Origin of the sequence: Streptomyces sp. NPDC056480 (genome assembly GCF_042795405.1) — a bacterium.
In the GTDB taxonomy this organism is placed as follows: domain Bacteria; phylum Actinomycetota; class Actinomycetes; order Streptomycetales; family Streptomycetaceae; genus Streptomyces.
Genome location: NZ_JBHTSA010000055.1, coordinates 1 through 51,823, shown reverse-complemented (window position 1 = coordinate 51,823; position 51,823 = coordinate 1). Strand labels below are relative to the sequence as shown.

General features: G+C 73.0%; 43 protein-coding genes and 1 pseudogene. 19 read left to right on the top strand and 25 right to left on the bottom strand.

Features of this window, described 5'->3' with window-relative positions; translation table 11 throughout:
• Positions 1-39 precede the first annotated feature (39 nt).
• On the bottom strand, positions 40-1,797 hold the full coding sequence (locus ACFQ79_RS23535; RefSeq protein ID WP_383586552.1) for a glycoside hydrolase family 6 protein: 1,758 nt from the start codon (positions 1,795-1,797) through the stop codon (positions 40-42).
• Positions 1,798-1,814: 17 nt separating this feature from the next.
• The gene (locus tag ACFQ79_RS23530; RefSeq protein ID WP_383586550.1) at positions 1,815-3,383 is read right to left on the bottom strand and encodes a cellulase family glycosylhydrolase; all 1,569 of its coding nucleotides are present in this window, start codon (positions 3,381-3,383) and stop codon (positions 1,815-1,817) included.
• A 271-nt stretch (positions 3,384-3,654) separates the two neighbouring features.
• Between ACFQ79_RS23530 and ACFQ79_RS23525 the strand changes: the two genes are divergently transcribed.
• The 7 genes from ACFQ79_RS23525 (at position 3,655) to ACFQ79_RS23495 (ending at position 12,777) form a co-directional block, all read left to right on the top strand.
• Positions 3,655-6,567 (top strand): glycoside hydrolase family 48 protein, encoded by a 2,913-nt coding sequence (locus ACFQ79_RS23525; protein WP_383586548.1) that lies wholly within the window; start codon positions 3,655-3,657, stop codon positions 6,565-6,567.
• A gap of 225 nt (positions 6,568-6,792) precedes the next feature.
• The gene (locus ACFQ79_RS23520) at positions 6,793-8,553 is read left to right on the top strand and encodes an aminotransferase class I/II-fold pyridoxal phosphate-dependent enzyme (protein WP_383586546.1); all 1,761 of its coding nucleotides are present in this window, start codon (positions 6,793-6,795) and stop codon (positions 8,551-8,553) included.
• Positions 8,550-9,353 (top strand): phosphatidate cytidylyltransferase, encoded by an 804-nt coding sequence (locus ACFQ79_RS23515; RefSeq protein ID WP_383586544.1) that lies wholly within the window; start codon positions 8,550-8,552, stop codon positions 9,351-9,353. Before ACFQ79_RS23520 ends, ACFQ79_RS23515 begins: the two co-directional genes overlap by 4 nt.
• A gap of 183 nt (positions 9,354-9,536) precedes the next feature.
• Entirely contained in the window at positions 9,537-10,136 is a 600-nt protein-coding gene (locus ACFQ79_RS23510; protein WP_383586542.1) for a DUF4328 domain-containing protein, read from the top strand.
• A 346-nt stretch (positions 10,137-10,482) separates the two neighbouring features.
• Positions 10,483-11,592: a LacI family DNA-binding transcriptional regulator gene (locus ACFQ79_RS23505; protein WP_383586540.1), complete on the top strand. Its 1,110-nt coding sequence runs from the start codon at positions 10,483-10,485 to the stop codon at positions 11,590-11,592.
• The gene (locus ACFQ79_RS23500; protein WP_383586538.1) at positions 11,573-12,112 is read left to right on the top strand and encodes a SigE family RNA polymerase sigma factor; all 540 of its coding nucleotides are present in this window, start codon (positions 11,573-11,575) and stop codon (positions 12,110-12,112) included. The genes ACFQ79_RS23505 and ACFQ79_RS23500 overlap by 20 nt, the downstream gene beginning before the upstream one ends.
• Positions 12,112-12,777, top strand: a complete 666-nt coding sequence (locus tag ACFQ79_RS23495) for a hypothetical protein (RefSeq protein ID WP_383586536.1) — start codon at positions 12,112-12,114, stop codon at positions 12,775-12,777. The genes ACFQ79_RS23500 and ACFQ79_RS23495 overlap by 1 nt, the downstream gene beginning before the upstream one ends.
• A 33-nt stretch (positions 12,778-12,810) precedes the next feature.
• On the opposite strand, the gene ACFQ79_RS23490 is transcribed toward ACFQ79_RS23495, so the two are convergent.
• On the bottom strand, positions 12,811-13,293 hold the full coding sequence (locus tag ACFQ79_RS23490; RefSeq protein ID WP_383586534.1) for a hypothetical protein: 483 nt from the start codon (positions 13,291-13,293) through the stop codon (positions 12,811-12,813).
• A 99-nt stretch (positions 13,294-13,392) separates the two neighbouring features.
• Here ACFQ79_RS23490 and ACFQ79_RS23485 point away from each other — a divergent pair, with 99 nt between their 5' ends.
• From ACFQ79_RS23485 to ACFQ79_RS23475, 3 genes are all read left to right on the top strand, one after another.
• Entirely contained in the window at positions 13,393-13,734 is a 342-nt protein-coding gene (locus ACFQ79_RS23485) for a PadR family transcriptional regulator (RefSeq protein ID WP_383586532.1), read from the top strand.
• A complete protein-coding gene (locus ACFQ79_RS23480; protein ID WP_383586530.1) occupies positions 13,731-14,513 on the top strand; it encodes a permease prefix domain 1-containing protein in 783 nt (260 codons plus the stop codon). Before ACFQ79_RS23485 ends, ACFQ79_RS23480 begins: the two co-directional genes overlap by 4 nt.
• A gap of 93 nt (positions 14,514-14,606) precedes the next feature.
• The gene (locus ACFQ79_RS23475) at positions 14,607-15,029 is read left to right on the top strand and encodes a YjbQ family protein (protein ID WP_356550065.1); all 423 of its coding nucleotides are present in this window, start codon (positions 14,607-14,609) and stop codon (positions 15,027-15,029) included.
• Between the two features lie 35 nt (positions 15,030-15,064).
• Here ACFQ79_RS23475 and ACFQ79_RS23470 read toward each other — a convergent pair whose 3' ends face one another.
• From ACFQ79_RS23470 to ACFQ79_RS23420, 11 genes are all read right to left on the bottom strand, one after another.
• The gene (locus tag ACFQ79_RS23470; protein ID WP_383586528.1) at positions 15,065-16,357 is read right to left on the bottom strand and encodes a polysaccharide lyase family 1 protein; all 1,293 of its coding nucleotides are present in this window, start codon (positions 16,355-16,357) and stop codon (positions 15,065-15,067) included.
• Positions 16,354-17,181 carry a rhamnogalacturonan acetylesterase gene (locus ACFQ79_RS23465; RefSeq protein ID WP_383586526.1) on the bottom strand — a complete coding sequence of 276 codons (828 nt, stop codon included), beginning with the start codon at positions 17,179-17,181 and terminating at the stop codon, positions 16,354-16,356. Before ACFQ79_RS23465 ends, ACFQ79_RS23470 begins: the two co-directional genes overlap by 4 nt.
• Positions 17,178-18,518 (bottom strand): ABC transporter substrate-binding protein, encoded by a 1,341-nt coding sequence (locus tag ACFQ79_RS23460; RefSeq protein WP_383586524.1) that lies wholly within the window; start codon positions 18,516-18,518, stop codon positions 17,178-17,180. The genes ACFQ79_RS23465 and ACFQ79_RS23460 overlap by 4 nt, the downstream gene beginning before the upstream one ends.
• A 33-nt stretch (positions 18,519-18,551) precedes the next feature.
• On the bottom strand, positions 18,552-20,381 hold the full coding sequence (locus tag ACFQ79_RS23455) for a family 43 glycosylhydrolase (protein WP_383586522.1): 1,830 nt from the start codon (positions 20,379-20,381) through the stop codon (positions 18,552-18,554).
• Positions 20,378-21,244, bottom strand: coding sequence for a PmoA family protein (locus ACFQ79_RS23450; RefSeq protein ID WP_383586520.1), 867 nt, complete (start codon positions 21,242-21,244; stop codon positions 20,378-20,380). The genes ACFQ79_RS23455 and ACFQ79_RS23450 overlap by 4 nt, the downstream gene beginning before the upstream one ends.
• Positions 21,241-22,434: a Gfo/Idh/MocA family protein gene (locus ACFQ79_RS23445; RefSeq protein ID WP_383586518.1), complete on the bottom strand. Its 1,194-nt coding sequence runs from the start codon at positions 22,432-22,434 to the stop codon at positions 21,241-21,243. Before ACFQ79_RS23445 ends, ACFQ79_RS23450 begins: the two co-directional genes overlap by 4 nt.
• Positions 22,431-23,348 carry a carbohydrate ABC transporter permease gene (locus tag ACFQ79_RS23440; protein WP_383586516.1) on the bottom strand — a complete coding sequence of 306 codons (918 nt, stop codon included), beginning with the start codon at positions 23,346-23,348 and terminating at the stop codon, positions 22,431-22,433. The genes ACFQ79_RS23445 and ACFQ79_RS23440 overlap by 4 nt, the downstream gene beginning before the upstream one ends.
• Positions 23,345-24,283, bottom strand: coding sequence for a carbohydrate ABC transporter permease (locus tag ACFQ79_RS23435; protein WP_383586514.1), 939 nt, complete (start codon positions 24,281-24,283; stop codon positions 23,345-23,347). Before ACFQ79_RS23435 ends, ACFQ79_RS23440 begins: the two co-directional genes overlap by 4 nt.
• Positions 24,284-24,563: 280 nt before the next feature.
• Complete coding sequence (gene araD / locus ACFQ79_RS23430; RefSeq protein ID WP_383586512.1) at positions 24,564-26,414, bottom strand: L-arabinonate dehydratase; 1,851 nt, start codon at positions 26,412-26,414, stop codon at positions 24,564-24,566.
• A complete protein-coding gene (locus tag ACFQ79_RS23425; RefSeq protein ID WP_383586510.1) occupies positions 26,411-27,319 on the bottom strand; it encodes a dihydrodipicolinate synthase family protein in 909 nt (302 codons plus the stop codon). Before ACFQ79_RS23425 ends, araD begins: the two co-directional genes overlap by 4 nt.
• Positions 27,316-27,996 carry a GntR family transcriptional regulator gene (locus ACFQ79_RS23420; RefSeq protein WP_383586508.1) on the bottom strand — a complete coding sequence of 227 codons (681 nt, stop codon included), beginning with the start codon at positions 27,994-27,996 and terminating at the stop codon, positions 27,316-27,318. The genes ACFQ79_RS23425 and ACFQ79_RS23420 overlap by 4 nt, the downstream gene beginning before the upstream one ends.
• A gap of 218 nt (positions 27,997-28,214) precedes the next feature.
• Between ACFQ79_RS23420 and ACFQ79_RS23415 the strand changes: the two genes are divergently transcribed.
• Positions 28,215-28,673 (top strand): pyridoxamine 5'-phosphate oxidase family protein, encoded by a 459-nt coding sequence (locus ACFQ79_RS23415; RefSeq protein ID WP_383586506.1) that lies wholly within the window; start codon positions 28,215-28,217, stop codon positions 28,671-28,673.
• A gap of 228 nt (positions 28,674-28,901) precedes the next feature.
• On the opposite strand, the gene ACFQ79_RS23410 is transcribed toward ACFQ79_RS23415, so the two are convergent.
• Complete coding sequence (locus tag ACFQ79_RS23410; RefSeq protein ID WP_383586504.1) at positions 28,902-30,485, bottom strand: arabinogalactan endo-beta-1,4-galactanase; 1,584 nt, start codon at positions 30,483-30,485, stop codon at positions 28,902-28,904.
• A gap of 164 nt (positions 30,486-30,649) precedes the next feature.
• Positions 30,650-32,683 (bottom strand): beta-galactosidase, encoded by a 2,034-nt coding sequence (locus ACFQ79_RS23405; RefSeq protein WP_383586502.1) that lies wholly within the window; start codon positions 32,681-32,683, stop codon positions 30,650-30,652.
• 206 nt (positions 32,684-32,889) lie between these two features.
• Here ACFQ79_RS23405 and ACFQ79_RS23400 point away from each other — a divergent pair, with 206 nt between their 5' ends.
• From ACFQ79_RS23400 to ACFQ79_RS23385, 4 genes are read left to right on the top strand one after another with little or no spacing between them, the layout of a single operon-like run.
• Positions 32,890-34,206, top strand: a complete 1,317-nt coding sequence (locus ACFQ79_RS23400; RefSeq protein ID WP_383586500.1) for an ABC transporter substrate-binding protein — start codon at positions 32,890-32,892, stop codon at positions 34,204-34,206.
• Positions 34,203-35,135: a carbohydrate ABC transporter permease gene (locus ACFQ79_RS23395; RefSeq protein ID WP_383586498.1), complete on the top strand. Its 933-nt coding sequence runs from the start codon at positions 34,203-34,205 to the stop codon at positions 35,133-35,135. Before ACFQ79_RS23400 ends, ACFQ79_RS23395 begins: the two co-directional genes overlap by 4 nt.
• Positions 35,132-36,058 (top strand): carbohydrate ABC transporter permease, encoded by a 927-nt coding sequence (locus ACFQ79_RS23390; RefSeq protein ID WP_383586496.1) that lies wholly within the window; start codon positions 35,132-35,134, stop codon positions 36,056-36,058. The genes ACFQ79_RS23395 and ACFQ79_RS23390 overlap by 4 nt, the downstream gene beginning before the upstream one ends.
• 29 nt (positions 36,059-36,087) lie before the next feature.
• A complete protein-coding gene (locus ACFQ79_RS23385; RefSeq protein ID WP_383586494.1) occupies positions 36,088-37,113 on the top strand; it encodes a LacI family DNA-binding transcriptional regulator in 1,026 nt (341 codons plus the stop codon).
• Between the two features lie 50 nt (positions 37,114-37,163).
• Here the strand turns inward: ACFQ79_RS23385 and ACFQ79_RS23380 are convergent, their stop codons facing one another.
• The 4 genes from ACFQ79_RS23380 to xylA all read right to left on the bottom strand — a co-directional run bounded on the left by ACFQ79_RS23380 (position 37,164) and on the right by xylA (position 41,438).
• Complete coding sequence (locus ACFQ79_RS23380; protein WP_383586492.1) at positions 37,164-37,814, bottom strand: lactate utilization protein C; 651 nt, start codon at positions 37,812-37,814, stop codon at positions 37,164-37,166.
• Complete coding sequence (locus ACFQ79_RS23375; RefSeq protein WP_383586490.1) at positions 37,811-39,247, bottom strand: lactate utilization protein B; 1,437 nt, start codon at positions 39,245-39,247, stop codon at positions 37,811-37,813. Before ACFQ79_RS23375 ends, ACFQ79_RS23380 begins: the two co-directional genes overlap by 4 nt.
• Positions 39,244-39,960, bottom strand: coding sequence for a (Fe-S)-binding protein (locus ACFQ79_RS23370; RefSeq protein ID WP_383586554.1), 717 nt, complete (start codon positions 39,958-39,960; stop codon positions 39,244-39,246). The genes ACFQ79_RS23375 and ACFQ79_RS23370 overlap by 4 nt, the downstream gene beginning before the upstream one ends.
• A gap of 308 nt (positions 39,961-40,268) precedes the next feature.
• Positions 40,269-41,438, bottom strand: coding sequence for a xylose isomerase (gene xylA / locus ACFQ79_RS23365; protein WP_383586489.1), 1,170 nt, complete (start codon positions 41,436-41,438; stop codon positions 40,269-40,271).
• A gap of 137 nt (positions 41,439-41,575) precedes the next feature.
• Here xylA and ACFQ79_RS23360 point away from each other — a divergent pair.
• Positions 41,576-43,216 (top strand): annotated as a pseudogene (locus ACFQ79_RS23360) (FGGY family carbohydrate kinase); the annotation flags it as partial.
• On the opposite strand, the gene ACFQ79_RS23355 reads toward ACFQ79_RS23360, so the two are convergent.
• The 3 genes from ACFQ79_RS23355 to ACFQ79_RS23345 all read right to left on the bottom strand — a co-directional run bounded on the left by ACFQ79_RS23355 (position 43,217) and on the right by ACFQ79_RS23345 (position 46,151).
• Positions 43,217-43,813: a DUF1349 domain-containing protein gene (locus tag ACFQ79_RS23355; protein ID WP_383586487.1), complete on the bottom strand. Its 597-nt coding sequence runs from the start codon at positions 43,811-43,813 to the stop codon at positions 43,217-43,219.
• 815 nt (positions 43,814-44,628) lie between these two features.
• Positions 44,629-45,573, bottom strand: coding sequence for a ketopantoate reductase family protein (locus ACFQ79_RS23350; RefSeq protein ID WP_383586485.1), 945 nt, complete (start codon positions 45,571-45,573; stop codon positions 44,629-44,631).
• A complete protein-coding gene (locus ACFQ79_RS23345) occupies positions 45,570-46,151 on the bottom strand; it encodes a winged helix-turn-helix transcriptional regulator (RefSeq protein ID WP_383586483.1) in 582 nt (193 codons plus the stop codon). Before ACFQ79_RS23345 ends, ACFQ79_RS23350 begins: the two co-directional genes overlap by 4 nt.
• 119 nt (positions 46,152-46,270) lie before the next feature.
• Between ACFQ79_RS23345 and ACFQ79_RS23340 the strand changes: the two genes are divergently transcribed.
• On the top strand, positions 46,271-47,578 hold the full coding sequence (locus tag ACFQ79_RS23340; RefSeq protein WP_383586481.1) for an ROK family protein: 1,308 nt from the start codon (positions 46,271-46,273) through the stop codon (positions 47,576-47,578).
• A 78-nt stretch (positions 47,579-47,656) separates the two neighbouring features.
• Here the strand turns inward: ACFQ79_RS23340 and ACFQ79_RS23335 are convergent, their stop codons facing one another.
• Positions 47,657-48,484: an MBL fold metallo-hydrolase gene (locus ACFQ79_RS23335; protein ID WP_383586479.1), complete on the bottom strand. Its 828-nt coding sequence runs from the start codon at positions 48,482-48,484 to the stop codon at positions 47,657-47,659.
• Positions 48,485-48,596: 112 nt separating this feature from the next.
• On the opposite strand from ACFQ79_RS23335, the gene ACFQ79_RS23330 reads away from it, so the two are divergent.
• Both ACFQ79_RS23330 and ACFQ79_RS23325 read left to right on the top strand, forming a co-directional pair.
• The gene (locus ACFQ79_RS23330) at positions 48,597-50,114 is read left to right on the top strand and encodes an ABC transporter permease (RefSeq protein WP_383586477.1); all 1,518 of its coding nucleotides are present in this window, start codon (positions 48,597-48,599) and stop codon (positions 50,112-50,114) included.
• 38 nt (positions 50,115-50,152) lie between these two features.
• Positions 50,153-50,929: an ABC transporter ATP-binding protein gene (locus ACFQ79_RS23325; RefSeq protein ID WP_383586475.1), complete on the top strand. Its 777-nt coding sequence runs from the start codon at positions 50,153-50,155 to the stop codon at positions 50,927-50,929.
• Positions 50,930-50,986: 57 nt separating this feature from the next.
• Here the strand turns inward: ACFQ79_RS23325 and ACFQ79_RS23320 are convergent, their stop codons facing one another.
• The gene (locus ACFQ79_RS23320; protein ID WP_383586473.1) at positions 50,987-51,574 is read right to left on the bottom strand and encodes a M23 family metallopeptidase; all 588 of its coding nucleotides are present in this window, start codon (positions 51,572-51,574) and stop codon (positions 50,987-50,989) included.
• Positions 51,575-51,823 lie beyond the last annotated feature (249 nt).

Below are 51,823 nucleotides of genomic sequence, written 5' to 3'. Positions count from 1 at the left end.
ACCCGGAGGTCCGGCCGGCCGCGGGGTCCGTGCGGGGTGTTACAGCGCCGGGTGGGCGTTCTTCAGGAGCTCCTGGAACTGGGCCGAGAACCACTGGCCCGAGATCGGGGCGTCCGGCAGCGCGCCCGACATGCTGTTCCCGTTACGGGCGTTGCCCGTGTACGTCGGGTCGCACATCCGGTCGAAGCCCTTGCCCTCGTTGTTCGGGATCTCCTTGCTGGCGCCGTCGGACTCGCCCGGGGGCTTGACCCAGACGTACGCGTCGATGCCCGCGGCGGGCGCCGCCTGGGGCCGCTCGCCGAGACCGGCACCGGACTGGTTGCACCAGTTGCCGAGGTGGATGCGCCGGTCGTACTTGCCGCCGTCGACGTAGGTGTCGACGGAGGTCGTCGGGCCCGCGGCGGTGGGCCGGGCGGTGCCGCCCCAGCCGTTGCGTGAGGTGTCGATCAGCATGCCGAGGCTGCTGTCGAAGCCGAGCGAGACCAGCTTGGTGCGCATCGCCTGGGCGTACGACAGCTCGTCGGTGTACCGGTTCCAGTCGACCCACTTCGACTGGCGCACGGAGACGCCGTTCACGCTGTCGCCGATCGTGAAGTGGTCCTCCTTCAGGGCGCTGTAGTTGGCGGTGTTCACGATGAAGCCGTGGACGTTGGCGACCGTGGAGCCCTCGGCCGTGGCGGCCTGCTTGAACAGCTCGGCGGAGGCGCCGAAGTTGTCGTCCCAGCCCAGCCAGCCGTGGTGCCCGGCGTCCACGTAGTTGTAGACGTTGCCGATCGCGCCCAGCTTCCTGAGCGCGTAGCCGACGCCCGTGATGTAGTTGCCGTTGGCCTTCATGACGTCGCAGTTGGCCGTGGCGGTCGGGCGTCCCGAGACGTTGGTGACCAGGTTCGGCAGCGAGTCGATCTCGACCGTGGTGACGATCCGCAGGCCCGCGTACTTCGAGTCGGCGAGGATCGCGGCGATCGGGTCGATGTACTCGGTCTTGTAGCGGCCGATCTCGGTCGGGCCGAGTTCGCCGTTGGAGGCGAGCGCGGCGCAGTCGCGGCCGGGCAGGTTGTAGACGACCAGCTGGACGACGAGTTCGCCGGAGCCCTTCTGCCGCAGGGCCTCGTCGAGGTGGGCGCGCAGGCCCATGGAGGTGGCGGAGCCGTTGACGGCGGCGATCCGGTCCAGCCAGACCGCGGTGGGCTGGTTGGAGATCTTGGTGCCGCCGGGCTCGGCCGCCACCTTCGCGGACCATTCGGGGTTCACGTACACCTTGGCGCCGGCGTACGGGTTGTCGGCCCTGGTGCCGGCCGGCGGTGTGGTCGGGGGTGTCGTCGGCGGTGTGGTCGGGGGAGTGGTGGGCGGGGTCGTCGGGGGTGTCGTCGGCTCGGTGGCGCCGTTGCAGACGACCCCGTTGAGCTTGAAGGACGCGGGCACGGCGTTGGTGCCGCTGTAGGAGCCGTTGAATCCGAAGGAGGTCGAACCGCCGGTGGACAGGGTCCCGTTGTAGGAGAGGCTCTTGGCGGTGACGGCGGTGCCGGACTGGGTGATGGTGGCGTTCCAGCCCTGGGTGACCTGCTGGTTGCCGGCGTAGGTCCACTCGAGGGTCCAGGCGGCCACCGGGTCACCGGTGTTGGTGACGGTCACGTTGGTGCCGAAGCCGGTGTTCCACTGGTTGGTGATCTGGTAGTCGACCTTGCAGCCGGGGGCGGCGGCGCCTGCGGTGGCGGTGCCGAGGACGGTGGCGGTGGCGCCGGTGGCCGTGATGAGGCCGAGGGCCGCCAGGAGGGCGGTGCGGCTGGTGCGGCTCATGCGGGTGGGGGTTCCTTTCAGGGGGTGAGACCGCGCAGGTGATCGCGCAGTCCGATGCCGAATGCGGTGGGCGTGCCGTCGTACGAACTGATCAGCGCGGGACCGGAGGCGCAGTTCCAGGTGTTCCAGGTCCAGCCCAGGTACGAGAGGCCGCGGTCGTCGAACCACTTCATGACGCGGTCGATGAACGCGTGTCCGCAGGTGTTCTCACCGATCTCGCCCGCGAGGAGGGGAACCTCGGCGGCTACCGGGGCGAGGGTGTCGTTCCAGCACGTCTCGTCGGCGCAGGTGTTGAAGTTGTAGACGTGCCAGGCGGCGGCCAGATTGCCCGCCGGGTCCGTGGGGCGGTACGCGAGCCACCGGCTCAGGTCGTTGGAGTACGCGATGCCCGGGACGAGGACGAGGTTCTTCGCCCCCGTGGCCCGCACCGCGTCCAGCAGGTCCTGCATGCCGGCGACCTCGTAGCCGATGCCGGGGCAGGTGCCGCCGTCGCGCCAGCAGGACCAGGCCTGGGTCGCGGTGGAGGTCGCCCGGTCCGGATAGGGCTCGTTGAACAGGTCGAAGACGACCCGCTTGTCGTTCTTGAAGGTGTTCGCCACCGAGGTCCAGAACGCCGGTGTGTACCGGGCGCCGGGCATCGGCTTCTGGCAGGAGGCGTGGACGTCGGCGCAGCCCGCGGAGTTGCCCGTGTACTGGCCGTACGTCCAGTGGAGTTCGACCACGGGGGTCATGCCGTGCGCGAGGACCTTGCCGACCAGGTCCTTCACGGCGTTGACGTAGTTCGCGCCCCGGTACTCGGGCCTGATGTTGTCCAGGCCGAGCCAGCACTCCTCGTTGAGCGGAATGCGGACCGTGTCGGCCTTCCAGTCGGCGATGGCCTTGACGGAGGCGTCGTCGGCCGGACCGTCCCAGATGCCGTGGCCCTGGACGCACATGAACTCGCCGCCGGAGCGGTTGACGCCGAGCAGGCGTCGGGTCGCGCCGTTCTGGTCGGTGAACCGGTTGCCGGACACGGTGAGTTCGGGCGCGCCGGAGACCGGGGTCGGCGTCGTCGGGGGAGTGGTGGGCGGGGTGGTGGGTGGCGTGGTCGGTGGTGTGGTGGGCGGGGTGGTCGGATCGGTGGGCGTGGGCGTGGGCGTGGGAGTGGGAGTGGGAGTGGAGGGCGTGCCCGGGGAGCACGGCGTGCCGTTGAGCGTGAATGCGGTCGGGGCCGCGTTGGTCCCCGACCAGGAGGCGATGAAGCCGCCCGTGACCTTCGCGCCCGTGCCGAGCACGGCGTTCCAACTCTCGTTCACTACCGTGACGTTGGTGCCCGACTGGGACCACCTGCCGCCCCAGCCCTGGCTGACGACCTGGCCGGCCGGGAAGGCGAAGCCGAGGCTCCAGCCGTTCAGCGCGGCGCTGTCGTTGGTGACGGTGACGGCACCCTGGTAGCCGCCGGCCCACTGGCCGACGACCGAGTACTCCACCGTGCAGACGGGTGCGGCCGCGGCTCCTGAGGCCGTACCCATGAGGGCGAACGCGGTGCTCGCCATCGTGAGCGCCGCTCCGGAGAGCAGCGCGGACAGACGTGGGGGATGTCGCATGAGCGAGTCCTCGCAGCGAGGGCACACCCCTGACGGTGTGCCGACCGGACGGATTCGCTCCCACTGGTCGGGCAGACCGTAGCGTCAACTGCCGCCAAGCAAAAGAGGTGTTGGGCAAATTGCCCGCCGATCGCCTTCGACTCTTCACGCACCTTGACGCCGATGCGTCCCAACTGCACAGTGGGAGCGCTCCCACTGGTTCAGGGCTTGTCTCCGCGCACGTTTCGCTCTTCGCTCCCCCGACCTCCGAGCCGCGAGGAGAACCACCCGCATGCCACGCCTCCGACCACGCACGCGACCACGCCGGCAACTGACCGCGCTGGCCGCCGCGCTCTCCCTCCCCCTCGGTCTCACGGCCGTCGGTGCCACCCCGGCCCAGGCCGCCGACGTGCGGTGCAGCGTCGACTACAAGACGAACGACTGGGGTTCGGGCTTCACCGCCGAGCTCACCCTCACCAACCGCGCCACCACCGCGCTCAACGGCTGGACCCTCACCTACGCCTACGCCGGCGACCAGAAGCTCACCAACGGCTGGAGCGGCGTCTGGTCACAGTCCGGCAAGAACGTCACGGTGACCAACGCCTCCTGGAACGGCACCCTCGCCGCCGGGGCCGCCACCACCATCGGCGCCCAGTTCACCTACAGCGGTGCCAACACCGCTCCCACCTCCTTCGCGGTCGACGGCACCCCCTGCACGGGCGCCCACCAGCCGCCCGTCGCCGTCCTCACCAGCCCCGCACCGGGCGCCGTCTTCACCGCCGGCGACGCTGTGCCGCTCGCCGCCACCGCCGCCGCGGCCGACGACGCCACCGTGAGCAAGGTGGAGTTCTACAGCGACACCGCGCTCCTCGGCACCGACACCACCGCGCCCTTCACCTTCGGGGCGGCCGGACTCGCCACCGGCACCCACTCCCTCTACGCCAAGGCCTACGACAGCCTCGGCGCCTCCGCCGAGTCCGCGCCCGTCGGCATCACCGTCGCCGCCGGCCCCGCGCTCGTCGCGGCCCCGAGCCGGCTCGGCGTACGCCAGGGGGCCACCGGCACCTTCGACCTGAAGCTCTCCACCGCCCCCACGGCCGACGTCACGGTGAGCGTCGCCCGTACCTCCGGCACCACCGCCCTCACCGCGACCCCCGCCTCGCTCACCTTCACCCCGGCGAACTGGAACACCGCCCAGAAGGTGACCGTCGCCGCCGCGGCCACCGGCACCGGCTCCGCCGTCTTCACCGCGACCGCACCCGGCCACGCCAAGGCCGAGGTCACCGTCGCCCAACTGGCCGCGGACTCCACGTACGACGCCCGCTTCCTCGAGCTCCACGGGAAGATCACCGACCCGGCCAACGGCTACTTCTCGCCCGAGGGCATCCCGTACCACTCCGTCGAGACGCTGATCGTCGAGGCCCCCGACCACGGTCACGAGACGACCTCGGAGGCGTACAGCTACCTCATCTGGCTCCAGGCCATGTACGGCAGGATCACCGGCGACTGGACCGAGTTCAACGCCGCCTGGGAGACCATGGAGAGATTCATGATCCCCACCCATGCCGACACCCCCACCACCGGCTCGTACAACGCCGCCAAACCGGCCACGTACGCCCCCGAGTGGGACCTGCCCTCGCAGTACCCGGCGCGGCTCGACTCCGGAGTGACCTCGGGCTCCGACCCGATCGCCGCCGAACTCAGGAACGCGTACGGCACCGACGACATCTACGGCATGCACTGGATCCAGGACGTCGACAACGTCTACGGCTTCGGCAACGAGCCAGGAAAGTGCTCCGCCGGTCCGACGGCCACCGGCCCCTCGTACATCAACACCTTCCAGCGCGGGCCCCAGGAGTCCGTCTGGGAGACCGTCACCCACCCCACCTGCGACGACTTCGGCTACGGCGGACGGAACGGCTACCTCGACCTCTTCACGGGGGACGCCTCCTACGCCAAGCAGTGGAAGTTCACCAACGCCCCCGACGCCGACGCCCGCGCCGTCCAGGCCGCCTACTGGGCCGACCTCTGGGCCAAGGCGCAGGGCAAGGGCGGCCAGGTCTCCGCGACCGTCGGCAAGGCCGCCAGGATGGGCGACTACCTGCGGTACGCCATGTTCGACAAGTACTTCAAGAAGGCCGGGAACTGCGTCGGCCCCACCGCCTGCCCCGCCGGCACCGGCAAGGACAGCGCGCACTACCTGATGTCCTGGTACTACGCCTGGGGCGGCGCGACCGACACCTCCGCCGGCTGGTCCTGGCGCATCGGCTCCAGCCACGCCCACAGCGGCTATCAGAACCCGCTCGCCGCCTACGCGCTCAGCGAGTACGCCCCGCTCAGGCCCAAGTCGACGACGGGCGCGTCCGACTGGGCGACCAGCCTCGACCGGCAACTGGAGTTCTACCGCTGGCTCCAGTCCGACGAGGGCGCCATCGCGGGCGGCGCCACCAACAGCTGGCAGGGCCGCTACGCCGCCCCGCCGGCCGGCACCCCCACCTTCCACGGCCTCTTCTACGACGAGAAGCCCGTCTACCACGACCCGGCGTCCAACCAGTGGTTCGGCTTCCAGGCCTGGTCCATGGAGCGCGTCGCCGAGTACTACCGACAGACCGGTGACGCCCAGGCGAAGACCGTCCTCGACAAGTGGGTCTCCTGGGCGCTGTCCCAGACCACGGTCAACCCGGACGGCACCTACCGCATCCCCTCCACCCTCCGGTGGTCCGGCGCGCCCGACACCTGGAACGCGGCGAACCCCGGCACCAACGCCGGCCTGCACGTCACCGTCGCCGACTACACCGACGACGTCGGCGTGGCCGCCGCCTACGCCAAGACCCTCACCTACTACGCGGCCGAGTCCGGCCACGCCGAGGCCGCGCGCGTCGCCAAGGCCCTCCTCGACGGCATGTGGGACCACCACCAGGACCCGCTGGGCATCGCCGTCCCCGAGACCCGCGCCGACTACAACCGCTTCGACGACCCCGTGTACGTACCGAACGGCTGGACCGGCACCATGCCGAACGGCGACACGGTGAACAGCTCCTCCACCTTCGCCTCGATCCGCAGCTTCTACCGGGACGACCCGGCCTGGCCGAAGATCGAGGCCTATCTGGCGGGCGGCGCCGCGCCCGTCTTCACCTACCACCGGTTCTGGGCCCAGGCGGACATCGCCCTGGCCATGGGCGCGTACGCGGAGCTGCTCGAATAGCAGCCGCCCCGCACGGAGCGGCTCCGCGTACGACGAGACCGGGCGGACCCCGAGAAGGGGACCGCCCGGTCTTCCACGCACCGGGTGAGCACGCGTACTCCGTGGTGAGCACGGATCCTCCGTGGTGAGTACGTGCACTCCGTGGTGAGTACGTGTACTCAGGTCACGCCATCCCGCCTCCTCCATGCTGATGCGCGACCGCACACCCGTCTCGGGGGGAGACACATGACCCACGCCCTGCACCTGCGCACCGCCACGCCCCAGGACCACGACTGGATCCACGAGCTGCGCCACCGGGTGTACGCGGAGGAGTTGGGGCAGCACCCGGTGGACCCGTCGGGGAGGCTGAGCGACGGGCTGGACGGCGACAACGTGTACCTCGTGGCCGCGCGCGGGGAGACACGGATCGGCTTCGTCAGCCTGACCCCGCCCTGGGTGGGCCGCTACTCCCTGGACAAGTACCTGACGCGCGAGGAGCTGCCGCTCCTGACGGAGGAGGCGCCGTTCGAGATCCGCGTCCTGACCGTCGAGGAGCGCTGGCGCTCCACCGCGGCCGCGCCGCTCCTCATGTACGCGGCGCTGCGCTGGGTCGCCGCGCGGGGCGGCCGCCACGTGGTGGCGATGGGCCGCACGGAGCTGCTCGACATGTACCTCGCCGCCGGGCTCAGGCCGGTGGGGCGCACGGTCCGCTCGGGTGCCGTCTCGTTCGAGGTGCTGAGCGGTTCCGTGGCCGAGCTGACGAGAACGGTCGCGGAGCGCCACGGCCGGACGCTGGAACGGCTGCGGGCGGACGTCGACTGGGAGCTGGACGTGCCGTTCGCGCCGCGTGCGGACGGATGTGAGCACGGCGGTGCCTTCTTCTCCGCGATCGGCACGGACTTCCGCGACCTGGCCCGCCGTCACGAGGTGGTCCCCGCCGATGTGCTGGACGCCTGGTTCCCGCCGTCGCCCCGGGTCCGCGAGGTCCTGACGGAGGACCCGGGGTGGGCGGCCCGGACCTCCCCGCCGACGGGGGCGGAGGGGCTGCTCGCGGAGCTCGCGGAGGTCCGCGGGCTGCCGGTGGAGTCGCTGGTCGTCGGGGCGGGCTCGTCCGACCTGATCTTCCGGGCGTTCGGCCGGTGGCTGACCGCGGGGAGCCGCGTGCTCCTGATCGATCCGAGCTACGGCGAGTACGCCCACGTCACGGAGCGGGTGATCGGCTGCCGGGTCGACCGGCTCCGGCTGCGCCGGGAGGACGGCTGGCTGCTCGACCCGGCCCGGCTGGCCGCCGCGACCCGGGACGGACGCTACGACCTCGTGGTCGTGGTCAACCCGAACAACCCGACCGGCCGCCACGCTCCCGCCGACGCGTTGCGCGCGGTGATCGAGGCCTCGCCCGCGCGGACCCGGTGGTGGATCGACGAGGCCTACCTGGGCTACGTCGACCCCGAGGACTCGCTGGCCGGGCTCGCCCCGGTCGACCCCCGGGTCGTGGTCTGCACCTCGCTGTCGAAGATGTACGCGCTGTCGGGGATGCGGGCCGCGTACCTGGTGGCGGACCCGGACACGGCGGGGGAGTTGCGGCGGTGGACGCCGCCGTGGCCGGTGAGCCTGCCGGCCCAGCTGGCCGCCGTGACGGCGCTCCGCGACCCCGGGTACTACGCGGAACGCCGGGCGCGCACCGCCGTACTGCGCCGGGAGCTCGCCGCCGCCCTCGCGGAGCTCGACGGGCTGTCCTCGGTCGACGAGGGGGTGGCGAACTTCGTCACGGTGTCCCTGCCACCGGACGGGCCGAGCGCGGCCCGGCTGGTGCGCGAGTGCCGCCGCCACGACGTGTACCTGCGGGACCTGTCGCCGATGTCCCCGGCGTACGAGGGGCGGACGGTCCGCATCGCCGTCCGTGACACGGCGGAGAACGCGCGGATCGTGGCCGCCTGCCGGAGCGCTCTCGAGGCGCTGCGCGCGCCGGTGGCGTCGGGCGCGTCCGGCGGGCGGGTCTCCCGGTGACGACGGTCGCCGGTCTCGTGCCCCACCTCGGCGGTGCGCTGGCGGTCGGGGGGCTCGCGGTGGCGGCGACCCGGCGGCGTGAGCTGATGGTCCGCTGGTGCGTGTGGGCGCTCGGAGTGCCGCTGGTCACGGCGGCGTTCTGGTGCGGTCCACCGGGGATCGCCGTGCTCGCGTCCCTGGTGGGAGTGGTCGCCGTGGCCGAGTTCGGCGGGCTGCTGAGGCTGGGTCCGGTGGACCGGGCGCTGCTCGGCACGGCCGTCGTCGGGCTCGTGCTGACCGTCTGGCTGGCACCCGGGGAGGTCCTCCGGGTGGCGGCGGCCGGGGCGCTCGTGATCGCCGGGGCGCCGTTGCTTTCGGGCGACGCGGAGCACGGGCTGCGCCGCCTGGGGGCGGGGCTGTTCGGGCTGGTGTGGCTGGGCGTCCTGGCCGGTCTCGTGTCGGTGGGCGTCCTCGGCCTGGTGCTCTTCGTGGCCGTGTCGGTCGCCGACATCGTGGCGTACGCGGCGGGGCGCCGTCTCGGTGGCCCCCGGCTCTCCCCGCTGTCGCCCGCCAAGCGGTGGAGCGGCACCCTGGCCGGGGCCGCGGCCGGTCTCGGCGCGCTCGCCGCGCTGTCGTCCCTGACGTGGCAGACGGCGCTGGCCGTCGCGGTCGGCGGCCCGCTCGGGGATCTGCTCGAGTCGATGGTCAAGCGGGGCGCCCACGCGAAGGACGCCGGGCGCTGGCTGCCCGGCTCCGGTGGTCTGCTCGACCGGATCGACTCCCTCCTCGTCGCGCTGGCGGTGCTGTTGGTCCTGGGCTGAGGTGCAGGGACGTGGAACCGGGGGCCCGGGGGACCTGGGGGATCGTCCCGGAGCGTCCGCTCCGGCAGGCCGGGGACGGAGGGCGCCACCCTTGGACGTACTGGCCGAAACGCACCTACTATGCCGATGATCATCGCCGCCGTGACGCGCACGGCGGCGTCACCGTATCCCGGGGGGGATGTCATGGACGCCTACAACGTGCCGGTCGGACCGGCCGCCGTGCGGGGCCCGCGCTTCAGATTCCGCAACCCGATCGGACCGGCGCTCGTCGTCCAGTCGCTGATCGCCACCCAGGCCCTCACCGACGTCTACATCATGGCGACCGGCGGCGAGGACTCGCCGTGGCTCGCCGAGGACATGGTGCCGTTCCCGGCCGTGCTCCAGGTGTCGTGCTGGGTCGCGTTCCTCGTCTGGTTCTTCCGCGTCCGCAGCAACGCCGAGGTCCTCGCGCCGGGCAGCCACAAGTACCCGGTGGGCTTCGCCATCGGCGCCTGGGCCATCCCGCTCGCCATGTGGTGGCTGCCGCGCCGCATCACCCTGGACATCCACCGGGCCGGCGGCCCGCCGCGCGACGCCTGGCTGATCAACGCCTGGTGGTTCGTCTGGCTCCTCGACGGCCCGCTCTCGGTCGCCTTCCACTTCCTGGTCCTCGACCACTTCGACTATCGCAACCCGGTCGACCAGAGCCTCAACATCCTCTGCGCGATCCTCGCCATCGCGATGATCCGCCGGGTGACCGCCGCCCAGCCGGCCGGGCCCCTGCCGTACTTCAACATGACCTGAGAAAAGCGGAGAAGCCCCGGACCCGTCCGGGGCTTCTCTACGTTCGGTCGGTGAACCGGGCCTCAGCTCCCGCCTGTCGGGATCACACCGCAGGCGGCGCCGCGGCCGGGGCTCGGAGACCGGGTGACGCGGTTACGCGATCGGCGTAGAAAGCGCCTTCCGTCCGGAGCTCGTCCTTTCGGGCGCGACGCCCCGGCCAACCCCGCCCGCCCGCACGGTGCTTGGGTGCTTCGCGGCCCGTCTGGACAGCTCGGCGAGCGGCCGCTTAGGGTCGGGTTCCGAATCACCGACGGGCGGCGTACGCCCGGAACGCCCGGAACGCCGGGAACAGTCGAGGAGCGCGCACGTGGTCACCCTCGCCGATGTCGCCCGCCACGCCGGGGTGTCGGCCAGCACCGTCAGCTACGTGCTCAGCGGCAAACGCTCCATATCCGGCCCCACCCGCGAGCGGATCCAGCACAGCATCGACACGCTCGGCTACCGGCCGCACGCCGGCGCCCGCGCGCTCGCCAGCAGCCGTACCGGCATCCTCGCCCTGATGATGCCGCTCCGCACCGGTCTCCACGTGCCGGTCATGACGGAGATCGCGATGGCCGTCACCGCCACGGCCCGCTCCCACGGCTACGACGTCCTGCTGCTCACCGGCGAGGAGGGCCCCGAGGCGGTCCGCCGCGTCGAGGGCAGCGCCATCGCCGACGCCATGATCGTCATGGACGTCGGACTCGACGACCCCCGGCTGCCCTGCCTCCAGGAGGCCGAGCGGCCCGCCGTCCTCATCGGTCTCCCCACCGAGACCGCCGAAGCCGTCGACACCGCCGGACTCGACTGCGTCGACCTCGACTTCGAGGCCGCCGGCGCGCGCTGCGTCGAGCACCTCGCCGGCCTCGGCCACATCGGCGTCGCCGTCCTCGGCGAACCGCCCGCCGCCCACGAGCGCGGTACGGGCTTCGCCGCCCGCACCCTCACCGGACTGCGCGCCGCCGCCCGGACCCAGGGGGTCGGCCTGCTCCACCGGCCCGTCGGCAGCACCTACGCGGCCGTCGCCGCCGTCGTCACCCGCGTCTTCGAGGAACGCCCCGGAACCACGGCCCTCGTCGTCCAGAACGAGGCCGCGGTCGAGCCGCTGCTCGCGCTCCTGCGCCACCAGGGCCGCGCCGTGCCCGAGGACGTCTCCGTGGTCGCCGTCTGCCCCGAACAGGTCGCCGTCCACGCCTCCGTACCGCTCACCGCCGTCTCCGTCCCGGCCCAGGAGATGGGCCGCCTCGCCGTCGAACGGCTCGTCGGCCGCCTCGCCGGGGAGCAGCCCAGGGGTGCGGAGCTCATCCCGCCGCTGCTGACCGCACGCGCGAGCACCGGCCCCGCCCCCAGCGGCCCTGCCGCCGGGTCCGCCCTGCCCGGACCCCGCGGGCCCGGCTCCGCTCCCACCGAGGACCGTCGTGGTCGCGGCGGGCACTGAGGCCGAGGGCGACGCGGCCGAGTTCCGGGCGTTCTTCGAGCGCCACTACGCCGAACTCGCCCGTCTCGCGCACCTGTTGACGGGCGAGACCGACGCCGCCGACGACCTCGCCGCCGACGCCATGCTCGCGCTCTGGCAACGCTGGGACCGGGTGCGCGCCGCCGATCATCCCGCCGCCTACGCCCGCGGTGTGGTCGCCAACCTCGTCCGCACCCGGATCCGCGGCACCGTCCGGGAGCGCCGCCGCATCGCCGCGTTCTGGGACCGGCGCCCCGACCACACCGAGGACCCGGACGTGCCCGCCGTCGTCGACGTGCGGACGGCGCTGCGCGCCCTGCCGTTCCGCAAGCGCGCCTGCGTCGTGCTCCGGCACGCCTTCGACCTCTCCGAACGCGACACCGCTCTCGCGCTCGGCGTCACCGTCGGTACGGTCAAGAGCCAGACCGCCAAAGGCATGGCCGAGCTCCAGCGGCTGCTCGGGCCCCGGGCCGCCGACGAACTCGCCGCGGGGAGGCGCTGATGGACGAGACACGGCTCCGTCGCGAGCTGCGGGACGCGGCGCTCGCGCACCGGCCGGACCACTCCCGCATGCTCGCCCGGGTGGAACGCGGCATGGCCGCACCCGCGGCCCGGCCTCCCGGGCCCGCGACCCGCTGGACCGGGCGCCGCTGGGCGGCGGCCGTCGCCGTCGTGGCGGCCGCCGCGGGGGTCGTCGGCATCGGTGGTCTCGCGGCCACCACGCTGAACGACCGGCCCACCGCGCCCGCCTCCACGCTCCCCGCGCCCGGCCCGAGCGCCCGGGCGACCGCCACGATCGACCCCGGCGGCAACCGGTGGTGGGCGCAGAGCGATCTCGGCCTGACGACGGACACCACCGTCAGCGGCCTCACCGTCGAGCTGAGGATCGTCCGCACGCCCGGCGTCGTGAGCACGGGCCACTGGCGTACCCGCCCCGCCGAGGACTTCGCCGTGACGGTGACCGAGGAGGGCCGGGAACTGGTCTACCGCTGGACGCTCAAGCCCGGCCGGACGGTCCCGTCCGGTGCCCATGTCTTCGCCGGCCAGTACAACCACGCCGAAGGGGTGCGGGACGCCTCGGCGGACACGTACACCGTCGTCCTGACGGGTGCCGACGGCGGCCGGTCGACCCTGCGCGGCGCCTTCGGGCCGACCCGGCCGGAGTGACGGCCGCCCGGACGGTGGCCCGGTCGGCCGGGGTCAGACGCCCGTCGTGGAGCCGGGGCGGACGATCATCAGGACGACGACCACGGCCCAGAGGACGTTGAACATCCCGGTCACCATGGACAGCCGGGCCGCGACGGGCCGCGCCGCCTCCTCGGTGGCCGCGCCCTCGGCGAGGGCGAGCAGACGCCGCTGGCCCGGCAGAACGGCCAGACCGAGCAGGGCCGCGGCGGCGACCGTCAGCACGAGCGAGACGATCAGCCACGCGTCGGTCAGCACGCCCAGCTGGGCACCGGTGGCGATGCCGAACACCGGCACGACGACCCCGGCGACGGCGTACCCGGTGCAGACCCGATGGAGGAGGACGGCCGTCCCCGTTCCCTCGGACCGGCCCTCCCGCTCCTCCTCGCCGCCGCAGGCCCGGAGCGCGAAGCGCGGGAACATCGAGGCGGCCACGGTGATCGATCCGACCGTGACGATCGCCACCAGGACGTGGACGGACAGCAGGAATTCGGTCACGGCGCATGCCTCCGGACGAGAGCGGGATGTTCTGGCTGCCAATAGGTTGGCTACCAATACATACACCGCCTACCCCTCCCTTGTGTAGGCTGCCTACCTATGAAGGCGGATGCGGTGCGCGGGCACCTGGACGGACTGCTGCTCGCGGTGCTCGAACCGGGCCCGCTGCACGGGTACGCGATCATCGCCGCGGTGCAGCAGCGCAGCGGAGGGGTGCTCGAACTGCGGACGGGCACCATCTATCCGGCCCTGAACCGGCTGGAGCGCACCGGACTGCTGAGCAGCAGCTGGCAGTCCTCCGGGGAGCGGCGCCGCCGGTGCTACGAGCTGACCGACGAGGGCCGGCGCACGCTCGCCGGCGAACGCACGGCCTGGAGCGAGTTCACCGCGGCGATCGGTTCGGTCCTCAACCCCGCCCCACCGCACGGACTCGCCACATGACCGCCGCAGGCGTGGGCACCGGCACCGACCCCACCGGCACCGACCCCACCGGCACCGAACCCGCCGACACCGACCCCACCGGCACCGACCCCGCCGGAACCGACCCCTCCGGCGACGCTCTCGCCGCCTACGTCGCCGACCTCACCGCCGCCCTGCACGGGCCCGCCCGGGCCAAGGGCCGGATGATCGAGGAGATCCGCGGCGGACTCGAGGACACCGCGGACGCGCAGATCGAGCGGGGCGTCCCACGGCGTGAGGCGATCGGTGCGGCGGTCCGGGAGTTCGGGACCGTCGACGAGCTCGTCCCGAGCTGTCAGCGGGAGCTGACCCTCGCCCAGGCACGGCACACCGCCCGGGTGGTGGCGCTCACCGCACCCTTCCTGATCGCCTGCCGGTACCTCAGCGGAGTGACCGCCCAGGAGCCCGCGGGATCGGTTCTCCACACCTCCCGACTCCTGGCCGAGCACCTGTCCGCAGTCGCGCTCGCCGCCACCCTGCTCGCCGCCGCGGCTCTGGCCGCCACCGGAACCCTCGCCCGCCGGCTTCCCCCACCGGCCCGGCTGCCGGCCGTGGTCGCCTGGACCGGCACGACCGCCGGAGCCGCCATGGCGGTGACGACGCTCGCCCTCGTCACCGCCGCCGCGCTCGCGACGAACTGGCCACTGCTCGCCTTCGCGGGCGTGCTCGCCGCCGCCTCCCACGCCGTCGTGGCGACCTCGGCCCGGGCCTGCCGTCGCTGCGCACGGCTGCCGGTCCTCGGGGCACCGGAGCTCGGCTGACGAAGGACGTCGCGCGAGGGCACCCCGGGGGACCTCCCCGGGGCGTCTGCGTGGGGCGTTTGAGAAGGCCGCCCGCTCCGTCAGGATGAGGGGATGAGCAACGGTTTCGCCACACGCGTCCTGGACGTCACCACCGGAGGATCGGAGAGGGTGTACGACCTGACAGGGGAGTGCGTCGCCTTCCTGGCCGAGGTGGCACAGGGCCGGGGAGGCCTCCTCAACGTCTTCACGCCCCACGCGACGACCGGCGTGGCGCTGATCGAGACGGGCGCCGGCAGCGATCACGACCTGCTGACGGCCCTGCACCACCTCCTCCCCGCCGACGAACGCTGGCAGCACCGCCACGGCAGCCGGGGTCACGGCCGTGACCACGTCCTGCCCGCCCTCGTCGCCCCGCACGCGACGCTCCCCGTGATCGACGGCGAACTGGCGCTCGGCACCTGGCAGTCGGTGTGCCTGGTGGACACGAACAAGGACAACCCCGACCGCCAGGTCCGCCTGTCGTTCCTCGGATAGCGGACACGGCGGGTCTCCCGGAGGGGAGCGGGGGCTCAGCAGGAGCGGCCGGCGCCCGCGTGGCGGTCGACGAGGGCGGGTACGGCCTTCGGGTGATCGACCCTGGTGCGCAGGACGGGGGTCCAGCCCGCGTCGGCCCGCAACAACTCGTCGGGGAACTGCGTGTTGTGGACGGCGAGGAGGTCGACCGGCCTGCCGTTCACGTAGTTGCCCACGGTGGTGACGGGCGCGTCCTTCCACTTCTTGAGGATCCTGCCCGCCGGGACGCCACCGCTCAGCGTGAACGCGTTCCTCTCCGCGTGGAGTTGGGACTCCTGTCCGATGCCGAGGCTGTACGCGTACGCCGAACTCGGCACCACGAAGTGGTTGTTGTACGCGTCGACCTGGCCGAAGCGGACCCGCGGCGCCCGCTCGACCACGTTCTCGAAGAGGTTGTGGTGCAGGGTGACCCGCAGCCTGCCCCGGTCGGTGGCGCCCGCGCTGTCGCTGTTGCCGATCATCAGGGTCTTGTCGTGGTCGGTGAAGACGTTCCACGAGATCGTGACCAGGTCGGCGCCGCGCACGACGTCCAGCTCGCCGTCGTGCTGCTGGTAGACCTCGCCGTAGTACGAGGGCAGCGAACTGTCCGGGTGGGCCCCGTCGGTGAAGGTGTTGTGATCGATCCAGACATGGGTGGAGCCGTACACGACCAGGCTGTCGTACTCGGAGTTCCACGCCCCGGTCGCGCCGTCCGTAGGGTCCCACTGCGGGAAGCAGTCGAGCGGGCTCTCCATCGTCAGGTTGCGGACCACGACGTTGTCGACGCCCTGCACCTGGAGGCTGCCGCCGGTGATCCCGGCGTGCCCGCCGACGCCGACGATCGTGGTGTTCGCGGGCACGCCGACCTTGATAGCCCTGCCCTGGGCGGTCGCGGACGCCGCCCGCAGGTCCTCCTGGGGGCCGCTGACCACGTTCTCGTACCCCCAGACGGCGGGATCGTAGTCGGCGAGGTAGCGCCCGAAGTCGTAGCCGGGGGCCTCGAAGGCGGCGCAGCCGGCGGCGGTGGCGTTCAGCGTGCCCACCACCTTGACGATCCGGGGCTCGGTGCCGGGCAAGGCCAGCGCGGCCCGGAACTCCTCCCAGGTGGTGACGGTGAAGACCCGGGAGGCGACGGCGGCAGCGCCGCCGGTGGTGCCGGTCCCCTCGGACGCCCATCCGTCACCGGCCGCCAGCGTGGCGCGGGCGGGGTCGGCGCCGGGACGCGGGGCGGCGTGGGCGGCGGCGGGGGCGGTCACCGTCAGGGTGAGGGCGGCCGCGGCCACCACTCCCCGTCGCGTGCGTCTGTTCACGATCGGCTCTCCTCGAACTCGGAAGCGGTCGGTGCGGGTTCGGGCCAGGTGACGAGCCCGGCGGGTACGTGGTCGTCCACGCGGCGCGTCTCGCGCGGGGCGAGGACATGGGTGCGGAGCAGCTCGGCGGTGACCAGCCGCGCCACCTCGATCGCCCCCGGCGGGTTGAAGTGGGTGTTGTCCTGCTCGGTCGCGGTCCAGTTGAAGTACGCCGTGGAGGCCTCGGGGCCGAGCCGCTGCCACAGCGCCAGCGACAGCGCCTCGATGTCGAGGAGGGGGACGTCCGACTCGCGGGCGGTCTCCCGCATCGCCGCCGGGTACGCGCCGAGCGTCCGCAGAGCGGTGCCGTCCACGGCGAACCTGCGCCGCTCGACGGAGGTGGCGAACACCGGGAGGGCGCCCCGCGACCGCGCGCCCTCGACGAAGACCCGCAGGTTGTCCTGGTAGCCGGTCCACGGCTCGGTGAAGCGGGCCGGGTCGGCGACCTTCTGGTCGTTGTGGCCGAACTGGATCAGGAGCAGGTCGCCGGGGCACAGTGCGGCCAGGATCGCCTCGAGCCGTCCCTCGTCGAGAAAGCTCTTGGTGCTGCGCCCGTCGACCGCGTGATTGGCGACCCGTACGCCCCGGTGCAGGAAGAAGGGGAGGGCCATGCCCCAGCCGGTCTCGGGCGCGGCGTCGGCGTGCTTCTGCGCGGCCGTGGAGTCGCCGGCGATGAAGAGGGTGCGCATGCGGGGGTGTCCTTGGGAACGGGCCGGGGGAGCCCCGGCCAGGGCGAGCGCGAGGCCCGCCCCGGCCGAGACCACCGCGCGGCGGCCGACGCTCACGGGTTCTGCTGCTTCCACTCGGCCTGCGCCGTGTTCAGCTGCTCGGCCAGGTGGTCGAGGAACTCCTTGGCGGTGGACGTGCCGAGCAGGACCTTCTGGAAGCCCGGCTCGTTCTCGGCCTTGGAGATCGTGTTCCAGTCCGGCAGGTAGTACGGCAGTTCCACGATCGTGGCCTTGCCGCTGAAGAGGACCTCGGCGCCGAGCTTCGTCGGCTCCGCCTCCTGGAGCCACGGGTCCCGGGCGGCCTCCGTGTTGGCCGGGATGGCGCCGGCGGATTCGTTCCACTTGCTGTTGGAGGCGTGGGAAGCGGCGAACTCGATGAACTTCCAGGCGGCGGCCTTGTTCTTGCTGGAGGAGAAGAGACCGAGGCCGTCGACCGGGTTGGAGACCTGTACCCGGGTGCCGTCGTCGAGGGTCGGGTTGGGGATGCCCCGGAACTTCTCCGTGCCGAGGGCCTTCACATGGTCCTGGTACGAGCCGAGGTTGTGGTTCAGCATGCCGATCTGGCCGCTGTCCCACTGCGCGACCATCTTGGTGAAGTCGTTGTTGACGTCGGCGGCGGGGGTGGTCCGCTTGAACAGGCCGGCGTACTTCTCGAGCGCGGCCACGTTCTCCGGGGCGTTGACGGTGGTCCTGTCACCGTTCCAGAAGCTCTTGATGCCGCTCTGGCCGTACATGGCGTCGAGGGCCTGGGCGATCGAGCCCGCGCCGCCGCGGATCGTGTAGCCGAAGCGGTTCCTGTCGGTGGCCGTCAGCTTCTCGGCCGCCGCGTAGAACCTGGACCAGGTGGTGGGTTCCTGCAGGCCGGCGGCCTTGAACAGATCGGTGCGGTAGTAGAGCACGCCGTTGCTCGCGGAGGTGGGGACGGTGAACAGCTTGTCCTGTCCGCCCGCCGACTTCACGCTCGCGACCATGCCGGCGTTCAGCCTGCCCTTGAGCGCGCTGCCCTCGATCCGCGCGTCCAGCGGCTCCAGGGCGTTCTGCGCGGCGATGCCGGCGAGCATCGCCGCGCCGACGCCGCCGACGTCCGGCAGGCCGTCGCCCTGGATCGCGGTGTCGTACTTCGACTGGACCTCCTTGGAGGCGATCCCGACGTACTCGACGTCGATGTCGGGGTTCGCCTTCTCGAAGTCCGCGATGATCTCCTTCCAGACGTCGGTGCGGACACCGCCGTTGTTGTCCCAGAAGGTGATCTTTCCCTTGCCCGATCCCTCGGTGCCCTTGTCGCCGCCCCCGCCGCTGCCGTCGTCACCGCAGGCGGTGGCGGACAGGGCGAGGACGCCGGTCAGGGCGAGGGCGAGGGCGGCTCTGCGCCGTCCGCCGGGGAAGATGGTCATCGTCGGCTCTCTTCTCTCGGGGTGTTGCGGGGACTACGGGGAGGGGTGCGGGGGAGCTGGGGCCGGGGCGCCGGCGGGTGCCCCGGGTGGTGCCGTTGAGGCGGCGGTGACGCGGAAGTCGGAGAACACGGCCGTCCCGGCGTGTCCCGCGCCTTCCGGCGCCCCGGCGAACAGGCCGAGCAGCGCGCCGACCCAGCGCCAGGGCATGGCGGCGAACTCCGGACCGAGCCGGACCGGCCCGCCGCCGGACCCGGACCCGCCGCCGGACCGGGCGTCGGGATCGGGCCCGGACCCGGAGCCGGACCCGGCGTTGAACCCGGACCCGGGATCGGTGCCGGACCCGGAACCGTCACGGGACCCGCTGCCGGGCCCGCAACCGTCACTGGACCCGGCTTCGGCGTCGGACCCGGACCCGGACCCGGGATCGATGCCGGTGCCCGTGCCGGCGGCGGTGTCCGCGCCGCGTCCGGTCTCGTACGAGAAGCGGCAGCGCGCGTCCGCCGTGACCTCGATACGGAGCAGGACCCGGTTCCCGGGCAGCGGCCGGGAGCGGGCCGCGTCCCGTTCGCCGTCCGTGTTCGCCGGGGCGAAACGGTGGACGAGCCGGGCCGTGCCGTCCGGCGCCCGCTCCAGACCGATCCACGCGTACGCGTCCCCCAGGACGACGAGCCCCGCGCGGGCCCCGGGTGCCACCGAGTCGAGCCGCAGCCCGACCTCGACGACCACGGCCCCGGCGGGCAGCCGCTGGGTGAGGACGTGCGGCACGCCGCGGAGGTCGCCGAGCCGGTCGGACCGCACGCAGTGGAGCCGTAGCCCGTCCCCCGTGTGCTGACTGGCCCAGCCCTCGCCCGGGTTGGCGGTCCACTGCCACTGCCGCCCGAACCGGCCGCCGGGAAACGTGTCGTCCACGGCCGGCCGCGCGGGCGGCTGCTCCGGCAGGTCCGGCTTGCGGTGCACCCGGACCGGGGCGCCCTCGTCGCCGAGCACGGGCCAGCCGTCGGCCTCCCAGCGCATCGGCTGGAGATGGACGAGCCGGCCGTGCGAGCCCGACTGCTGGAAGTGCAGGAACCAGTCCTCGCCCGGCCCGGTGCGCACCCAGCCGCCCTGGTGGGGGCCGTTGACGTCGGTGTCGCCCTGCGCGAGGGCGATCCGCTCCTCGTACGGGCCGAAGAACGACCGCGACCGGAAGACGCCCTGCCAGCCGGTGGCCACGCCCCCGGCCGGGGCGAAGATCCAGAACCAGCCGTCGTGCCGGTACAGCTTCGGCCCTTCCAGGGTGAACCAGCCGGGGAGCCGGTCGGCGTCGACGAGGGTCCGGCCCGCGTCGAGGAGCCTCGTCCCGTCCGGGCTCATCCGGTGTCCGGTGAGCCGGTTGTTGAAGCCGGCGCGGGACTTTGCCCAGGCGTGCACGAGATACGCCTCGCCCGACTCCTCGTCCCACAGCGGGCAGGCGTCGATCAGGCCCCGGCCCGCCTTCACCAGGTGCGGGGCCGTCCACGGGCCGCGTACGGAAGGGGCGTTGACCTGCTGGATCCCATGGTCGGGGTCTCCCCAGAAGATCCAGAACCGGCCGTCGTGGTACCGGAACGAGGGCGCCCAGACCCCACGGTCGTGCCGGGGCTCCGTGAACGCGGCAGCCGGTTCGAGCCGCTCCAGGGCGTGTCCGACGAGCGTCCAGTTGACCAGGTCCCGGGAATGCAGGAGCGGCAGCCCGGGGGCGCGGCCGAAGCTGGACGCGGTCAGGTGGTAGTCCTCGCCGACCCGGACCACGTCGGGGTCGGACCAGTCGGCGGCGAGCACGGGGTTGCGGTACGTACCGTCACCGAGGTCACCCGTCGGAAGGGCCGCGGCGGCCCCCGTCACGACGTCACCGCCTTGCGCACCAGGGCCGCGGCCTCGTCCCGGTCGAGGCGCCCGTCGGCGACGACGGTCACCACCTGCCGTACGACGGTCCCTCCGGCGGCCACCTGAAGCCGCCGGTCGCGGGCGAGCGAGGAACCGACGCCCGGGTACTCGGCCGCCCGGACGAACCACGGATCCTCGCGGGTCCGGGCGGTCGCCCCGGCGAAGACCAGGGTCCAGCCCTCGCCCGCGAGCGCCACCCAGTCCGCGGCTGCTCCGTGCACCGCGTCCTCGCCGTCCGCGTCGGGACCGCCGCCGGCCGCTCCGGACCCGAACACCGCCGGAGCCGCCGCCTCCTTCGGAGCGCGCCAGAAGAAGCCTCCGTACGCGGCACCCGGCCGGCCGTTCGTCGCGGGGCTGCCGATCGACAGGTCCCGCCCGGACACATTGGTCAGGGAGAAGGTGAGGTCGAGCGCCCAGGCCGTTCCGGTGAGCGCGGTGGCCGCCACCGTCCGGTACTCGCGGAGCAGCCGCTCGCCCCCGGCCGTCCAGCTCAGCTCCTCCACGAAGCCGTCCGGGTCGCGCAGTGTGAACCCGTCGTGCCGCTGCACCCCGTGGTTGTCGAGCTCGACCGGCCCGCGGCCGCGGACGAAGGTGCGGCCGCCCCAGAAGTTGTGGCCGGCGAGGTCGGGCACGGCGACGCCGACGCCCAGGTGGTGCGGATGGTCCTCGGGCACCGCCTCGCTGACCGGCCGGCCGGCGAGGGTCGTGACCGGGTGGAGGTACGGCCGGGGGGAGTGGTGGGGGGCCGGTCCGGGCCGGGTCGTGTACCGGGCGACGGTGCGGCCCGCGCAGCGCAGGACCGTCGGGGGCTCGGGGCTCATCGGGCCTCCGCCCGGGCCGACGGGGCCCAGGAGGCGCCGAGTTCGGAGAACAGCACGAGCGCGTCGGCACTGGCGTCCACCAGCGCGTCGACGCCGTCGACGACCCGGCGCGGCCCGCTCTCGCCGGGCTCGGTGTGCCAGTGCGCGTCGGGGATCGCCAGCGGGTCGGGGGCCGTGCGCACCGCCTCGACGACCCGCATGAACGCCTCGGTCGCCGCCGGCGGCACCCACAGCGGCTCGCCGTCGGTGACGTGCGCGACGAGGTTCTCCAGGAGGTCGGTACGTGCGTACTCGGTCTCCACCGGTCCGTGCCCGGCGCGTTGTACGAGCACCCGGTCCTGCCGGTACCAGAAGGTGATCCGGCCCCGCGTGCCGTGGACGATGACGTACGGCTCCGAGGGCCGCTCGGCGCAGAGCGTCACGGCGACGGTGACCCGGGTGCCGGCCGAGGTGACGATCCGTACCGCCGAGGTGTCGTCGGACTCGATGGCGTGGGCGCGCAGCAGCTCGGTCTCGATGTGCTCGACGTCCTCGGCGCGCGTGGGACCGGACAGCGCGAGCGCCGTGGCGACGGCGTGTGCGAGGGGGTTGGTGAGGGCCCCGTCGACCACGTCGGCCCCGCCGAGCCGACGGCGCCCCGCCCAGGGGGCGCGCCGGAAGTAGGCCTCGTCACGGACCCAGGCCCCGGCCGCGCCGACGCCGAGGAGTTCGCCGATCGCGCCCTCCGCGACCATCCGGCGGATCGCGGGCACCGCGTGCGACCCCAGCGACTGGAACCCGATCTGGCAGGCCACCGCGGCCGCCCCGACGCCCTCGGCCATCCGGCGGAACTCCGCGTACGACGGAGCCGGCGGCTTCTCCAGGAGGATGTGCGCCCCGTGCCGGGCGGCGGCGAGCGCCATGTCGGTGTGGGTCTGGATGGGGGTGCTGAGCACGGCGATCCGGGCGCCGGTGGAGGCGAGCAGCGCCTCGAAGTCGGCGGACTGTTCCGGTTCCCCGCTGCCTTCGAGCTCGGCGGCGTCGAGCGGGCGCAGCTCGCAGACCCCGGCGAGGCGGACGAGTCCGCGGTCTTCGAGCCTGCGGATGTTGAGGAGGTGGCTGCGGCCGTGGCCGCGGGCACCGGCGAGGACGACCGGCAGGGGGGTGCGCGCGGTGTTCCTGTCTTCCCTGTGCGTGGGGTCGCTGTTCATCCCTTCACCGCCCCGGCGCTGAATCCGGTGACCAGCCACTTCTGGATGAAGCCGAAGACGACGACCACGGGGACGGCGGCGATGACGCCGCCCGCGGCGAGCGCCCCGAGGTCGACGCTGTCGGCGCCCATGAGGGTGTTGAGGCCGACCGGGATCGTCTGCTTGTCCTGGCTGCTGAGGAACATCAGGGCGAAGAGGAAGTGGTTCCAGGCGTGCACGAAGGCGAAGGAGCCGACGGCGACCAGACCGGGCCTGAGCAGCGGGAGGACGACGATCCGGAAGGCGGAGAACCGGTTGCAGCCGTCCACCCAGGCGGCCTCCTCCAGGGAGTACGGCACGTTCCTGATGAAGCCGCTGATGAGGATCATGGACAGCGGGAGCTGGAAGACGGTCTCGGCGATGATCACACTCCCCAGGGAGTTGATCATCCGCAGCTCGGCGAAGATCTGGAAGAGCGGGACGAGGAGCAGGGCGCCCGGCACGAACTGCGAACAGAGCAGGGCCAGCATGAAGCCCTTCTTGATCCTGAAGTCGAAGCGGGCCAGCGCGTAGCCGCCGGCGAGGGCGACCACGGTGGTGCTGATGAGCACCGCGACCCCGATGAGCAGGCTGTTCTGGAAGAAGACGCCGAAGCTGCGCTCGTTCCAGACCTTCTCGAAGTGCGCGGTCGTCATCGGCCAGGGCAGCAGCGAGGTGGAGCCGGCCGGGCGTACGGCGAAGAGCAGGATCCAGTAGAAGGGGACGAGGGTGAAGACGAGGTAGATCCCGAGGGGCAGGTAGATCTGCCAGCGGGGCACCTCGTCCCACGCCCTGCGCCTGGCGCGGGCGGCGGCGGGCGGCGTCCGGCCGGGGGGCGCCGGGGCCCGCGCGGTCCCCGGGGAGGGGGCGGCGGTCAGGGTGGACTCGGCTGTCATGTGACGTCGCCTCCGAACTTGCTCAGGCGCAGATAGACCATCGAGCAGAAGAGAAGGATCACGAACGCCACCGTGGTGAGGGCGGAGGCGTATCCGAAGTTGTGGGCGTCGACGCTGGTGTGGGCGATGTACAGCGGCAGCGTGGTCGTCTCGCCCGCGGGGCCGCCGCCGGTCAGCGTGTACAGCAGGTCGACGTTGTTGAACTCCCAGACCGCGCGCAGCAGCGTGGAGAGGACGATCGCGTCCCGGATGTGCGGCAGGGTGATGTGGACGAACTGCCGTACCCGGCCCGCCCCGTCGACCTCGGCCGCCTCGTACAGGTCCTTCGGCACGGACTGGAGGTCGGCCAGGATGAGGATGGCGAAGAAGGGCACCCCGCGCCAGAGATCGGCGACGATCGCCGCCGGGAACACGGTCGAGGTGTCGGAGAGCCAGGACGTGCCGTACGTGCCGAGGCCCAGGTCCGCGAGGTAACGGCTGATGCCCGTCTGGGAGTTGTAGAGCAGCACCCAGATCGCGGAGGTGAGCACGCCGGAGACGGCCCACGGCGAGAAGACCAGGGCCCGGCCCAGGGCGCGGCCCACGAAGGTCTGGTTCACGATGAGGGCGAGAGCGAGGCCGAAGAGGAGCTGGAGCGTCACCTCGACGACGACCCACTTGAGGCTGAAGGTCAGCGTTCCCCAGAACCGCGGGTCCTCCGTGAAGATCCGGGTGAAGTTGTCGAGTCCCGCGAAGCCGTTCCGCCAGGGCTTCGTGGGGTTGTAGTGCTGGAGGCTGTAGAAGAAGACGCTGATCACGGGGTAGGCGATGAAGCCCAGCATCAGCAGGCCGGCGGGGGCGATCAGGAGGTACGGCAGTCGGCGGGGGGTCGCTCCCGTGCGACGGCGGCGCGGTGCCGTGACGGCTTGGGGCGGTGGGGTCACAGCTGAGGCCATGACGGCGGCTCCGTTCTCGGTGAAGCGCTTCGCGAACGACGTTCGAGATCTCGGACAGGGTGGAGCGGGCGGAGCGAGTGGAGCGGGTGGAGCTGATGGCGCTGCCGAGCCGGGTGCGGCGGCCCGAGGAACCGTCCGGCGAACCGGCGGTGCCGGGGGCGGGTTCTCACCCCGGCGGTGCTGTGGTTGGGTTCTCACCCCGGCGGTGCTGGGGGGCGGGTGCTCACCCAGGCGGTGCGGGGGGCGGGTTCTCACCCAGGCGATGCTGTGGGGCGGGTGCTCACCCCGCGTACGGATCGGGGGTGGTGCCGGGACGCGCCAGGAACGCGAAGTCGCAGCCGGTGTCGGCCTGGGAGATCTGCTCCGTGTAGAGCGCGCCGTAGCCGCGCTCGTACCGGGCGGGCGGCGGTGTCCAGGCGGCCCGGCGGACGTCCAACTCCTCGTCCGTGACGTGCAGATGGAGGGAGCGGGCGGCGACGTCGAGGGTGATCGCATCGCCCGTGCGCACGAGGGCGAGGGGTCCGCCGACATGGGACTCGGGTGCCACGTGCAGCACGCACGCCCCGTAACTCGTCCCGCTCATCCGGGCGTCGGAGATCCGCACCATGTCCCGTACCCCCTGTTCGAGCAGGTACCGGGGGATGGGCAGCATGCCGTACTCCGGCATCCCCGGACCGCCCTTCGGGCCCGCGCCCCGCAGCACCAGCACGTGCTCGGGCGTGATGCCGAGCGCCGGGTCGTCGATGGTCCGCTGCATCGACCGGTAGTCGTCGAACACGACCGCGGGACCGGTGTGCCGGAGCAGCCGCGGCTCGGCCGCGATGTGCTTGATGACGGCGCCGTCGGGGCAGAGGTTGCCCCGCAGCACCGCGACCCCGCCCTCGGCGGCCAGCGGCCTCGAACGGTCCCTGATCACCTCCTCGTCGTGCACGAGCGCGCCGTCGAGCTGCTCCCGCAGCGTGGTGTGCGAGACCGTCGGACGGTCGAGGTGCAGGACGTCGGTGAGCCGGGAGAGGAAGCCCCGCATCCCGCCCGCGAAGTGGAAGTCCTCCATCAGGAACCGGCCGCCCGGCCGCAGGTTCGCGAGGACCGGCACCGTCCGCGCGATCCGGTCGAAGTCGTCGAGCGTCAGCTTCACCCCCGAGCGCCCCGCCATCGCGATCAGATGGATCACCGCGTTGGTCGAGCCGCCGAGCGCGAGGACGGCGGCGACCGCGTCCTCGTACGCCTCCTGCGTCAGGATCCGCGACAGCCGCAGGTCCCGCCGTACGAGTTCCACGATCCGCAGCCCCGAGGCCGCCGCCATCCGGTCGTGCCCCGAGTCGACCGCCGGCACCGACGAAGCGCCCGGCACGGTCACCCCGAGGGTCTCCGCCGCGGCGGTCAACGTGGACGCCGTGCCCATCGTCATGCAGTGCCCGGGGGAGCGGGCGAGACCGCTCTCCAGCTCCGCCATCTCGCAGTCGCCGATCCGTCCCGCCCGCTTCTCGTCCCAGTACTTCCACATGTCCGTACCGGAGCCGAGCGTCTCGCCGCGCCAGTGTCCCGGCAGCATCGGCCCCGCCGGAACGAACACCGTCGGCAGGTCGACCGAGGCAGCGCCCATGAGGAGCGCCGGGGTGGTCTTGTCGCAGCCGCCCATCAGCACCGCCCCGTCCACCGGGTACGAGCGCAGCAGCTCCTCCGTCTCCAGGGCGAGGAGGTTGCGGTAGAGCATCGGGGTCGGCTTCTGGAACGTCTCCGAGAGGGTGGAGACCGGGAACTCCAGCGGGAAGCCGCCCGCCTGCCACACCCCGCGCTTCACGGCCTGCGCGCGGTCGCGGAGGTGGACGTGGCAGGGGTTGATGTCGGACCAGGTGTTGAGGATCGCGATCACCGGCTTCCCGAGGTGCTCCTCGGGGAGATAGCCGAGCTGCCGGGTGCGGGCGCGGTGGCTGAAGGAGCGGAGGCCGTCGGTGCCGTACCACTGGTGACTGCGCAGGTCCTCGGGGCGCCTGCCCGCTTCGGCGGGGCGCCGTCCCTCTTCGGCCGGGCGCTTCCCCGCTTCGACGGAGCCCGGGCCTGTGTCGACCGCGCGCCGTCCCGAGTCGACCGTGCGCCCGCCCGTGCCGGCGGGCCCTTCCGCGCTCATGCCGGCCACCCGGCGGCGATCGTGGCGACCTCGGCCCGCTCGCTCACGGGGAGTTCACGGCTCGGCGGGCGGACCGCCCGGCGGCAGAGGCCGAGGGAGGCGAGGGCCTCCTTGACCACCGTCACGTTGTCGGCGCTGCCGTTGGCCGCGCGCAGCTCCTCGAAGCGGCGGATCCGCTCCCAGACCTTCATCGCGGTCGGGTAGTCGCCGGTCCGCAGCGCGTCCAGCATCTCGAGGGAGAGCGCGGGGGAGACGTTGACCAGGCCGGAGGTGAATCCGGTGGCGCCGCTCGCGAAGTAGGCGGGGGCGTACGGCTCGGCCAGGCCCGCCACCCAGACGAAGCGGTCGAGGCCCGCGTCCCGGGCGAAGCCGGCGAACCGGGCCGCGTCGGGCACCGCGTACTTCACCCCCACGACGTTGGGGCAGGCGGCGCCGAGCTCGGCGAGCCTGGCCCCGCCGAGCAGCGGGTTGCGGATGTAGGGGACGACCCCGAGCTCGGGGACGGCCTCGGCGATGGCCCGGTGGTAGTCGACCCAGCCGCTCTCGGAGACGTACGGGTGGACCGGCTGATGGACCATCACCATGTGGGCGCCCGTGGCGTGGGCGTGCCGGGCGGCCTCGACCGCCGTCGGCACGTCGTGGCCGACGCCGACGAGGATCGCGGCACGGTCGCCGGCCTCGTCGACGGTGATCTCGGTGAGGGAGCGGCGTTCCTCCGGGGTCAGCGCGTAGAACTCCCCGGTGTTGCCGTTGGGGGTGAGGGTGCGGACCCCGCCGTCGAGGAGCCGGCGCAGCAGCGCGCGGTGGGTGACGGTGTCCACGGAGCCGTCCTCGGCGAACGGGGTGACCGGGATGGCCACGACGTCGGCGAGGGCGGTCCTCATCGTCTCGAATTCCATGCTCACTCGCCGTTCAGGGGGGACTGGTCATCGGGATGCTGCCTCTCGGGGTGCTGGGGGAAGGCGCGCTCGACGAAGGACGCGATGTGCTCGTGGACCGCCCGGCCCACCCCGTCGACGTCGCCGGCGGCCGCGAGCCGCAGGATCTCCTCGTGCTCGGCGGCCTCCCGCTCCCAGGAGGGAATGGCCGCCCAGGCGACGGTGGAGACCAGGGCGGCCTGGTCGCGGACCTCGTCGAGCATGTGGCCGAGCAGCGGGTTGCCGCAGGGCAGGTAGAGCGCCCGGTGGAACGCCCGGTTGGCCAGCGACCGTTCGGCCGGGTCCTCGGCCCCGGCGGCCCGGCTCAGGGCCTCCCGCGCCTCGTCGAGCGGGGCGCCGGACGCCACGGCGCGGCGGACCGCCTCGGGTTCCAGGAGGAGGCGTACGTCGTAGACGGCGCGGGCCATGTCGGCGTCGACCATCCGGACCGTGACGCCCTTGTACTGGTTCATCACCACGAGCCCGCTGCCCGCGAGGGTCTTGAGCGCCTCGCGGACGGGGGTCTTCGACACCCCGAAACGGGCGGCGAGTTCGGCCTCGACGAGTGCCTGGCCGGGGCTGAGCCCTCCGGTGAGGATGTCGTGCTTGATCGCTTCGAGCACGTACTGGGTGCGGGAGGGGATGGGGCTGGGGGCGAAGGCCATGGAGCACTCTCAGATCTCGTGTATCGCGTCTCATATATGACGTACGAAGTGCAACGGGCATGAAGCTAAGGGGGTGTTCGTGTTTCGTCAATGCTTTGCGCAAGCGCTTTCTTCGCGGGGGTCACCGCAGCCCTCGCCCACCCCGCTGCGGAACTCCGTCACGCGGTCGGGGGCCTGGAGGCGGACCGGGCGTGATCGCTACGGCGTAGGGTCGGGCCATGACGACGCACCCCGCGATGCGAGACCCCGAACGGCGCAAGAAGGACGTCCTCGCCCGGCTGGCGGAGGAGGTGGACATCTGGGTGGCCTCGGCGAGTGCCGACGCCCGGCCGTATCTCGTGCCGCTGGCCTTCCACTGGGACGGCACGGACATCTGGCTGTGCACCCGGCTGACGAATCCCACCGGGCGCAACCTCGCCGCCGGCGGACGGACCCGGCTGGCGCTCGGGCACACCCGGGACGTCGTCCTGATCGACGGCGACGTGACGACCCTCGGCGTCGACGACGTACCCACGGAGGCGATCGAGGGATTCGCCGCGAAGTGCGGCTGGGACCCGCGGAACTCGGGGCCCGCGTACGGCTGGTTCCGAGTCCGCCCCACCGCCGTGGAGGCTTGGCTGGAGGAGCCCGAACTGGCCGGGCGCCACCTGATGCGCGACGGCGTCTGGGCCGTCTGAGACGGAGACACCGAGGACCGGCCCCCGGGGCGCGGGAGCCGGCCCGGGGCCGGCGTCCGGCGACCGGCGTACGCCGCGCCGACCGCCGACCGCCGACCGCCGACCGCCGACCCCCGACCGGCGACCGCCGGCGGATGACCGGCCGTCGGGGGCGGGAAGTGCACGCGCCGATCGGGGCGCGGCCCCTGTCGGATCGTCGCCCCCGCCCGCCCCTCGTGCGCGGTCGGGTCAGCGGTGCGCCAGCCGGCTCGCCGCCGGAAGCAGCTTGCCGTCGTAGTCGAACAGGGCCTGGTTCTCCCAGCCGTTGCCGGACGAGGAGTCGGCCGGGTCCCAGCCGTTGCCCGCGACGGCCGTCCAGGTCGGTTCCCAGTAGAAGACGCCGAGACCGCGGCCGTTCGGTACCGCCTCGACGACGTTCATGACGTCCCGCAGCCAGGCCGACTGGCCGGCCGCGCTCGCCGGGTAGCCCGAGACAAGCTCCGAGGACAGGTCGATGATGTTCTCGTGGGCGTCCTCGCTGTCGAGCCGGAACGGGTACGCGGTCTCGGCGACCATCACCTTCTTGCCGTATCGGGCGGAGATGTCGTCGAGGTTGGTCTGGAGCGAGGACAGGGCGCCGTGCCAGTAGCCGTAGAAGGAGAACGCGATCACGTCGTAACTGACGCCCTGCGCGGTCGCGTTGTCGAACCACGTGCGGTAGAGGGCGTTGTCGCCGCCGTTGGCGAGGTGCAGGGCGATCTGGGTGCTCGAAGAGACCGCCTTGGCTGCGGAGATGCCGGAGCCGAGCAGCCCCGCCAGCTGTGACCAGTTGCTCGTCGAGCCCTCGGGCCACAGCATGCCGGTGTTGATCTCGTTCCCGATCTGCACCATGTCGGCCGTGGTCCCCTGCGCCTTCAGGGCGTTGAGTACGTCGTACGTGTGGCTGTGGACGTCCGTCTTCAGCTGCGCGTACGAGTGGCCCTGCCAGGCGGCGGGCTTGGTCTGGGCGCCCGGGTCGGCCCATATGTCGGAGTAGTGGAAGTCCACGAGCAGCTTCATGCCCTGGGCCTTGATCCGCCGTGCGGTGGCGAGGACGCGGGCCTTGTCGTTGTAGCCGTCGGCCGGGTTCACCCACACCTTCAGACGGCCGTAGTCGGCGCCCGCGTTCCTGAGGAGCGCGACCGCGTCACCCGTGGTGCCGGAACTCGACCTGTAGGTCCCGCCGAGGTCCTCGCTCTTCTTGAGCGAGGACACGTCGACGCCCCTGACCGCCAGACCGGTCGTGCCGGAGGTGAACGTCAGATCGTCGACGTTCAGCCAATTCCCCGCGTTCGCATCGGAGTTGACGCTCACGGTGCAGCCGCCGCCCGACACTGTGACGGGAGTGACGATCCGTATCCAGGTGGACGTCACGGGCAGATCGGTGCGCTGCTCGGCCGAGCCGCAGTTCCGCAGGGCGAGGTGGGCGGAGTTCTGACCGCCGCCCGAGCGGACCCAGGCGCTGAGCGTGTACGTGCCGTCGGCGAGTCCGGAGAGGTACTGGTACGTCTCGACCTTGTACGCGGACGCCGACCAGTGGCTCAGGCGGTGACCGCCGCTGTGGCCCCCGGCCTCGGTGAACGAGGCGGCGTTCTGCCCGGCGGCCGAGTAGGTCGACCAGCCGGCCGGGGTCGCGGTCCCGGTGGCGTCGCTCTCGAACCCGGCGTTCGTGAGGGTGGTGGCGGCCTCGGCCTGGGTGGCGGCGGGCAGGGGAGCCGCGAGCAGGGCGCCGAGCGCTGCCGCGACGGCGGCGGCGCGCAGACGGATGCGGCTTCTGACAGGGGTGAGGTGCATCGTCGAGTCCCTTCGACGGTGGCCAATGAGAAGTGCGGTGCGGGTGGTTCCCTACGGGTGGTGCGGTTCACCCGGGGGCGGCGCAGCGGGCGCTGCCGTCCCCGGGTGAGCTCAAGGGCCCCCGGCCGGGCCGGCCGGCCCGGCCGGGGGTGGGGAGGGTGGGGTCAGGCGTCGAGGCGGACGACCCGCACGACACCGGCCGGGACGGTGACCTTCCCGTCGACCGGCGTGCCCCCCGAGGCGCCGCCGAGCAGCTCGGTCCCGGAGCCGTCGAGCGGCACGTCGGCGTCCTCGGCGGAGTGGTTGAGGACGAACAGGTACTGCCCGCCGTCTCCCACGCGGCGCACGACCTCCACGTCACGCGGCAGGGCGGTACGCGCCGCGACCCCCGCGTCCGCGCACGCCGCGGCGACGATCGCGTCGAGCGACACCGCGTCAAGCCGGGTGGAGACGTACCAGGCGGTGCCCCGCCCGAGCCGGTGCCGGGTCACCGCGGGACCGCCGGCGGCCGGACCGTCGGCGTACGTCCACACGGTCTCGGCGCCGCGCGGCCGGACGAACTCCGTCCACACGTCGCCGGTGAGCGAGGCGCCGTCGGGTCCGGTGATCCGTACGCTCCGGTCGTCCAGGAGCGGTGACCACTCGTCCACGGTGAGGCCGAGGACGTCCCGCAGGGCGCCGGGGTAGGCGCCGGGGTGCACGGCGTCGTGCTCGTCGACGATCCCGGAGAAGTACGAGACGACGAGCGTGCCGCCGTTCTCGACGTACTCCCGGAGGTTCTGCCCGGCGGCCTCGGTCATGAGGTAGAGCGCGGGCACGACGACCAGCGGGTGGGCGGAGAGGTCGTCCTCGGGGTGGGCGAAGTCGACGGTGAGGTGCCGGTCGTAGAGGGTCTCGTAGAAGCTGTCGGCGCGCTCACGGGCGTCGTGGGCGGCGTTCGGCCGCCACTCCAGGTTCTGCGCCCACCAGGAGTGCCAGTCCCACAGCATGGCGACGTCCGGGACGGTCCGGCTGCCGCACACCTCCTGAAGGGCCTCCAGGCCGGCGCCGAGGTCGACGACCTCGCGCCAGATCCGGGTGTCGGTGCCGCCGTGCGGGACCATCGCGGAGTGGAACTTCTCGGCGCCGCGCCGGGACTGGCGCCATTGGAAGAACATGGCGCCCTCGGAGCCGCGGGCCACATGGGAGAGGGAGTTGCGGGCCATCTCGCCGGGGCGCTTGGCAGGGTTGCGGGGCTGCCAGTTCACGCCGGACGTGGAGTGTTCGAGGAGCAGCCAGGGGGCGCCGCCGGCGACGGAGCGGGTGAGGTCGGCGGCCATGGCCAGGTTGACGTGGGTGCGGCGGCCGTCGGTGATCAGGTAGTGGTCGTTGGTGACGAGGTCGACCTCGCGGCCCCAGGCCCAGTAGTCGATGGAGTCGCACTGGCTGAGCGCCGTCATGAAGTTGGTGGTGACCGGGACACCGGGTGCGAGCTCGTGCAGGATGTCCCGTTCCGTACGGAAGTTCTCCCGGATGGTGGCGTCGGCGAAGCGCCGGTAGTCGAGCTGTTGGGCGGGGTTGCCGACGGTGGGGGTGACCCGGGGCGGAGTGATCTCCTCGTACGAGGAGTAGCGCTGCCCCCAGAAGGCGGTGCCCCAGGCCTCGTTCACCGCCTCCACCGAGCCGTGGGCGTCGTCGAGCCAGCGGCGGAAGTGAGCGGCGCAGCCGTCGCAGTAGCAGGCGCTGACGGGGACGCCGTACTCGTTGTGGACGTGCCAGAGCGCGAGCGCCGGGTGACTGCCGTAGCGGCGGGCCAGCTCGGTGGTGATGCCCGCGGCGGCCGTCCGATAGGCGGTGGAACTGTGGCAGATCGCCCCGCGCGAGCCGTACGAGTAGCGCATCCCCTCGGCGGTGACGGGCAGCGCCTCGGGGTGCGCCCGGTAGAACCAGGCGGGCGGCGCCACGGTCGGTGTGCCCAGGTCGACGCGGACGCCGTGCTCGTGGAGCAGGTCGAGGAGCCGGTCGAGCCAGCCGAAGTCGTACCGGCCCGGCTCCGGTTCGAGGAGGGCCCAGGAGAAGATCCCGACGCTCACCATGGTGACGCCGGCCTCCCGCATGAGCCGGACGTCCTCCTGCCAGACGCTTTCCGGCCACTGTTCGGGGTTGTAGTCCCCGCCGAACGCGAGCCGGTGCAGGCCCTTGGGAGTGGTCTGCGGCATGGGTCTCTCCTGAAGCCTCGAGCGATGAAAGCCTTGGTTCGTTGTGAACGTGCACACAGTCGATCTCGATGTGGCAACGCAACATAACCGCACACGAACAACCATTGACAAGTGTCTGGAACGTTTCTCTACTGTGAACGCTCACAGATGCATGGTCGGCCTCCCCGCCCTAAGGAGAGGCCCTTTCGGTCAGGGAGAAGTACCCCATGCCCCACACGATGCGCCGCGGCCTCGCCGCCGCCACCGCCGTGCTGCTCGGCGCCACCGCGCTCACCGCCTGTGGATCCTCCGACTCCGGGGACGGGGCGGCGGCCGGCTCCGGTCCCGTCTCGCTCACCTACTGGGCCTGGGCCCCCGGTATGGACAAGGTCGTGGCCCTCTGGAACGCCGAACACCCCGACATCAAGGTGACGGTGCAGAAGCAGGCCTCCGGCGACGACCTCGTCACCAAGATCATCACCGCCGCCAAGGCGCACAAGGCCCCCGACCTGGTCCAGGCCGAGTACCAGGCCCTCCCGACCCTCGTCTCCAACGACGCCCTCGCCGACATCGCCCCCGAAGTCGGCGGCGTCCAGGACGAGTTCGCCCCCGGCGTCTGGCAGCAGACCACCTTCGGCGGCGAAGCCGTCTACGCCCTGCCGCAGGACTCCGGGCCGCTGATGTTCTTCTACCGCCAGGACCTCTTCACGAAGTACGGCCTCTCCGTCCCCACCACCTGGGGGGAGTTCGCCGCCACCGCGCGCGACCTGAAGAAGAAGAAGTCCCCGAAGCAGTCGCTGACCACCTTCTCCGCCAACGACTCCGGCCTCTTCGCCGGACTCGCCCAGCAGGCCGGCGCCAGGTGGTGGACCTTCGAGGGCGACACCTGGAAGGTCGGCATCGACGACGCCGCCACCCGGAAGGTCTCCGACTTCTGGGGCGGCCTGGTCGCCGAGGGCGCCATCGACAACCAGCCGATGTACACCCCCTCCTGGAACAAGGCCATGAACACCGGCGAGCAGCTCGCCTGGGTCTCCGCCGTCTGGGCACCCGGCACCCTGACCACCGCCGCCCCCGACACCAAGGGCAAGTGGGCCATGGCCCCCCTCCCGCAATGGACCGAGGGCGGCTCGTCCACCGGCAGCTGGGGCGGCTCCTCCACCGCCGTCACCACCGACTCGAAGCACAAGAAGGCCGCCGCGCAGTTCGCCACCTGGCTGAACACCGACCCGGTCGCCCTCGCCGCCCTCGTCAAGGAGAGCGGCATCTACCCCGCGGCCACCGCCGCCCAGACCAGCGGCGCCCTCGCCAAGGCCCCCGACTACTTCGCCGACCAGCCCGACTTCTACACCCGCGCCGCCGAGATCGCGAAGACCACCGCCCCCGCCGCCTGGGGGCCCAACGTGAACGTCGCCTACACCGCCTTCAAGGACGAGTTCGGCAAGGCCGCCAAGGCCAGGTCCGGCTTCGACACCGCCCTGACCGCCGTCCAGTCCGCCACCGTGACGGACCTGAAGAAGCAGGGCTTCGAGGTCGCCAGGTGACACGGCCCCCCAAGGGCGCGCGCCGGTCGTACGGGGTCAAGGCCGCCCCGTACGGCTTCCTCCTCCCCGCCGCCGTCCTCTTCGTCCTCTTCTTCGCCCTCCCCATCGGCTACGCCCTCTGGCTCAGCCTCCACAAGGTCGAGATCAAGGGTCTCGGCCTCGGCAAGGGCGCCAAGTCCGAGGTCTGGGCCGGCCTGGAGAACTACACCTCGGCCCTCACCGACCCCGAACTCGCCGCCAGCGCCCTGCGCGTCCTCGGCTACGGCGCCCTCGTGGTCCCCGTGATGCTGGGCCTCGCCCTCTTCTTCGCGCTCCTGCTCGACTCCGAGCGCGTCCGGGCCCGCTCCTTCGCCCGGCTCGCGATCTTCCTGCCGTACGCCGTCCCCGGTGTCATCGCCGCCGTCCTCTGGGGCTTCCTCTACCTCCCGGACGTCAGCCCCTTCCACTTCGCCCTCGACAAGCTGGGCCTGCCCCAGCCCGACCTCATGGACGGCGGACCGCTCTACCTGGCCATGTCGAACATCGCGATCTGGGGCGGCACCGGCTTCAACATGATCGTCATCTACACGGCCCTGCGCTCGCTGCCCGCCGAGGTGTACGAGGCGGCCAAGCTCGACGGCTGCTCGGAGCTCCAGATCGCCCTGCGCGTCAAGATCCCGATGGTGGTGCCCTCACTGGTGCTCACCTTCTTCTTCTCGATCATCGCCACCCTTCAGGTCTTCAACGAGCCCATGACGCTCAAACCGCTCACCAACGGCATCCCCTCCACCTGGAGCCCCCTCATGAAGGTCTACAACGACGCCTTCACGGGCGGGAACATCCACGCCGCCTCGGCCACCGCCGTCGTGCTCGCCCTCGCCACCTTCGTCCTCTCCTTCGCCCTCCTCCGGATCTCCCACCGCCGCACCACGCAAGGAGCCGGCCGATGACCGGGCTCGCCTCCCCGCCGCTCCGCAAGGAAGCCACTGCCGCAGGCCGTGCCGCGGGCACCACCCCCGGCACCTCCCAGGGCCCCCACCGCCCCCGCCGCACCGCGCTGCTCCCCACGGCCGCCCTGGTCCTCGGGGCGCTCTACTGCCTGCTGCCCGTCGCCTGGGTCGTCGTCGCCGCCACCAAGCCCGACGACGAGCTCTTCTCCACCTTCACGTTCCTGCCCGGCGGCGGCCTCTCCGACAACGTCACCGACCTCGGCGCGTACCGCGAGGGCATCTACTGGCGCTGGATGCTCAACTCCGTCTTCTACGCGGGCCTCGGCGCCGTCCTGTCCACCGCCGTCTCCGCACTCGCCGGCTACGCCCTCGCGATCTACCGCTTCCGCGGCCGCGAGGCCTTCTTCAACGTCATGCTGACCGGCGTCCTCATGCCCCCGGTCATCCTCGCCATCCCCCAGTACCTGCTGATGGCGGAGGCCGACCTGACGGACAGCTACGCCTCGGTGCTGCTGCCGCTGATCCTCTCCCCGTACGGCGTCTACCTCGGCCGCGTCTACGCGGAGGCCGCGATCCCCATGGAGCTCGTCGAGGCCGGTCGCATGGACGGCGCGGGCGAGTGGCGGATCTTCCGGCGGATCGCCGTCCCCATGATGGCCCCCGGCCTGGTGACGATCTTCCTCTTCCAGTTCGTCGCCATCTGGAACAACTTCCTGCTGCCCTTCATCATGCTGGGCGACGACGAGAAGTTCCCCATGACCGTCGGCCTGTTCACCCTGCTCAAGCAGGGCGCCTCCCAGCCCTCCCTGTACACCCTGGTGATCACCGGTGCGCTCCTCGCGATCGCCCCGCTCATCGCCCTGTTCCTCGTCGTCCAACGCTTCTGGAGCCTCGACCTGCTGTCCGGCGCCGTAAAGTCCTGAGCACAGGGGATCGAGGGGAAACACACAGCATGAGCACAGCAGCGAGCAGGCGCCGCCCGGCGACCATCCACGACGTGGCCCGCGAGGCCGGGGTGTCGCGCGGCACCGTCTCCCGAGTCCTCAACGGCGGCCACTACGTCAGCCCGACCGCCAAGGCCGCCGTGGACGCCGCGATCCGCAGAACGGGCTACGTCGTCAACCGGCACGCCCGCTCGCTCATCACCGGCAAGTCCGACTCGGTCGCCTTCCTCCTGACCGAACCCCAGGAGCGGTTCTTCGAGGACCCCAACTTCAACGTGCTGCTCCGCGCCTGCACCCAGGCGCTCGCGGCCCAGGACATCCCGCTGCTCCTCATGATCGCGGGCACCGAGGACGAGCGCCGCCGCAACCTCCGCTACATCGAGGCCGGTCACGTCGACGGCGTCCTCCTCGTCTCCAGCCACTCCGGCGACCCCGTGGTGGCCCGGCTGCACGAGGCCGGTGTCCCCGTCGTCGCCTGCGGCAAGCCCCTCGGCCAGACCGCCAGGATCGGCTACGTCGCCGCCGACGACCGCGAGGGCGCCCGCGACATGGTCCGCCACCTGTACGCCTCCGGCCGGCGCCGGATCGCCACCGTCACCGGGCCGCTCGACACCCCCGGCGGGGTGGAGCGCCTCGCCGGATACCGCGAGACGCTCGCCGAGTTCGGGCTGCCCGCCGACGAGACGCTGATCGCCACCGGCGACTACAGCCGGGCCAGCGGCGAGGACGCGGCCCGCGCCCTCCTGGAGCGCGCCCCCGACATCGACGCCGTGTTCGTCGCCTCCGACCTCATGGCACAGGGGGTCCTCGACGCACTCTCCCGCGCGGACCGGAAGGTCCCCGAGGACATCGCCGTCGGCGGCTTCGACGACTCCCCGGCAGCCCTGTCCTCCCGCCCCTCGCTGACCACGATCCGCCAGCCCTGGGACCGGATCAGCACCGAGATGGTACGGACGCTCCTCGCCCGGATCGCGGGCGAGGATCCGGTGACGGTGATCCTGCCGACGCAGCTGATCCAGAGGGAATCGGCCTAGAGCCCGCACGGGGAGGGCCGCGCCTTCGGGCGCGGCCCTCCTTCGTCGGGTCAGCCGCCGGCCGGGCGCCGAGTCACCAGGATCACTTCCAGCGTCCGTGGGCCGTGGACGCCCTCGACCCGGTCGAGTTCGATGTCGCTCGTCGCGGAGGGTCCCGAGATCCAGGTCAGCGGGCGGGCCGGGTCGAGCCGGGGGAGAGCCCGGGGCACGGAGGCCACCACCTGCTCGGGGGCTCCGACCACGCACAGGTGGAGATCGGGCACGAGGGTGAGGGCGCGACGGCCCTGTCCCGGTCCGCCGTCGAGCACGATCGTGCCGGTCTCCGCGATGGCGAGCGCGCACCCCGTCACCACCGCGTCGACGCCGTCGAGTGCGTACGGGGTGAGCCGGGGCGCGTCGGTCCGCCGCTCGGCGCCGGTCTCCGCGAGCCACTCCTCGGGCAGCCCCGGCGGTACGACGACACTGCGGGCGCCGCGCTCGGCGAGGAGCCGGGCGATGAGCTCCGGCAGGCCGTCCGGCGCGCAGCGGTGGACGTGGGCACGGTAGTCGGCGAGGTTCTCGTGGAGCAGGTCGAGGAGCGCGTCGGGGTCCTCGGAGCCGTGGCTCGTGCGGTAGTCGCGGGTGACGTCCGGTGCCTCGGGGGCGTCGGCGACGGCGGCACGGATGCGGGCGAGCACGCGCGCGCGTGAGTCGGTGGTCATCGTCGGTTCTTCTTCCACCAGTCGCGGAACGGTTCGGCGGGGAGTTCGGGCAGGTTCCGGTGCTCGGACCACTGGCGGGCGCCCGGCCCCGGCAGCCGTTCCGGGTGCAGCGCGCGCGTGGCGGAGGCGATCCGCTCGCCCGCCGCGAGGATGGCGGGGTGGTCGAGCACCCACGAGGAGGCCTTGATCGCCGCCCGCTCGAGCCGGTGCCCCCTCCCGCCCTCGGCGGCGACCCGCTCGCGCAGATGCACCAGGACCTCGGGGATGTCGATGGCCACCGGGCACACCTCGTAACAGGCCCCGCAGAGCGAGGAGGCGTACGGCAGGGAGGCGTCGACCTCGCTGACCGTGCCCCGGAGCTGCGGGGTGAGGATCGCGCCGATCGGCCCGGGGTAGACGGAGCCGTACGCGTGACCGCCGGCCCGCTCGTACACCGGGCAGACGTTGAGACAGGCCGAACAGCGGATGCAGCGCAGCGCCTGCCGCCCCACTTCGTCGGCGAGCGCGTCCGTGCGGCCGTTGTCGAGGAGCACCAGATGGAAGTCGGACGGCCCGTCGTCGTCGCTCGTTCCGGTCCACATGCTCGTGTACGGGTTCATGCGCTCGGCGGTCGACGAGCGCGGCAGCGTCTGGAGGAACACCTCGAGGTCGCGCCAGGTCGGCACCACCTTCTCCACCCCGACGACGGAGATCAGGGTCTCGGGAAGCGTCAGGCACATCCGGCCGTTGCCCTCGGACTCGACGACGACGAGGGTGCCGGTCTCGGCGACCATGAAGTTCGCCCCGGAGATGCCGACCCTGGCCCGCAGGAACTTCTCCCGCAGGTGCAGCCGGGCCGCCTCCGCCAGCTCGGCCGGGGTGTCGCTCAGTCCCTCCGGCGCGGGTCGGCCCCAACTTCCCATCTTCTCCAGGAAGATGTCGCGGATCTCGCCGCGGTTGCGATGGATGGCGGGGACCAGGATGTGCGAGGGCCGGTCGTCGCCGAGCTGCACGATCAGCTCCGCGAGATCCGTCTCGTACGCGGCGATGCCCTCGGCCTCCAGGTGTTCGTTGAGCCCGATCTCCTGGGTGGCCATCGACTTGACCTTGACCACCTCCGTCTCGCCGGTCGCCCTGACGAGACCGGTGACGATCCGGTTGGCCTCGGCCGCGTCCGCGGCCCAGTGCACGGTGCCGCCCGCCGCCGTCACCGCCTCCTCCAACCGGAGCAGGTGCTCGTCGAGGTGACGGAGCGTCCGGTCCTTGATCTCCTTCCCCGCCCGCCTCAGCTCCGCCCAGTCGTCGAGCTCCGCCACAGCGCGGGCCCGCTTGTCGCGGATGGTGTGCGTCGCGTGCCGCAGGTTGGCACGGAGCGTCGCGTCCCCGACCGCCGCCCGCGCCGCCTCCGGGAAGGCCGGCATGCCGACGAAGGTCCCGCCGGACGTCTCGCTCATCGCCAGGGCTCCTCTTCCGTGCTCGCCAGGATGTCCGCCAGGTGCACCGCGCGCAGCGGCGCGCCCTGGCGGCTCAGCATGCCGCCCACGTGCAGCAGACAGGAGTTGTCCGCGCCGCACAGGACCTCGGCGCCCGTGGACAGCGCGTTCGCGATCTTGTCGGCGCCCATCGCCGCCGACACGTCCGGGTTCTTCACCGCGAACGTGCCGCCGAAGCCGCAGCACTCCTCCGCGCCCGGCAGCTCCACCAGCTCCAGACCCTTCACCGCCTCCAGGAGCCGGCGCGGCCGCTCCCCGAGCCCGAGGAGACGCAGACCGTGACACGACGGGTGGTACGTCACCCGGTGGGGGAAGTACGCGCCGACGTCCGTCACCCCGAGCACGTCCACCAGGAACTCCGTCAGCTCGTACACGCGCGGAGCCAGGCCGGCCGCCTCCTCGCCGAACGACGCGTAGTGGTGGCGCACCATCGCCGCGCACGAGCCCGACGGGGTGACGACGTACGCGTACCCCTCGAAGGCCCGGACGGTGCGCCGCACCAGCGGCGCGGTCTCGGCGCGGTACCCGGTGTTGAACTGCGGCTGTCCGCAGCAGGTCTGCGCGGCAGGGAAGTCGACCTCCACGCCGAGGCGTTCGAGGACGCGGACGGTGGCCACGCCCGTCGCGGGGAAGACGGCGTCGTTGACGCAGGTGACGAAGAGGGCGACACGCATCACGGGGTCCTCGGGCTCCTCTGCCTTCGCACACTGCTCTGCCTTCACGGGTTCGTAGTGTCGCAGGGGCGGGTCCGCGTGACGAGTCGACGCCTCGCGCCGGGTTCGCCGGCGAGCGGGCGGCCTTCGCCGGGGCGGGACCGGTGGGCGGGCGGCTTTCGCTGGGGCGGTGCCTGCGGGCGGCCTTCGCCGGGATGCGACCGGCGGGCGGGCGGCCGACCGCCGGCACGCACACGTGGTGCTCCGGCCGGAACCGGTCGCCCGCCGCTCGGCACCCGCCGGCCACCGGCCTCCCCGCGGCGCGGGCGTCAGCGGACGCCGAGCAGGTGCTCCAGGGCCAGCTGGTCGAGGTGCTCGAAGGCCATGGAGCGGCCGGCCGCCGCGTCCGGGTCGAAGGTCTCGTACGCCGTGGGGTCGGAGAGGAGCCCCGCGAGGCCGTCGGCGGCCGTGGGGACGGCCAGTTCGGGCAGGCGGGAGGCGGCCAGGGCCTGCTGGACGTCCGGGTCGGCGCGGAAGGCCGCCGCGCGCTCCTTGAGGATCAGGTAGTTGCGCATGCAGTTCTTCGCGGACTCCCACACCCCGTCGGATCCGTCCGTCCGCACCGGCTTGAAGTCGAAGTGGCGCGGGCCCTCGTACCCGGCCGTCTCGAGCAGGTCCACCAGCCAGAACGCCTGACGCAGATCGCCCGCCCCGAAGCGGAAGTCCTGGTCGTACTTGATGCCGGACTGCCCGTTCAGGTCGATGTGGAAGAGCTTGCCCGCCCAGAGCGCCTGGGCGATGCCGTGCGGGAAGTTGAGCCCGGCCATCTGCTCGTGGCCCGTCTCCGGGTTCACGCCGACGAGTTCGGGGCGCTCCAGGCGCTCGATGAAGGCCAGGGCGTGCCCGATCGTGGGCAGCAGGATGTCGCCGCGCGGCTCGTTCGGCTTGGGCTCGATGGCGAAGCGCAGGTCGTAGCCCTGCTCGGTGACGTACTGGCCGAGCAGGTCGAAGGCCTCCTTCATGCGGTCGAGCGCGACCCGGACGTCCTTCGCCGCGCCGGACTCGGCGCCCTCACGGCCGCCCCACGCCACGTACACCGTGGCGCCGAGTTCGACGGCCAGGTCGATGTTGCGGAGGGTCTTGCGGAGCGCGAAGCGGCGCACGTCCCGGTCGTTGGCGGTGAACCCGCCGTCCTTGAAGACGGGATGGGTGAAGAGGTTCGTGGTGGCCATCGGCACCGCGAGCCCCGTGCGGTCGAGCGCCGCCCGGAAGCGCTTGACGATCGCGTCGCGCTCGGCGTCCGGAGCGCCGAAGGGGATCAGGTCGTCGTCGTGGAAGGTGACGCCGTACGCGCCGAGCGCGGCGAGCCGCTCGACCGTCTCGACGGGGTCGAGGGCCGGGCGGGTGGCCTCGCCGAACGGGTCGCGGCCCTGCCAGCCGACGGTCCACAGGCCGAAGGTGAAGCGGTCCTCGGGGGTGGGGGCGAAGAGCTCCGGCATGGTGTGTCCCTCTCTTGCTCCGGAGATTTGTTTTCTGAGATAACTAATACGGGACGGACACACCGGGCGCCAGCCCCAGCCGTGAATCGGCCCCGTGACGGCCTACGGTCACGCACTACAGGGAAGAAGGTGAGGACGTGCCCACGAGGCGCTCCGTCGTGATCGGCGTGGACAGCTCCACGCAGTCCACCAAGGCCGCGGCCGTCGACGCCGACACCGGCGAACTCCTCGCCGTCGGCCGCGCCCCGCACACCGTCACCGGCTCCGCCGGCGCGCGCGAGAGCGACCCCGAGGAGTGGTGGACCGCCCTCGTCGCGGCCGTCCGCGCGGCGGTACGCGACGCGGGCGTCCCGGCCGGAGCCGTCACCGGCATCGCCGTCGCCGGACAACAGCACGGTCTCGTCACCCTCGGCCCCGACGGCCGTCCCCTGCGGCCGGCGCTGCTCTGGAACGACACCCGCTCCGCCCCGCAGGCCGCCGCCCTCGCCGCCCGCTTGGGCGGCCCCGCCGCCTGGCTGGAACGCACGGGCTCGGTGCCCGTCGCCTCCATGACCGCCGCCAAGTGGCAGTGGCTGCGCGAGCGCGAACCCCGCCGGGCGGAGGCCGTCACGGGGGTCCGCCTCCCGCACGACCACCTCACGGAACGCCTCACCGGAATCGCGGTCACCGACCCGGGAGACGCCTCGGGGACGTGCTGGTACGGGAGGGGCGCGGGCGCTCGGGACGGCGGAGGAGTTCGGGGTGGCGGAGGCGCTCGGGACGGCGGAGGCGCTGGGGGTGGCGGAGGAGTTCGGGACGGCGGCGGAGGCGCTCGGGGCGGCGGAGGCCCGGAGGGGGTCGAGGACGAGGCCGCGGGTGCGGGCGGCTCCGGTGCGTACGACCCCGAGATCCTGGACCTCATCGGTCTCGACCCGGCCCTGCTGCCCGCCGTCGCGCCCGGCGGCGCGACCCGCGTGGGCACCCTGACCGCGGCCGCCGCCGAGGCCCTCGGGCTTCCCCGTACCGTCGTCGTCGCCGCCGGGACCGGCGACAACATGGCCGCCGCGGTCGGCCTCGGACTCGGCGGCGCCGGTCTCCTCGACCACCCGGTCGTCAGCCTCGGCACCTCGGGCACGGTCTTCGCCGCGACCCGCGCGCGCCCGGCGGACCCCGGCCTCGCGGGGTTCGCCGCCACCGACGGGACGCACCTCCCCCTCGGATGCACCCTCAACTGCACGCTGGCCGTCGACCGGTTCGCCACGCTCCTGGGCCTTGACCGCGAGGACGCGGCACCGGGCGGAAGCGGCGGCGGGGGAGTCGTCGTACTCCCGTACCTCGACGGCGAACGCACCCCGGACCTCCCGCACGCGGCCGGCCTGGTCACCGGCCTGCGGCACGGCACGGACCCGCGTGCGGTCCTCGGCGCCGCCTACGAGGGCGCGGCCTTCACGGTGCTGCGCGCCCTCGACCACCTCCTCTCCGCCTGCGGCCTCGACCCGACGGCCCCCGGCGTACGGGACCGGCCGCTGCGCCTCATCGGCGGCGGGGCGCGCGGCCGGGCCTGGACCGAGACCGTCCGCAGACTCTCCGGACGCCCCCTGGTCGTCCCGGCCGCCGAGGAACTCGTGGCCCTCGGCGCCGCGGCCCTCGCGGCGGGCGCGGTGACGGGCGCCGACCCGGTGGCCCTGACGACGGCCTGGGGTACGGGCACGGGCGAGGTCCTGCCCGCGGTCGGCCGCGACGAGGAGACCTGGAACCGCATCGCGGGAGTCCTGTCGGCCGCGACGCCGGCGTTGCTGTCACCGACCGTCGAAGAGGTCGGCCAGGGTGGTCGGGGTGAGGCGGATGTCGTCGAAGTCGACGCGGCATCCCTCGCCGACGGGTGACTGGACCTCGATGCCGGCCCGCACGGGACCGGGGGCGTCCAGGGCGAACTGCCGCACCAGGCGCCACAAATCGCCGTCGTCCGAGACGTGGAAGGCGAAGCCCTCGCCGATCCGGCTGACGCGCAGCCACAGCGCCTCTCCCGCGACCGGGCCCGCGTACGCGTCGTCGGACCGGCCGCGGGTCACGACGGAGTAGACGCCGGGGGCTCCGTCGGGGGCCTGCTCGAAGTTGAGCTTGGCCCAGTGGTCGTCGTCGGAGTGGAGGAACAGGGCGCCCGCGTCCCACGCCGCCCGGAAGCCGACGCGAAGGCGGGCCGAGAGCTGCCAGTCGCCGTCCGGGGGCGTGGTCAGCGCCACGGCGGCGTCTCGCCGGGCCACCCCGCCGACCGGGTCCGTGAAGGCGTCGGTGTGCGGGGCGGCCGTGACGGTGAGGACACCGCCGGCGAGGGACCAGGCGGCGGGGGCGGTCGCCCAGGCGAGGCCGAGGGGGAGCGAGGTGTCGACGTTCATGACGCCATGATCGCGAGCGGGCCGGGAGCGTGCCACGGTCTTGGCCGAGGATCCAAGAAGTGACACGAGAGTCCAACTGGGCACGGCCCCAGGGTGAGAGAACCCCGCGAACTGCCGCTGGCGGCAGCACTGTTGCGGTCGGGGTCGGGGCCGGAGCCTGGGCCTGGGCCGGAGCGGATCCTGGGGCTGGGGCTGGGGCTGGGGCTGGGGCTGGGGCTGGAGCCGGATCCTGGGCCGGAGCCGGAGCCGGAGCCGGAGCCGGAGCCGGAGCCGGATCCCGAACCGAGCCCGAGCCTATGCCGGCCTGGCCTGGCTAGCCCGGTGTCTCGGCTGATCGCCCGGCCCTGGCGGTGTCGGATGCCTGCCCCCGGGTCGACCAGCCTGGCGGCGTCCGGCGTCCGGCGCCTGATATCCGATGCCGGGCGTCGGGCCCCGGCCGACCCGCGTGGCGGCGACGGCGTCCGACGTCCGCCTCCGGCCCTGGCACCTGCCCCAGCCCCGGCACCTGCCTCGGCCCTCGGCCCCAGCTCCGTCCTCCGGCCCGACCTGGCCCGAATCGACCCTGCCCGGCTTGACCCGGCTCAACTAACCCGGTGTCTCGACTGACCGCCCGGCCCCGGCGGTGCCGGATGCCCGCCCCGGTCGACCAGCCTGGCGGCGGCCGGTGCCTGATATCCGATGCCCGGCGTCGGGCCTCGGCCGACCCGTCTGGCGGCGACGGCGTCCGACGCCCGGCCTCCGGCCCCGGCCTCCGACGCCCGGCCTCCGGCCTCCGGCCCAGGTCCTCCGGCCCCCCGCCAGCCCCGCTCCTCCCCTCAGGACCCGCCGTCCACGTCCGTCCCCGCCGTGACGCGCCGCTGGTGCACCCGCAGGTGCAGCGTCGTCAGGTCCAGGAGCGGGGTCGCCACGCCCAAGGCACGCGCGCGGGTGGTGAGGTCGCCGAAGAGGTGCTCGACCTCGGTCGGACGGCCCGCCGTCAGGTCGCGGTAGAGGGACGGCACCATCGGCGACCCCGACGCGGCCACCACGGCGAGCGTCGCCGCCCGCTCCTCCTCCGGTACGGGGTGTCCGGCCGCCGCGGCGACGGCGGACGCCTCGGCGAGCAGCGCCGGGGCCAGGGCGGGACCGCCGGGCGTGTCGTGGACGTCGCCGACCGTGCCCCGCATCAGGCTGGTCACGGCGCCGAAGGTCGTGATGAACACCCACTTGTGCCACATCGCCGTGATCACCTGCTCCGGCTCCGGCGAGGCGATGCCCGCCTCTCCGAGCACCGCCCGGAACGCCGCCGCGCGCGCGGAACGCGTGCCGTCCTGCTCGCCGAGCGTCAGATGCGCCAGCGGGGCGAGGCGCCGGATGCCCCCGGTCTCGTCGAGCGTGGTCACCACCTTGGCCACGCCGCCGAGGACGACCGAGGTCCCGAAGCGGGCGTTGAGCGCGTCGATGTGGGCGAGACCGTTGAGGAGCGGTACGACGGCCGTGTCCGGTCCGACGGCCGGCGCGATGTCCTCGATCGCCTGGTCGAGCCCGGTGGACTTCACCGACAGCAGGACGAGGTCGTACGGCGTGTCGAGCGCGTCGGCCGTCACGAGGCGGGGCGTGAGGGCCCATTCCTCGTCCCGCCCCACCACCCGGAGCCCGCGCTCGCGCAGCGCCGCCGCGCGGGCCGGACGGACCAGGAAGGTGACGTCCTGTCCGGCGCGGGCGAGCAGGGCGCCGAAGTAGCCACCGGTGGCACCGGCGCCGACGACCAGGATCTTCATCGTTGTGGACCTCTCGTGGGGCGCCCCGAGGGCGCGGTGGTGAGCGGGGGGCGGAGCAGCGGGGTGAGCAGCCGGTGGGGCCGGGCGAGCGCGGCCGTCACCGGGTCGGCGTCCGGGGCGGCAGGCGCGAGCCCGGGGCCCGGGGCGACCACGACGTCCGCGACGGGTACGGCCGTGCCGCAGCCCGTACATTGTCCGTCCGCGTCGAGCGGGGTCTCGTCCCCGGCGTGCAGGAAGACGCGGCGCGGGCCGCCGTCCGCCGCATGGAACTCCTCGCCCCACGCGGTGAGCGCGCGGACCGCGGGCCAGAGGGCGACCCCCTTGGGCGTGAGCCCGTACACCTCGCGGCGGCCCGTGCCCGTCTCGGGGCGGCGTTCGAGGACGCCCGCTTCGGTGAGGGTGGTGAGCCGGTCGGTGAGCACGGCCCGGGGCACCCCCAGATGCGCGGCGAACTCCCCGAACCTGCGGACCCCGTAGAAGGCGTCCCGCAGGATCAGCAGCGTCCAGCGCTCGCCGACGACCTCCATGGAGCGGGCGAGCGCACAGGTCTGACCGCGGTAGTCACGCGGAAGCGTCATGGTCATGACCCTAACGCAGAAGAGTTCGGTGACCGAACTGTTCGAGGCGGGCGGCGCCCGTCTCCCGCGGCGGCGCCGTTTTCGGGTGAGCGAAAGGGACGGCTAGGCTCGCGCTCACGATGAACCAGCCCACGGAACCCAAGGCCGACAAGTCGGGCGTGCGCCGGCACAACCTGAGTCTCGTCCTGCGGACCGTCCACGACGCGGGCGAGACCACCCGGGCGGCCGTCGCCGCCCGTGTCGGACTCACCCGGCCCGCCGTGTCCTCCCTCGTCGAGCAGCTCCTCGAACTGGGCTTCCTCGTGGAATCGGGCAAGACGTTCAGCGGGCAGGCGGGGCGGCCGGGCACCGTCCTCAAACCCGCGGACACCGGTCCCGCCGGACTCGGCGTCGAGATCAACGTCGACTACGTGACGGTCTGCGTCGTCGACCTCACCGGTACCGACCGCGTCCGCCGCACCGAGCGCCTCGACAACCGCGCCGCCGGTGCCGCCGACGTGCTGGCCCGTGCCGCCCGCATCGCCGCCGACGTGCTCGACTCGGCCGCCGGACGACGCCTCGCCCCGGCGGGCGCGGGACTCGCCCTGCCGGGCCTCGTCTCCGGCGGAGCCGTCCGGCAGGCACCCAACCTCGGCTGGTACGAGGTCGACGCCGAGCGCCTCTTCGGCGAGGCCCTCACCGCGCTGCGTCCCGGCACCGCGGGCCTCCCCCTGACCTCGGACAACGAGGCCAACATGGCGGCCCTCGCCGAGCTGTGGTTCGGCACGCTCGGCGACCTCCGCACCTTTCTGCACCTGACGGGCGAGATCGGCGTGGGCGGTGCGATCGTCGTCCACGGCGAACTGCTGCGCGGCGCCCACGGCTTCGCCGGCGAGATCGGCCACCTGGTCGTCGACGCCGAGGGTCCGCGCTGCCGCTGCGGTTCGCGGGGGTGTCTGGAGCAGTACGCGGGCCAGGCCGCGCTCCTCGCGGCGGCGCGGGCCGCCGACGTCCCCGAACTGGCGGACCGCGCCGGGGCGGGGGACCCACAGGTCCTCGCCGCGCTTGCCGAGGCGGGCAGGATGCTCGGGCGCGCCCTGTCGGGCGCCGTGAACCTCCTCGACCCCGAGGCGGTCGTCCTCGGCGGCATCTACCCGCGGTTGATGCCGTGGCTCGTCCCGGCCCTGGCCGAGGAGCTCTCCGACCGCGTCGTCTCCGGCCTCTGGACCCCGGACGCGGGCCGCCTCCGTCCCGCCTCCGCAGCCGCCGACGCCTCCCGGGGCGCGGCTGCCCTCGTCCTCCACGACGTCCTGGCCGACCCTCTGGCGTACGCGACGGTGACGGGAGCCGGGACGGCGACGGGAACGGCGACGGCAACTGGAACGACAACTGGAACGGCAACTGCAACTGGAACGGCGACGGCGGCGGGAGCGGGAGCGGGGACCTGACGTAGGACCGTCCGAAGGACCGTCCAAGGGCCGGTCCAAGGGCCCGTCCACGGGACCGCCCGAGGAGCCGTCCGAGAGTCACAACCCCGCCGCAGGCCCCGGTACTTCGACGAACGGCCGGGTCAGGTGGGCCGTCGCGAGGACCGCCCCGCTCTCGGCGGCGCGCGCGAGCAGCTCCTCCCGTGAGGCGCGAGCGGTCGCCGGGTCGCGCTCGTGGGCGTAGGCCACCGCGGGCGCGGCGAGCTGCACGGCGTGCACCAGGAGATCGCCGGTGATCAGGACGTCCCGGCCGTCCGGCCGTTCGACCAGGACGGACTGGTGGCCGGGAGTGTGCCCGGGGGTGGGCAGCAGCGTGACTCCCGGGCGCAGTCGGTGCCTGCCCTCGACCTCGTGCAGCCGCCCCGCGGCGCGGAGGGGTTCCACCACCCAGTCCCACACCGGGTCGACGCGGTCGAGAGCCGCCGTCTCCGCGCGCTGGACGACGTACCGGGCCTGCGGGAGGAACGGCCGGCCGGCGGCGTCGGCGGCCCAGCCCGAGTGGTCCTCGTGCAGATGCGTGAGAACGACGGTGTGGACGTCCGCCCGGTCGATGCCGGCCTGCGCGAGCACGTCCGGCAGCCGGCCGGGCACGGGACACCAGGGCGCACCGGGGCCCTCGGCGGGGCCCACGCCCGCGTCGACCAGAGTCCAGCCCGAGCCGTCCGGGTCGGCGACGGCGAAGCAGCGGAAGTCCAGCCGCCACGTGCCGTCGGGTCCGACCGCACCCGGGTCGAGGGCCGCGGCGGCCGCCCAGTCCGCCGCGACGGCACCGGGGAAGGCGTCCCGCGCCGACTTGAAGAACACCCCGGAGGCGTCCAGGAGGGCCGTCACAGGGCCCGTTCGCGTCACTTCTCCGCTGCTCGACATGACGCCGACCCTGCCATCGCGGGGCTGTGCGCGTACAGGAGACGGATCACTCTCATCCCGCTCTCACGCCGGCCTTATCCCGTCATCACACGCCGCCCCTAGCTTCACGCCCATGTTCTTCACCTACCTCCGGCGCGAACTGCGCCGCCGCAGAAAGGCGGCGCTCGTCGTCGCCTCCGGGCTCGCGCTCGGGATCGCGCTGGTCATCGTCGTCAACTCCGTTTCCTCCGGCATGAGTCGGGCCCAGGGCAAGGTCCTCGAGTCCCTCTACGGCCTCGGTACGGATCTGACGGTGACCAAGGCACAGGAACGGCCCGCGGACGGCGCTCAGCCGCAGCGCCCCCGGTTCGAGTTCCAGGGCAGGGACGAGGGCGAGGAGCAGAGCAGCGACCGGCTGATGGTCCAGGACTTCCAGACCCTCGCGGACTCCACCGTCGCCACGGTCGCGGGACAGGCCGGTGTCGACCGCGCGGTGGGCGGCCTCAGCCTCGTCAACCTGAAGATCAACGGGGAGTTCGCGCGGGGCCGGATCCAGCGCGGCCAGACCCAGCAGGGCCAGCCGGGCCAGCCGGGCGCCGAGACCGGTGGCGGCGACGGTGGCGGATCCGGTGGCGGCTCCGGCCCCGGTGACACCGTGACCGGCGGCGGCGCGGCCTTCGACGTCGACTCCTTCACGCTCTTCGGCACCGACGTCACCGCCCCCGACCTCGGCCCCCTCACCACCTCCACCGTCTCCCAGGGCCGTACCTTCGAGACCACCGAGACGAACGCCGAGGTCGCCGTCGTCGACAGCGCCTACGCCCAGGAGAAGGGCCTCTCCGTCGGTGACGAACTGACCGTGAAGAACGTCAAGTTCGAGATCATCGGCATCGCGACCGCCGACCGGGGGCAGGCCGCGGCCCAGGTCTATCTGCCGCTGAAGCAGGCCCAGACGCTCTCGGCCTCCGCGGCCAAGGTCACCACGATCTACGTGAAGGCGACCGACTCGACGCGGATCGACGCGGTCAAGGCCGCCATCCAGAAGAACGTCACCGGCACCACCGTCACGACCTCCGCCGACCTGGCCCAGACGGTCTCCGGATCGCTCGACACCGCCGCCGACCTCGCCTCGAACGTGGGCAGATGGCTCTCGTACGCCGTGCTGCTGGCCGCCGTCCTCGTCGCGGGGCTCCTCACCTCCTCCGCCGTCACCCGCCGCGTCCGCGAGTTCGGCACGCTCAAGGCGCTCGGCTGGAAGAGCGGCCGCGTCACCCGCCAGGTGGTCGGCGAGGCCCTCGTCAACGGTTTCATCGGCGGCGCCCTCGGCATCGCGCTCGGACTGGCCGGCGCGTACGCGGTGACCGCCGTCAGCCCGACGCTGACCGCCGAACTCGGCGCCACCGGAGGCATGTTCGGTGGCGGTGGCGGTGGCGGTGGCGGGGGCGGCCGAGGCGGCATGGCCTTCGGCGGCGGCCCGGCCGCCACGGCCGCCGGGAAGACCGTCGACATCGCCCTCACCGCCCCGGTCAGCTTCACCACGGTGGGTCTCGCCGTCCTCCTCGCCCTCGGCGGCGGCCTCGTCGCGGGAGCCTTCGGCGCCTGGCGCGCCTCGCGGCTGCGTCCCGCCGACGCGCTGCGCCGCGTCGAGTAGCAGCGCCCGAACCCACCCACGTAACAAGGAGTTGGACCATGTACGAACTCATCGGCGTCACCAAGCAGTACCGGCGGGGGCAGGAGAGAGTCGACGCGCTCGCCGGGGTCGACCTCACCCTCGCCCAGGGCGACCGGCTGGTCATCCAAGGCCCCACGGGCGGCGGCAAGTCGACGCTGCTCCAGATGCTCGGCGGCCTCGACCGCCCCACCTCGGGCCGGGTCCTGCTCGACGGCACCGACCTCGCCGCGCTCCCCGAACACAAGCTGACCGCGGTCCGCGGCCAGAACATCGGCTTCGTCTTCCAGAGCTTCAACCTCATCCCCACGCTCACCGCCCAGGAGAACGTGGAGACCGCGCTCGTCCCGCTCGGCGTCAAGCCCGCCGAGCGGCGGAGCCGGGCCGCCGAGGCGCTGGAGTCGGTCGGGCTCGGCGAACGCAGCGGGCACCTCCCGTCGGAGCTCTCCGGCGGTCAGCAGCAGCGGGTCGCGATCGCCCGCGCGCTCGTGAAGCGCCCGAAGGTGCTGCTCGCCGACGAACCCACCGGAAACCTCGACGAGTCGATGCGCGACGAGATCGTCGAACTGCTCGAAGGGCTGTGGAAGGAACACGGGTTGACCTTCGTCATGGTCACCCACGACAGCGCGATCGCCCGCCGGGCGCCCCGCCTCGCCACGATCCGCAAGGGCCGGATCACGATCAAGGAGAACCCGCGGGCGGCGGCGCCGGACCGGGTGTCGGGCACGGTGTCGCCGGAACCGGTGTCGGCGCCGGCGGCTGCACCGGGTCCGGCGACGGAACCGGTCGAGGCCTGACCGTACGCGAGCCGACCGCGACCCGACCGCGACCCGACCGGTCCGACCCGTCGGTCGCTACACGGGCACGCCGTGGCCCCGCAGATAGGCCAGCGGGCTGATGTCCGAACCGAAGTACGGCGTGGTCCGCACCTCGAAGTGCAGATGCGGACCCGTCACCCGCCCGGTCGCCCCCGACCGCGCGATGCGCTGCCCGGCCGACACGCTCCGGCCGGGCGACACGTCGATGCGGGAGAGGTGGGCGTACTGGGTGTAGCGGCCGTCCGGGTGGCGGATCACCACCTCGTAGCCGTACGAGCGGCCGTACCCGGCGGTCACGACCCGGCCGGGACCGACCGAGCGGACCGTCGTCCCCGTCGGCACGGCGAAGTCCTGACCCGTGTGATAGCCCTTCGACCACGAACCCCGCTGCCCGTAGGAGGCGGTGTAGACGTACGAGGAGACCGGCGCCGTCCAGCCGCGTGCGGACCCGGAGGGCGCGGACGGCTTCGACGGTTCCGACGGCTTCGACGGCCTGGAGGTGTCGCCGGACAGGCCCGTCCGCTGCCGGTACTTCCAGGCGTGGCCGGTCCAGTACCAGGCGCCACGGGACCTGTACCAGTAGACCCTGTCCTGGGCGTCCCAGCCCTGCCGTCCCCGGAACACGGGCTCACCGGTCCTGCTCCCACCCCCGGCGGACGCGGCGGCCGGCGCTCCGGTGCGCTGTCGGTACGTCGTGGCGTGGCTGGTCCAGCGCCAAGCGCCGGCCTCGTTCCGGAACCAGTACCTCGAACCGTCCCAACCGGCGTGCGCCGGGGCGGGGGGGGGGGGGGGCCGTGGCCCCCCCCACACCCCCCCAGCGCGCGCGGCCCCCCGGGCGACGGCCGCGGCGGCCCCCCCCGGGGGGGCGGGCGA

Excerpts from the sequence above, each read along its gene's own strand:
- ACFQ79_RS23340 (WP_383586481.1), top strand. The coding sequence starts at position 46,271 with ATGAACCAGCCCACGGAACCCAAGGCCGACAAGTCGGGCGTGCGCCGG.
- ACFQ79_RS23440 (WP_383586516.1), bottom strand. The coding sequence starts at position 23,348 with ATGACAGCCGAGTCCACCCTGACCGCCGCCCCCTCCCCGGGGACCGCG.
- ACFQ79_RS23510 (WP_383586542.1), top strand. The coding sequence starts at position 9,537 with ATGGACGCCTACAACGTGCCGGTCGGACCGGCCGCCGTGCGGGGCCCG.
- ACFQ79_RS23475 (WP_356550065.1), top strand. The coding sequence starts at position 14,607 with ATGAGCAACGGTTTCGCCACACGCGTCCTGGACGTCACCACCGGAGGA.
- ACFQ79_RS23370 (WP_383586554.1), bottom strand. The coding sequence starts at position 39,960 with ATGCGTGTCGCCCTCTTCGTCACCTGCGTCAACGACGCCGTCTTCCCC.
- ACFQ79_RS23450 (WP_383586520.1), bottom strand. The coding sequence starts at position 21,244 with ATGAGCCCCGAGCCCCCGACGGTCCTGCGCTGCGCGGGCCGCACCGTC.
- ACFQ79_RS23495 (WP_383586536.1), top strand. The coding sequence starts at position 12,112 with ATGGACGAGACACGGCTCCGTCGCGAGCTGCGGGACGCGGCGCTCGCG.
- xylA (WP_383586489.1), bottom strand. The coding sequence starts at position 41,438 with ATGCCGGAGCTCTTCGCCCCCACCCCCGAGGACCGCTTCACCTTCGGC.
- ACFQ79_RS23435 (WP_383586514.1), bottom strand. The coding sequence starts at position 24,283 with ATGGCCTCAGCTGTGACCCCACCGCCCCAAGCCGTCACGGCACCGCGC.
- ACFQ79_RS23445 (WP_383586518.1), bottom strand. The coding sequence starts at position 22,434 with ATGAACAGCGACCCCACGCACAGGGAAGACAGGAACACCGCGCGCACC.
- ACFQ79_RS23385 (WP_383586494.1), top strand. The coding sequence starts at position 36,088 with ATGAGCACAGCAGCGAGCAGGCGCCGCCCGGCGACCATCCACGACGTG.
- ACFQ79_RS23410 (WP_383586504.1), bottom strand. The coding sequence starts at position 30,485 with ATGCACCTCACCCCTGTCAGAAGCCGCATCCGTCTGCGCGCCGCCGCC.
- araD (WP_383586512.1), bottom strand. The coding sequence starts at position 26,414 with ATGAGCGCGGAAGGGCCCGCCGGCACGGGCGGGCGCACGGTCGACTCG.
- ACFQ79_RS23380 (WP_383586492.1), bottom strand. The coding sequence starts at position 37,814 with ATGACCACCGACTCACGCGCGCGCGTGCTCGCCCGCATCCGTGCCGCC.
- ACFQ79_RS23350 (WP_383586485.1), bottom strand. The coding sequence starts at position 45,573 with ATGAAGATCCTGGTCGTCGGCGCCGGTGCCACCGGTGGCTACTTCGGC.
- ACFQ79_RS23420 (WP_383586508.1), bottom strand. The coding sequence starts at position 27,996 with ATGGCCTTCGCCCCCAGCCCCATCCCCTCCCGCACCCAGTACGTGCTC.
- ACFQ79_RS23480 (WP_383586530.1), top strand. The coding sequence starts at position 13,731 with ATGACCGCCGCAGGCGTGGGCACCGGCACCGACCCCACCGGCACCGAC.
- ACFQ79_RS23530 (WP_383586550.1), bottom strand. The coding sequence starts at position 3,383 with ATGCGACATCCCCCACGTCTGTCCGCGCTGCTCTCCGGAGCGGCGCTC.
- ACFQ79_RS23390 (WP_383586496.1), top strand. The coding sequence starts at position 35,132 with ATGACCGGGCTCGCCTCCCCGCCGCTCCGCAAGGAAGCCACTGCCGCA.
- ACFQ79_RS23525 (WP_383586548.1), top strand. The coding sequence starts at position 3,655 with ATGCCACGCCTCCGACCACGCACGCGACCACGCCGGCAACTGACCGCG.
- ACFQ79_RS23415 (WP_383586506.1), top strand. The coding sequence starts at position 28,215 with ATGACGACGCACCCCGCGATGCGAGACCCCGAACGGCGCAAGAAGGAC.
- ACFQ79_RS23460 (WP_383586524.1), bottom strand. The coding sequence starts at position 18,518 with ATGACCATCTTCCCCGGCGGACGGCGCAGAGCCGCCCTCGCCCTCGCC.
- ACFQ79_RS23400 (WP_383586500.1), top strand. The coding sequence starts at position 32,890 with ATGCCCCACACGATGCGCCGCGGCCTCGCCGCCGCCACCGCCGTGCTG.
- ACFQ79_RS23535 (WP_383586552.1), bottom strand. The coding sequence starts at position 1,797 with ATGAGCCGCACCAGCCGCACCGCCCTCCTGGCGGCCCTCGGCCTCATC.
- ACFQ79_RS23355 (WP_383586487.1), bottom strand. The coding sequence starts at position 43,813 with ATGAACGTCGACACCTCGCTCCCCCTCGGCCTCGCCTGGGCGACCGCC.
- ACFQ79_RS23345 (WP_383586483.1), bottom strand. The coding sequence starts at position 46,151 with ATGACGCTTCCGCGTGACTACCGCGGTCAGACCTGTGCGCTCGCCCGC.
- ACFQ79_RS23520 (WP_383586546.1), top strand. The coding sequence starts at position 6,793 with ATGACCCACGCCCTGCACCTGCGCACCGCCACGCCCCAGGACCACGAC.
- ACFQ79_RS23485 (WP_383586532.1), top strand. The coding sequence starts at position 13,393 with ATGAAGGCGGATGCGGTGCGCGGGCACCTGGACGGACTGCTGCTCGCG.
- ACFQ79_RS23405 (WP_383586502.1), bottom strand. The coding sequence starts at position 32,683 with ATGCCGCAGACCACTCCCAAGGGCCTGCACCGGCTCGCGTTCGGCGGG.
- ACFQ79_RS23375 (WP_383586490.1), bottom strand. The coding sequence starts at position 39,247 with ATGAGCGAGACGTCCGGCGGGACCTTCGTCGGCATGCCGGCCTTCCCG.
- ACFQ79_RS23335 (WP_383586479.1), bottom strand. The coding sequence starts at position 48,484 with ATGTCGAGCAGCGGAGAAGTGACGCGAACGGGCCCTGTGACGGCCCTC.
- ACFQ79_RS23325 (WP_383586475.1), top strand. The coding sequence starts at position 50,153 with ATGTACGAACTCATCGGCGTCACCAAGCAGTACCGGCGGGGGCAGGAG.
- ACFQ79_RS23330 (WP_383586477.1), top strand. The coding sequence starts at position 48,597 with ATGTTCTTCACCTACCTCCGGCGCGAACTGCGCCGCCGCAGAAAGGCG.